Annotated in this window: 54 protein-coding genes and 2 tRNA genes (2 of these 56 running past the window's edge); 35 read left to right on the forward strand and 21 right to left on the reverse strand. The window is 70.0% G+C overall.

The window, feature by feature from the left end:
- Positions 1–573, reverse strand: partial view of a helix-turn-helix domain-containing protein gene (locus ACQPYE_RS06820; RefSeq protein WP_498720019.1) — the 5' portion only. The gene continues 270 nt to the left of window position 1, outside the view; 573 of the gene's 843 nt are visible here — the first part of the coding sequence; it begins with the start codon at positions 571–573; its stop codon lies off the left edge, out of view.
- Positions 574–787: 214 nt separating this feature from the next.
- On the opposite strand from ACQPYE_RS06820, the gene ACQPYE_RS06825 reads away from it, so the two are divergent.
- On the forward strand, positions 788–1,666 hold the full coding sequence (locus tag ACQPYE_RS06825) for a helix-turn-helix domain-containing protein (protein WP_498720020.1): 879 nt from the start codon (positions 788–790) through the stop codon (positions 1,664–1,666).
- Positions 1,667–1,796: 130 nt separating this feature from the next.
- On the opposite strand, the gene ACQPYE_RS06830 is transcribed toward ACQPYE_RS06825, so the two are convergent.
- From ACQPYE_RS06830 to pepN, 3 genes are all read right to left on the reverse strand, one after another.
- Entirely contained in the window at positions 1,797–2,108 is a 312-nt protein-coding gene (locus ACQPYE_RS06830; RefSeq protein WP_498720021.1) for a type II toxin-antitoxin system PemK/MazF family toxin, read from the reverse strand.
- Entirely contained in the window at positions 2,098–2,328 is a 231-nt protein-coding gene (locus ACQPYE_RS06835; RefSeq protein ID WP_123743682.1) for a hypothetical protein, read from the reverse strand. Before ACQPYE_RS06835 ends, ACQPYE_RS06830 begins: the two co-directional genes overlap by 11 nt.
- 72 nt (positions 2,329–2,400) lie before the next feature.
- Positions 2,401–4,962, reverse strand: coding sequence for an aminopeptidase N (gene pepN, locus ACQPYE_RS06840; RefSeq protein WP_498720022.1), 2,562 nt, complete (start codon positions 4,960–4,962; stop codon positions 2,401–2,403).
- Between the two features lie 220 nt (positions 4,963–5,182).
- Between pepN and ACQPYE_RS06845 the strand changes: the two genes are divergently transcribed.
- Positions 5,183–5,806: a mycothiol-dependent nitroreductase Rv2466c family protein gene (locus ACQPYE_RS06845; protein WP_498720023.1), complete on the forward strand. Its 624-nt coding sequence runs from the start codon at positions 5,183–5,185 to the stop codon at positions 5,804–5,806.
- 68 nt (positions 5,807–5,874) lie between these two features.
- Entirely contained in the window at positions 5,875–7,230 is a 1,356-nt protein-coding gene (locus tag ACQPYE_RS06850; protein ID WP_498720025.1) for an aldehyde dehydrogenase family protein, read from the forward strand.
- Between the two features lie 18 nt (positions 7,231–7,248).
- Here ACQPYE_RS06850 and ACQPYE_RS06855 read toward each other — a convergent pair whose 3' ends face one another.
- Positions 7,249–7,959 (reverse strand): 2-phosphosulfolactate phosphatase, encoded by a 711-nt coding sequence (locus tag ACQPYE_RS06855; RefSeq protein ID WP_498720026.1) that lies wholly within the window; start codon positions 7,957–7,959, stop codon positions 7,249–7,251.
- Positions 7,960–7,986: 27 nt separating this feature from the next.
- On the opposite strand from ACQPYE_RS06855, the gene ACQPYE_RS06860 reads away from it, so the two are divergent.
- Positions 7,987–8,454 carry a ribose-5-phosphate isomerase gene (locus ACQPYE_RS06860; protein ID WP_498720027.1) on the forward strand — a complete coding sequence of 156 codons (468 nt, stop codon included), beginning with the start codon at positions 7,987–7,989 and terminating at the stop codon, positions 8,452–8,454.
- Positions 8,454–9,257, forward strand: a complete 804-nt coding sequence (locus ACQPYE_RS06865) for an Fpg/Nei family DNA glycosylase (RefSeq protein WP_498720028.1) — start codon at positions 8,454–8,456, stop codon at positions 9,255–9,257. The genes ACQPYE_RS06860 and ACQPYE_RS06865 overlap by 1 nt, the downstream gene beginning before the upstream one ends.
- Before the next feature lie 4 nt (positions 9,258–9,261).
- Here the strand turns inward: ACQPYE_RS06865 and ACQPYE_RS06870 are convergent, their stop codons facing one another.
- Both ACQPYE_RS06870 and ACQPYE_RS06875 read right to left on the reverse strand, forming a co-directional pair.
- On the reverse strand, positions 9,262–10,020 hold the full coding sequence (locus ACQPYE_RS06870; RefSeq protein WP_498720029.1) for a hypothetical protein: 759 nt from the start codon (positions 10,018–10,020) through the stop codon (positions 9,262–9,264).
- Between the two features lie 62 nt (positions 10,021–10,082).
- A complete protein-coding gene (locus tag ACQPYE_RS06875; RefSeq protein ID WP_498720030.1) occupies positions 10,083–11,291 on the reverse strand; it encodes a GNAT family N-acetyltransferase in 1,209 nt (402 codons plus the stop codon).
- 83 nt (positions 11,292–11,374) lie between these two features.
- Between ACQPYE_RS06875 and ACQPYE_RS06880 the strand changes: the two genes are divergently transcribed.
- On the forward strand, positions 11,375–12,094 hold the full coding sequence (locus ACQPYE_RS06880; RefSeq protein WP_498720031.1) for a maleylpyruvate isomerase family mycothiol-dependent enzyme: 720 nt from the start codon (positions 11,375–11,377) through the stop codon (positions 12,092–12,094).
- Positions 12,095–12,244: 150 nt separating this feature from the next.
- Here the strand turns inward: ACQPYE_RS06880 and ACQPYE_RS06885 are convergent, their stop codons facing one another.
- Together ACQPYE_RS06885 and ACQPYE_RS06890 are read right to left on the reverse strand one after the other, a co-directional pair.
- Positions 12,245–12,589, reverse strand: coding sequence for a VOC family protein (locus ACQPYE_RS06885; RefSeq protein WP_498720032.1), 345 nt, complete (start codon positions 12,587–12,589; stop codon positions 12,245–12,247).
- A 102-nt stretch (positions 12,590–12,691) separates the two neighbouring features.
- Positions 12,692–13,165, reverse strand: coding sequence for an NUDIX hydrolase (locus ACQPYE_RS06890; RefSeq protein WP_498720034.1), 474 nt, complete (start codon positions 13,163–13,165; stop codon positions 12,692–12,694).
- A gap of 878 nt (positions 13,166–14,043) precedes the next feature.
- Here ACQPYE_RS06890 and ACQPYE_RS06895 point away from each other — a divergent pair.
- Genes ACQPYE_RS06895 through ACQPYE_RS06905 form a run of 3 tightly spaced genes read left to right on the forward strand, consistent with a single transcriptional unit; the run spans position 14,044 to position 15,553 of the window.
- The gene (locus tag ACQPYE_RS06895) at positions 14,044–14,538 is read left to right on the forward strand and encodes a hypothetical protein (protein ID WP_498720035.1); all 495 of its coding nucleotides are present in this window, start codon (positions 14,044–14,046) and stop codon (positions 14,536–14,538) included.
- Positions 14,522–14,953: a hypothetical protein gene (locus ACQPYE_RS06900; RefSeq protein WP_498720036.1), complete on the forward strand. Its 432-nt coding sequence runs from the start codon at positions 14,522–14,524 to the stop codon at positions 14,951–14,953. Before ACQPYE_RS06895 ends, ACQPYE_RS06900 begins: the two co-directional genes overlap by 17 nt.
- Positions 14,954–15,004: 51 nt before the next feature.
- Positions 15,005–15,553, forward strand: coding sequence for an HD domain-containing protein (locus ACQPYE_RS06905; protein WP_498720038.1), 549 nt, complete (start codon positions 15,005–15,007; stop codon positions 15,551–15,553).
- On the opposite strand, the gene ACQPYE_RS06910 is transcribed toward ACQPYE_RS06905, so the two are convergent.
- Together ACQPYE_RS06910 and ACQPYE_RS06915 are read right to left on the reverse strand one after the other, a co-directional pair.
- Positions 15,538–16,011: an NUDIX hydrolase gene (locus ACQPYE_RS06910; RefSeq protein WP_498720039.1), complete on the reverse strand. Its 474-nt coding sequence runs from the start codon at positions 16,009–16,011 to the stop codon at positions 15,538–15,540. The two genes, ACQPYE_RS06905 and ACQPYE_RS06910, sit on opposite strands and share 16 nt — an antisense overlap.
- Positions 16,012–16,021: 10 nt before the next feature.
- Positions 16,022–16,765, reverse strand: coding sequence for a DUF5919 domain-containing protein (locus ACQPYE_RS06915; RefSeq protein ID WP_498720041.1), 744 nt, complete (start codon positions 16,763–16,765; stop codon positions 16,022–16,024).
- A gap of 159 nt (positions 16,766–16,924) precedes the next feature.
- On the opposite strand from ACQPYE_RS06915, the gene ACQPYE_RS06920 reads away from it, so the two are divergent.
- From ACQPYE_RS06920 to ACQPYE_RS06950, 7 genes are all read left to right on the forward strand, one after another.
- Complete coding sequence (locus tag ACQPYE_RS06920) at positions 16,925–17,377, forward strand: hypothetical protein (RefSeq protein ID WP_498720043.1); 453 nt, start codon at positions 16,925–16,927, stop codon at positions 17,375–17,377.
- Positions 17,378–17,407: 30 nt separating this feature from the next.
- Positions 17,408–17,587, forward strand: coding sequence for a hypothetical protein (locus ACQPYE_RS06925; protein WP_246037741.1), 180 nt, complete (start codon positions 17,408–17,410; stop codon positions 17,585–17,587).
- Positions 17,584–18,108: an AMED_5909 family protein gene (locus ACQPYE_RS06930; RefSeq protein WP_498720045.1), complete on the forward strand. Its 525-nt coding sequence runs from the start codon at positions 17,584–17,586 to the stop codon at positions 18,106–18,108. Before ACQPYE_RS06925 ends, ACQPYE_RS06930 begins: the two co-directional genes overlap by 4 nt.
- Positions 18,109–18,422: 314 nt before the next feature.
- Positions 18,423–19,928 (forward strand): FtsK/SpoIIIE domain-containing protein, encoded by a 1,506-nt coding sequence (locus ACQPYE_RS06935; RefSeq protein ID WP_498720047.1) that lies wholly within the window; start codon positions 18,423–18,425, stop codon positions 19,926–19,928.
- Positions 19,929–19,954: 26 nt separating this feature from the next.
- Entirely contained in the window at positions 19,955–21,529 is a 1,575-nt protein-coding gene (locus ACQPYE_RS06940) for a replication initiator (RefSeq protein WP_498722852.1), read from the forward strand.
- Positions 21,530–21,545: 16 nt separating this feature from the next.
- Positions 21,546–21,767 (forward strand): helix-turn-helix domain-containing protein, encoded by a 222-nt coding sequence (locus tag ACQPYE_RS06945; protein WP_053722870.1) that lies wholly within the window; start codon positions 21,546–21,548, stop codon positions 21,765–21,767.
- Positions 21,764–23,020 carry a tyrosine-type recombinase/integrase gene (locus ACQPYE_RS06950; protein WP_498720049.1) on the forward strand — a complete coding sequence of 419 codons (1,257 nt, stop codon included), beginning with the start codon at positions 21,764–21,766 and terminating at the stop codon, positions 23,018–23,020. Before ACQPYE_RS06945 ends, ACQPYE_RS06950 begins: the two co-directional genes overlap by 4 nt.
- On the opposite strand, the gene ACQPYE_RS06955 is transcribed toward ACQPYE_RS06950, so the two are convergent.
- Positions 22,989–23,062, reverse strand: a tRNA-Gly gene (locus ACQPYE_RS06955). The two genes, ACQPYE_RS06950 and ACQPYE_RS06955, sit on opposite strands and share 32 nt — an antisense overlap.
- A gap of 61 nt (positions 23,063–23,123) precedes the next feature.
- On the opposite strand from ACQPYE_RS06955, the gene ACQPYE_RS06960 reads away from it, so the two are divergent.
- Positions 23,124–23,197: transfer RNA gene (locus ACQPYE_RS06960), tRNA-Pro, on the forward strand.
- Between the two features lie 87 nt (positions 23,198–23,284).
- On the opposite strand, the gene ACQPYE_RS06965 is transcribed toward ACQPYE_RS06960, so the two are convergent.
- Entirely contained in the window at positions 23,285–23,536 is a 252-nt protein-coding gene (locus tag ACQPYE_RS06965; RefSeq protein ID WP_498720050.1) for a hypothetical protein, read from the reverse strand.
- A gap of 89 nt (positions 23,537–23,625) precedes the next feature.
- The gene (locus tag ACQPYE_RS06970; protein WP_123748058.1) at positions 23,626–24,531 is read right to left on the reverse strand and encodes a LysR family transcriptional regulator; all 906 of its coding nucleotides are present in this window, start codon (positions 24,529–24,531) and stop codon (positions 23,626–23,628) included.
- Positions 24,532–25,686: 1,155 nt separating this feature from the next.
- Between ACQPYE_RS06970 and tig the strand changes: the two genes are divergently transcribed.
- From tig to ACQPYE_RS06995, 5 genes are all read left to right on the forward strand, one after another.
- Entirely contained in the window at positions 25,687–27,045 is a 1,359-nt protein-coding gene (tig, locus tag ACQPYE_RS06975) for a trigger factor (protein WP_498720052.1), read from the forward strand.
- A 143-nt stretch (positions 27,046–27,188) separates the two neighbouring features.
- Entirely contained in the window at positions 27,189–27,767 is a 579-nt protein-coding gene (locus tag ACQPYE_RS06980) for an ATP-dependent Clp protease proteolytic subunit (RefSeq protein ID WP_123743663.1), read from the forward strand.
- A 35-nt stretch (positions 27,768–27,802) separates the two neighbouring features.
- The gene (locus ACQPYE_RS06985; protein ID WP_498720054.1) at positions 27,803–28,429 is read left to right on the forward strand and encodes an ATP-dependent Clp protease proteolytic subunit; all 627 of its coding nucleotides are present in this window, start codon (positions 27,803–27,805) and stop codon (positions 28,427–28,429) included.
- Positions 28,430–28,635: 206 nt separating this feature from the next.
- Positions 28,636–29,916 (forward strand): ATP-dependent Clp protease ATP-binding subunit ClpX, encoded by a 1,281-nt coding sequence (clpX, locus tag ACQPYE_RS06990; RefSeq protein ID WP_106615123.1) that lies wholly within the window; start codon positions 28,636–28,638, stop codon positions 29,914–29,916.
- 1 nt (position 29,917) lies between these two features.
- On the forward strand, positions 29,918–30,511 hold the full coding sequence (locus tag ACQPYE_RS06995) for an RBBP9/YdeN family alpha/beta hydrolase (RefSeq protein ID WP_498720056.1): 594 nt from the start codon (positions 29,918–29,920) through the stop codon (positions 30,509–30,511).
- Positions 30,512–30,698: 187 nt separating this feature from the next.
- On the opposite strand, the gene ACQPYE_RS07000 is transcribed toward ACQPYE_RS06995, so the two are convergent.
- Genes ACQPYE_RS07000 through fdhD form a run of 3 tightly spaced genes read right to left on the reverse strand, consistent with a single transcriptional unit; the run spans position 30,699 to position 33,607 of the window.
- The gene (locus ACQPYE_RS07000; RefSeq protein WP_498720057.1) at positions 30,699–31,559 is read right to left on the reverse strand and encodes an alpha/beta hydrolase; all 861 of its coding nucleotides are present in this window, start codon (positions 31,557–31,559) and stop codon (positions 30,699–30,701) included.
- 60 nt (positions 31,560–31,619) lie between these two features.
- Entirely contained in the window at positions 31,620–32,786 is a 1,167-nt protein-coding gene (locus tag ACQPYE_RS07005; protein WP_498720058.1) for a CaiB/BaiF CoA transferase family protein, read from the reverse strand.
- A complete protein-coding gene (fdhD, locus tag ACQPYE_RS07010) occupies positions 32,783–33,607 on the reverse strand; it encodes a formate dehydrogenase accessory sulfurtransferase FdhD (RefSeq protein ID WP_498722853.1) in 825 nt (274 codons plus the stop codon). Before fdhD ends, ACQPYE_RS07005 begins: the two co-directional genes overlap by 4 nt.
- A gap of 66 nt (positions 33,608–33,673) precedes the next feature.
- Here fdhD and ACQPYE_RS07015 point away from each other — a divergent pair, with 66 nt between their 5' ends.
- Genes ACQPYE_RS07015 through ACQPYE_RS07025 form a run of 3 tightly spaced genes read left to right on the forward strand, consistent with a single transcriptional unit; the run spans position 33,674 to position 36,628 of the window.
- Complete coding sequence (locus ACQPYE_RS07015; protein ID WP_498720059.1) at positions 33,674–34,993, forward strand: OFA family MFS transporter; 1,320 nt, start codon at positions 33,674–33,676, stop codon at positions 34,991–34,993.
- The gene (locus tag ACQPYE_RS07020) at positions 34,990–35,097 is read left to right on the forward strand and encodes an MFS transporter small subunit (protein WP_498720063.1); all 108 of its coding nucleotides are present in this window, start codon (positions 34,990–34,992) and stop codon (positions 35,095–35,097) included. Before ACQPYE_RS07015 ends, ACQPYE_RS07020 begins: the two co-directional genes overlap by 4 nt.
- A 10-nt stretch (positions 35,098–35,107) precedes the next feature.
- Positions 35,108–36,628, forward strand: coding sequence for a phytoene desaturase family protein (locus ACQPYE_RS07025; protein WP_498720064.1), 1,521 nt, complete (start codon positions 35,108–35,110; stop codon positions 36,626–36,628).
- Between the two features lie 75 nt (positions 36,629–36,703).
- Here ACQPYE_RS07025 and ACQPYE_RS07030 read toward each other — a convergent pair whose 3' ends face one another.
- Complete coding sequence (locus ACQPYE_RS07030; RefSeq protein ID WP_498720065.1) at positions 36,704–37,165, reverse strand: hypothetical protein; 462 nt, start codon at positions 37,163–37,165, stop codon at positions 36,704–36,706.
- Positions 37,166–37,274: 109 nt separating this feature from the next.
- Here ACQPYE_RS07030 and ACQPYE_RS07035 point away from each other — a divergent pair, with 109 nt between their 5' ends.
- Complete coding sequence (locus tag ACQPYE_RS07035; RefSeq protein ID WP_498720066.1) at positions 37,275–37,847, forward strand: ArsR/SmtB family transcription factor; 573 nt, start codon at positions 37,275–37,277, stop codon at positions 37,845–37,847.
- A gap of 9 nt (positions 37,848–37,856) precedes the next feature.
- Positions 37,857–38,057, forward strand: coding sequence for a hypothetical protein (locus tag ACQPYE_RS07040; protein ID WP_498720067.1), 201 nt, complete (start codon positions 37,857–37,859; stop codon positions 38,055–38,057).
- Between the two features lie 3 nt (positions 38,058–38,060).
- On the opposite strand, the gene ACQPYE_RS07045 is transcribed toward ACQPYE_RS07040, so the two are convergent.
- From ACQPYE_RS07045 to ACQPYE_RS07055, 3 genes are all read right to left on the reverse strand, one after another.
- A complete protein-coding gene (locus ACQPYE_RS07045) occupies positions 38,061–40,349 on the reverse strand; it encodes an FdhF/YdeP family oxidoreductase (RefSeq protein WP_498720068.1) in 2,289 nt (762 codons plus the stop codon).
- A 248-nt stretch (positions 40,350–40,597) separates the two neighbouring features.
- Positions 40,598–41,497 (reverse strand): hypothetical protein, encoded by a 900-nt coding sequence (locus ACQPYE_RS07050; RefSeq protein ID WP_498720069.1) that lies wholly within the window; start codon positions 41,495–41,497, stop codon positions 40,598–40,600.
- Between the two features lie 71 nt (positions 41,498–41,568).
- Positions 41,569–42,450 carry a hypothetical protein gene (locus ACQPYE_RS07055; protein WP_498720071.1) on the reverse strand — a complete coding sequence of 294 codons (882 nt, stop codon included), beginning with the start codon at positions 42,448–42,450 and terminating at the stop codon, positions 41,569–41,571.
- Between the two features lie 114 nt (positions 42,451–42,564).
- Between ACQPYE_RS07055 and ACQPYE_RS07060 the strand changes: the two genes are divergently transcribed.
- The 8 genes from ACQPYE_RS07060 to ACQPYE_RS07095 all read left to right on the forward strand — a co-directional run.
- The gene (locus ACQPYE_RS07060) at positions 42,565–45,201 is read left to right on the forward strand and encodes a valine--tRNA ligase (protein ID WP_498720072.1); all 2,637 of its coding nucleotides are present in this window, start codon (positions 42,565–42,567) and stop codon (positions 45,199–45,201) included.
- Entirely contained in the window at positions 45,198–46,562 is a 1,365-nt protein-coding gene (gene folC, locus ACQPYE_RS07065; protein WP_498720074.1) for a bifunctional tetrahydrofolate synthase/dihydrofolate synthase, read from the forward strand. The genes ACQPYE_RS07060 and folC overlap by 4 nt, the downstream gene beginning before the upstream one ends.
- A gap of 50 nt (positions 46,563–46,612) precedes the next feature.
- Complete coding sequence (locus tag ACQPYE_RS07070) at positions 46,613–46,966, forward strand: DUF4233 domain-containing protein (protein ID WP_123748057.1); 354 nt, start codon at positions 46,613–46,615, stop codon at positions 46,964–46,966.
- A 94-nt stretch (positions 46,967–47,060) separates the two neighbouring features.
- Complete coding sequence (locus ACQPYE_RS07075) at positions 47,061–48,593, forward strand: alkaline phosphatase D family protein (protein ID WP_498720075.1); 1,533 nt, start codon at positions 47,061–47,063, stop codon at positions 48,591–48,593.
- A gap of 131 nt (positions 48,594–48,724) precedes the next feature.
- Positions 48,725–54,244, forward strand: coding sequence for a pullulanase-type alpha-1,6-glucosidase (pulA, locus tag ACQPYE_RS07080; RefSeq protein ID WP_498720077.1), 5,520 nt, complete (start codon positions 48,725–48,727; stop codon positions 54,242–54,244).
- Between the two features lie 234 nt (positions 54,245–54,478).
- Entirely contained in the window at positions 54,479–55,873 is a 1,395-nt protein-coding gene (locus ACQPYE_RS07085; RefSeq protein ID WP_498722854.1) for a 3'-5' exonuclease, read from the forward strand.
- A 179-nt stretch (positions 55,874–56,052) separates the two neighbouring features.
- Positions 56,053–56,463, forward strand: coding sequence for a nucleoside-diphosphate kinase (gene ndk, locus ACQPYE_RS07090; RefSeq protein ID WP_498720079.1), 411 nt, complete (start codon positions 56,053–56,055; stop codon positions 56,461–56,463).
- 55 nt (positions 56,464–56,518) lie between these two features.
- Positions 56,519–56,524: the 5' portion of a hypothetical protein gene (locus ACQPYE_RS07095; RefSeq protein WP_498720081.1), read on the forward strand. The gene runs 471 nt beyond the window's last position; only the first 6 of its 477 coding nucleotides appear in the window; the start codon lies at positions 56,519–56,521; the stop codon falls past the right edge of the window.

The following is a 56,524-nucleotide window of genomic DNA, read 5'->3' on the forward strand; positions in this document are numbered from 1 at the left end:
CATCAACAGGTGGTCGAACTGCTCGGTCATGACCTCCCGGCTGCCGAACACCTGGCTCAGCACGGCCTCGCCGATCAGGACGGTGTAGCGGACCGGGTTGCGGCGGGTGAGGATGTCCCGCCGCCCCATCCGGACCGCGACGCGGGTGGCGATCTCCCCGTCGGGGATGCGGGCGGCTTCCATGATCGAGCGGGTGTAGGCGCTGACCTGGAGCAGGCCGGGGATGATCAGCGGCGACCAGCTCACGATCTCCTTGGCCATCTGCTCGACCTCGACGAGCGCGGCGATCTGGGCGCGCAGCTCGGGCATGTCGATCATCGCGAGGGGTGATCCGCTGGGATCTTCGGTCATCTCCAGGATTTCTTCGCGTTCCCGATCGGGGATGACGAGCGGGTCGAGGATGCGGATGACCTCCGCCCGGGTCGGGACGCGTTGGCCGCTCTCGTTGCGCGAGAGCAACGAATGTACGACGCCAATTTTCTTCGCGAGTGCGCGCTGGCTGAGTTTGTTGGTCGTCCGCGCGTTGCGCAAACGCGCGCCCAGTGCGATGGATTTCGAGGTGTTGCGGTTCATGGAAATGCATACTAAAGCGGGACCAGTGGTCAAGTCTCTCGCTCGAAAAGGGGATTGACCAGCTGTTGCGGGCCGGACAAGGTGTTGTGCACCAGAGCTTCCGGCCAGCCCGCACACTGGTCGGACATGCGCGGCGGGTGGTGGTGTGCGCGACGGGACTTCGCTGCACCCACCACTCGCCGTGTCTTTGCACATGTGCGTCATAGGGGGTGTCATGGAGTCCGAAGAAAGGCCGTCCGTGAGGTTGAGCACGGCGCGCAGTCGGGAATTGGGCGAGGAATTGCGGCGCGTCCGGCACCGGGCCCGGATGTCGACGGCCTTCGTCGCCGACGCGCTCGGTTGGTCGTTGGGCAAGCTGTCGAAACTCGAAACCGGCAGTCGCGGCACGAGCCCGTGGGAAATCGGGACGCTGCTCGGTCGGTGCGGCGCGGACAAGCCGACCCGCGACCGGGTCCTGGCGATCGCCAGCGAGGTCGACGCGGGCAACTTCCTGCGCCGGCACGACCCGTGGCCGGACACGCTCACGGCGGTGTCCGTGCACGAGCACGCGGCCCGCACGGTGACCACCTACGAGCCGCTGGTGGTGCCGAGCCTGGCGCAGACCGAGGACTACGCGTACGCGTTGACCAGGGACCGGGACCTGACGGAGGCGCGCATGACCCGGCAGGACGCGTTGCGCAGGCCGGGCGGCCCGGAGGTGGTGATCTACATCCACGAGGCGGCGTTGCGGATCGTCGTCGGCGACGCGAAGGTCATGCGCGACCAGCTGCTGCGCCTGACGCTGATGTGCGGGTGGTCGCGGATCAGCCCGCGGATCATCCCGATGAGCGCGCCGTCGCACACGGTCCTGCGCCACTCCGCGACCCTGCTGACGTTCCCGTCGCCGACCAAGCCGCTGGCCTACGCGGAGACCGAGACGGCGACGGTCTTCCACGACGACCCGAGCGCGATCAACGCCTACGAGGCCAAGATGCGGCAGCTGGAACACGTGGTCCTGAGCCCGACCCACTCACGTGACGTGTTCGCCCGCTGGGCCGACGCCTACGACCGCGACCACCGCTCCGCGCCGGAAGCGAAACGGGACAGCGCCTGAGCGCTGCCCCGTTCACCTTCAGCCATCACACGCCCGCAGCGGCTCCGACTCTGCGGGCACTGCGTGCTTCCACCACGTCGTCCTCGACCTCAGGACCGGTCGAACTCCTGGGCCGGCAGCGCCTCTCGGTTCACACGTCAAGCACAGTGCGAAGAGCGGTGTCCACCTCGTTCATCTCGTGCAGTGACAACCTTCCGACCAGATCGCCCAGGCGTTGCGGGTCGACGGCCGTTGTCTGCTCTACGAGCACTCGGGTCGGCTGTCCGTTCAGCTCGATCTCAGGACGGAACGACGCCGGTCGGGCCGAGGTGGACGTCGGTGCCACCAGCCACGTGCTCAACGGGAGCGCGTTCGATTGGACGACGACTGCGTAGCGACTGCCTTGCTGCTCGTGCCCGGTGGCGTTGCGCGGCGCCCGAAGGCGGTAGACCTCACCACGCACGCAGTGGCTCCAGGTCCGCGAGCACGGCCCGTGCTTCCGCCACGTCGTCAGGGTCGGCCGCCAATGCCAGCGCCTCCTCGCGCAATGCCTCGGCTTGCTGCACCTTCGCGGCCAAGAGCAGGGCCTCGCGAATCGCGGCTGAAGCGCTGCGGCCGTCAGCCGTCAAGCGCTCCAGTGCCCGTTCCGTCTCGGTGTCCGGGCGAAAAGTGATGGTGCCCACGTGGTAAGCGTACTACAAGATGTATGACGTGCGGTGACACGATCGGGTTCACCGCACGTCACACGTCGAGCCTCAGGACCGGTCGAACTCCTGGGCGGCCAGGGCGCGCACGATGCCCGCGCGGCCTTCCGAGACCAGTCGTCGCAGGGCGGGCGGGCGTTCTTCGGCCAGCCACTCGTCGGCCGCCGTGACCGTCTCCTTCGAGATGGACCACGACGGGAACAGGCCAACGACCATCGACTGGGCCCGCTCGCTCGACCGGCGTTCCCACACGTCGGCCACGTCGGCGAAGTACCGCACCACGAACGGCTGGAGCAGCGCCTTCTGACCGGGGTGCTGGATGCCCGCGATGATCGCCTCGGACACCGCGTTGGGCAGCTCGTCGTCGTTCACCGCGCGGTCCCACGCCTCGGTCTTCGCCTCGACCGTCGGCCGCAGCGCACGCGCCGACTCGGCCTTGCGCCGACCGGTGGCGGTGGGGTCGCGCTCTTCCTCGGCCTGGATCTCGGCCGGCCCGGCGGCGCCGTGCGCGACCAGCGCGTTCAGCAACCGCCACCGCAGGTCGGTGTCCACGTCGAGGCCGGCGAGCACGTCCGTGCCGTCCAGCCAGCCGCGCACCACCGCGACCGTCGCCTCGTCCAGCACGGAACCGGCCAGCGCGTTCACGAACGCCAACTGGTGGTCCGAACCGGCCTCGGCGGCACGCGCCAGCTCCAACGTCCGGGAGGTGAACCTGCGCCAGCCCTCGTCGCGCCACGACACGTCCGCGTACGACGACAGCGCCGTCTGCGCCTGCAGCAGCAGCCGCTGCACGACGCCGACCTCGGTCTCCGCGTGCAGCCCGCCGAGCACCAGGTTCACGAAGTCGCGCGCCTTCAGCTCGGCCTCACGCGTCATCTCCCAGGCCGCCGACCAGCACAGCGTGCGCGGCAGCGGCTCGGCGATGTCGGCGATGTGGTCGATCAGCGACGCCAGCGAGTCGGCGTCCAGGCGCATCGTGCAGTAGGTGAGGTCGTCGTCGTTGACCAGCACCAGCTTGCCGCGCGGCACGCCGACCAGCTCGGGCACCTCGGTGCGCTCGCCGGACACGTCCAGCTCGACGCGGTGGGTGCGCACGAGCTTGCCGTCGGCGTCGGCGTCGTACACGCCGACCGCCAACCGGTGCGTGCGCAGCTCGCCCTTGCCCGGCCGGGCGCCGCCCTGGAGCACGGCGAACTCGGTGAACCGGCCCTCGGCGTCGACCGAGTACTTGGGTCGAAGCAGGTTCAGGCCGGTGGTCTCCAGCCACTGCGCGCTCCACCACGACAGGTCGCGGCCGGACGCCTCTTCCAGCGCGTTGAGCAGGTCGGCCAACGTGGCGTTGCCCCAGGCGTGCTTGCCGAAGTACACCCGCAGGCCGGACAGGAAGTTGTCCAGCCCCACGTACGACACCAGCTGCTTGAGCACCGAGGCGCCCTTGGCGTAGGTGATGCCGTCGAAGTTGACCTCGACCGCCTGGAGGTCCGGGATGTCGGCGGCCACGGGGTGCGTGGAGGGCAGCTGGTCCTGCCGGTACGCCCACGACTTCTCGATCTTGGCGAACGTCGTCCACGCCTGCCGGTACTCGGTCGCCTCGGCCTGCGCCAGCACCGACGCCCAGGTGGCGAACGACTCGTTCAGCCACAGGTCGTCCCACCAGCGCATGGTCACCAGGTCGCCGAACCACATGTGCGCCATCTCGTGCAGCACGGTCTCGGCACGGCGTTCGTACAGGTAGCGGGTGACGCGGCTGCGAAAGACGTAGTCCTCCAGGAACGTGACGCAGCCGGCGTTCTCCATCGCGCCCGCGTTGAACTCGGGCACGAAGCACTGGTCGTACTTGCCGAACGGGTAGGTGACCCCGAACGCCTTGTGGTAGAAGCCGAAACCCTGCTTGGTCTCGGTGAACAGCCGCTCGGCGTCCATGTGCGGCGCGAGCGACGCGCGGCAGTAGATGCCCAGCGGGATGGTGGTGCCGTCGTCGTCGAACTCGTCGCGCCACTCGGCGTACGGGCCCGCGACCAGCGCGACCAGGTACGTCGACATGGGCTTGGTGGTGGCGAAGACGTGCCGGTCCGCGCCGCCCGTGCCGTCCACAGTGGACTCGATCGCCGAGTTGGAGACGACCTTCCAGTGGTGCGGCGCGGTGACCGCCAGGTCGTAGACCGACTTGAGGTCGGGCTGGTCGAAGCAGGCGAACATGCGCTTGGCGTCCGCCGTCTCGAACTGCGAGTACAGGTACACCTCGCCGTCGACCGGGTCGACGAACCGGTGCAGGCCCTCGCCGGTGTTCATGTACCGGCAGTCGGCCTCGACGGTCAGCTCGTTGACCTCGGCCAGGTCGGGCAGGTGGACGCCGTCTTCCTCGCGGTACTCGGAGACGTCCAGCTCGTGTCCGTTGAGCACGGCTCGGTGGACATTGGCGGCCACGATGTCGATCCACGAGGACGCGCCGGGCGTCCGGCTGCGGAAGGCAACCGTCGTGGTCGAGCGGAACGTGTCCGAGCCGGGCTTGCCGCCACCGTCGGTCAGGTCCAGCTCGATCCGGTAGGAATCGACCTCCAGCAGCGCAGCCCGCTGCTGCGCCTGGTCGCGGGTGAGGTTGGGTGCCGCCACTGGTCACCTCGTCTGCCGCCGCCACGGGACCTCGGCGTCGGCGTCGTCGGAACGGGAAAGGGGTGTCGAGTCGGTGAACACGACAGTCGCATCCAATCACGTGGGACGCCCGGAAGTGGACTGGCGTCCGAGGGAAGACTGCGCGCGGTCGCCTGGTTGAGCACGATGGAAGCGCCGGACCTGGCGCACCGCTCACGAACAGCCACGGAGGGAACACCGCATGTCGACAGAGGGACGCACGAAGGTCGACTTCTACTTCGACCCGATCTGCCCGTTCGCGTGGATCTCGTCCCGGTGGATCCTCGAGGTGGAGGAGCAGCGCGAACTCGACCTGGACTTCCGCGTGATGAGCCTCTCCGTGCTCAACGAGGGCCGGGACCTGCCCGCCGACTACCGCGCCATGATGGACCGCGGCTGGGGTCCGGTGCGCGTCGCCATCGCGGCGGCCAAGCTCAAGGGCGACGGCGTGCTGCGCGACCTGTACACCGCGCTCGGCACCCGGATCCACAACGAGGGCCTGGGTCAGACGCGTGACTACGACCAGGCCATCAAGCTGGCGCTGGAGGACGTGGGCCTGCCCGCGGAGCTGGCCGAGGCCGCGCACACCGACGCGCACGACGAGGAGCTGCGGGCCAGTCACCACCGCGGCATGGACCCGGTGGGGATGGACGTCGGCACGCCCACGATCCACATCGACGGCGTGGCGTTCTTCGGGCCCGTGCTCAGCAAGATCCCGCGTGGCGAGGACGCGGTGAAGGTGTTCGACGGCGCGCGGGCGTTGGCGAGCTTCCCTCACTTCTTCGAGCTCAAGCGCACCCGGACCGGGGGTCTGGACTTCTCCTGACGCGATCGGTGTGACACTCTTGGGCAGGTTTCGTCCTGGAGTGTCACATCGTTCTCGGGGAGTCCGCAGTGATCGAGGTCGTCAACCCGACCACCGAAGAGGTCGTCGGCACGGTCCGGGCCGGCACCGTCGGAGACGTGGACACCGCCGTGATCAGGGCGGTCGCCGCGTTCCCGGCCTGGTCGGCGACGTCCCCGGACTCCCGGCTGGCGCTCGTGCGGGCGCTCGCGGACGCCATCGAGGCGCGGGCCGCCGAGTTCGCCTCGACCATGACGGCCGAGATGGGCACCCCCGCCACGTTCGCGTCGCGGGTGCAGGTGCCGAACCCGGTGGGCATCGCGCGCGGCGTGGCGGACGCTTTGGCCGCCGGGTACTTCGACGGCGCGGAGATCGGGAACTCGCTCGTGCTGCGGGAGCCGGTCGGCGTCGTCGCGGCCATCACGCCGTGGAACTTCCCGTTGCAGCAGATGGTGGCCAAGGTCGTGCCCGCGTTGGCCGCGGGGAACGTGGTCGTGCTCAAGCCGAGCGAGCTGGCTCCTCTCACCGCGGACCTGCTGGCTTCGGTGCTGCACGGCGTCGGCGTGCCCGAAGGTGTGTTCTCCCTGGTCCACGGCACGGGTCCGGTGGTCGGCGAAGCGTTGGCGAGTCACCCGATGGTGGACATGGTGTCGTTCACCGGTTCGACGCGGGCCGGTCGGCGGGTGTCCGCGCTGGCCGCCGAGACCGTGAAGCGGGTGGCGCTGGAGCTGGGCGGCAAGTCGGCGAACGTTGTGCTGGACGACGCCGACCTGACGCGCGCGGTGAAGATCGGCGTGGGCAACGCGTACATGAACAACGGGCAGGCGTGCAGCGCGTGGACCCGCTTGCTGGTGCCCGCTTCCCGGCACGACGAGGCGCTGGAGATCGCGGTCGCCGCCGCGGCCAAGTACGAGCCCGCCGACCCGGCCCTGCCGACCACCCGCATGGGCCCGGCGGTGTCGGCCGCGCAACGCGACCGCGTCGTCGGCTACATCGAGCGCGGCGTCTCGGAAGGGGCGAAGCTCGCCCTCGGCGGCACCTCCCGTCCCCTCGACCGGGGCTTCTTCGTCACGCCGACCGTGTTCGGCGACGTCCGGTCGGACATGGTGGTCGCGCAGGAGGAGATCTTCGGCCCGGTCCTGTCCGTCATGCCCTACGCGGACGAGGACGACGCCGTGCGGATCGCGAACTCCACCATCTACGGCTTGGGCGGCGCGGTGTTCTCCGCCGACCCCTCGCGGGCCCTCTCCGTGGCCAAGCGCCTGCGCACGGGCCAGGTGGACATCAACGGCGCGGCGTTCAACACCAGCGCCCCGTTCGGCGGCTACCGCCAGTCGGGCAACGGCCGCGAGTTCGGCGCCCACGGCCTGGACGAGTTCACCGAGCTGAAGTCCGTCCAACGCTGACCCTCGCGTCGGAGGGGGTCAGGTGGCGCGCAGGAGGCCGTCGGTCAGGCGTGGGACGGCGGTGCTGACGTTCACCTGGGAGGCCAGGGCGACGTCAGCGGCGTGGCCGGCGGCGATCAGCTCGCGGCCGGACACGCAGCCTGCCAGCACGTCCTCCACCGACGCCCACGCGTACATCTCCGCTGCCAGAGCCGCTTCCACCGAGGCCGAGCCGTAGCCCAACAGGGACGACATGACCGCGCCCGCGCCCAGCAGGTCCTCCACCGCCGGCCGCAGCGGTCCGACGTCCCCGTGCTCCGCCAGGTTCACGCCCCACCGCTCACCGCCCGGCACGACGCCGATCGGCCCGCCCGCCGCCAACTCCCGGGCCGCCGACGCGACCGCCCGCGCGTTGCGCAGGCACCCGGCCAGCACGATCGCCCCCGTGCCCTCGGCCAACGAGCACAACGTGGCGCCGTTCGCCGAAGCCAGCTCCAGCTCCGTCCCGGCGGGCACCGACACCAGGGACGACGGCCGCAACGTCCACGACGGGTCCGCCGGACGTGCCGCGGACGCGCGCTCCGACCAGTGCACCGGCCGCACGGCCCCACCACGCGCCACGACGACGTCCACCGCCGTGGAGAACGACAGCACGTCCACGACCACGAGCACCGCGCACTGCTCACCGAGCGCGGCGACCCCCTCCGGACCCCACTCCAACCGCAGCCGACAACCCTCTTGTCCGAACACGCGGCCAAGGATGGCAGACTTGTTGACGTGCGCGTTTACCTGGGATCGGACCACGCGGGCTTCGAGCTGAAGACCCACCTCGTCAAGCACCTGACCGACGCGGGCCACGAGGTGGTCGACGTCGGACCGGCCACCTACGACGCGGAGGACGACTACCCGCCGTTCTGCATCGAGGCGGCCCGCCGCGTGGTCGCGGACGAGGGCAGCCTGGGCATCGTCATCGGCGGCTCCGGCAACGGCGAGCAGATCGCCGCGAACAAGGTGCCCGGCGCCCGTGCCGCGCTCGCCTACAGCGTGGAGACGGCCAAGCTCGCCCGCGAGCACAACGACGCCCAGCTCATCGGCGTCGGCGGTCGGATGCACACCACCGAGGAGGCGTTCGCGATCGTCGAGGCGTTCCTCGCCACCCCGTTCTCCGGGCAGGAGCGGCACGCGCGCCGCATCGACATCCTCCGCGAGTACGAGCGCACCGGCGAGGCGCCGGCCCTGCCCTGATGCCCGAAGGCCACACGCTGCACCGCCTGGCGAAGCTGCACCAGCGCCGGTACGCGGGCTCGACCGTCCGGGTGTCGAGCCCGCAGGGCAGGTTCGCCACGTCCGCCGTGGACGGCCGGCTGTTCGAGCGCGCCGAGGCGCACGGCAAGCACCTGTTCCACGTCTACGGGCCGGACGCGACCGTGCACGTGCACCTGGGTCTCTACGGCACGTTCACCGAGTCGCCGCACCCGGTCACCCAGCCGGTGGGCCAGGTGCGGATGCGGCTGGTCGGCCCCACCCACTGGACGGACCTGCGCGGCCCGAACCGGTGCGAGGTCCTGACCGACGTCGAGGTGGCCGCGCTGCGCGCCCGCCTCGGGCCGGACCCGCTGCGCCGTGACGCGAAACCCGACCTGGCCCACGCGCGCATCGCCCGGTCCCGCCAGTCCATCGCCGTGCTGCTGATGGACCAGACCGTGGTCGCGGGCGTCGGCAACATCTACCGGGCCGAGGTGCTGTTCCGGCACGGCGTGCACCCGCTCGTGCCCGGCAACCAGGTGGACCGGGCGTTGTGGGACGACCTGTGGCTCGACCTGGCCGTGCTCATGCGGGCCGGGGTGAAGGTCGGGCGCATCGACACCGTGCGGCCCGAGCACCTGCCCGAGGTCACCGGCCGGCCGCCGCGCCAGGACCGGCACGGCGGCGAGGTCTACGTCTACCGCCGCACCGGCCAACCGTGCCTGGTCTGCGGCACGCCCGTCGCCGCAGCCTCACTGGCAGGCCGGAACCTCTACTGGTGCCCGACCTGCCAGCCCGCCTGAGCGGTCAGAACCCGCCGAAGTCACCGCCGCCGCCGAAGTCGCTGCCGTAGTCACCGCCGCCGTAGTCGCCACCGGTGTCACCACCCGCGTCGCCGCCGTCACCACCGTCGCCGCTGTCGTCACCGCCGCTGGGGTCCTCGGACGCCACGGCCGCCGGCACGCCGACCATGCCCGTGAACATCGCGCTGAACAGCATCATCGAGGCGAAGCCCCACGCGCCCGCCACCAGCGCGGGCTTCCACCACGGCTCGGAGTACCAGCCCTGCGGCACCGGACGTCCCGCCACCACGCCACCGGGGTAGTAGTGCGGCGTGTGCGCGCCCGGCCGCGGCGAGGCGACGTACCGGTGACCCTCCACCGTGACGTCACGCTCCTCCGACACCTTGCCCGCCCGGCTCTGCCCGGTGAGGTCCGGCAGCTCGGGGCCGGGGTCGAGGTCCATCGCGACGCGCGCGGCCCGCACGTAGTACAGGCCCTCCATCGCGGTCTGCGTGACCAGGCGGCACTGCTCCACCGTGCGCGCCTGCTCCATCTGCGAACCGGCCGCCGTGAACCGCTCGGACGCGTCGGCCATCGCCTGCTGCGAGGCCACGTCCGTGCCGGCCAGGTTCATCACCTGGCCGCCCAACCGCTCCACCCACCGGCGTGCCTCGGCCTGGGCGTCCTCCAGCTCACGGCGGCGCTTCTCGGCGGCGGAGCGGACGCCGTACCAGATCGCGCCAGCCAGGACCAGCAGCACGAGCAACACGATCGTGGTGGTCATCGACCCTCCCGGTGCTTGTTGTCCGGAAAACGCCCCACGCCGGGTGGAGGTTCCCGAAACGGTCAGAACACCTCAGGGCAGTGCGGCTCCCGATCACCCAGAAGGGCATGTGACAAGGCGTTCAGCGCACCACCGGTGACCTCACTCACCCGTTGGGCCCGCGCCAGGGTCGCCAGCCTCGTCCCACCGAGGTACGCCGCGCCCAACGCCTGCACGTCGAGCACCACGTCCGGCTCTTCGTCCACCCGCCGCACGGTCGCCGCGCCGTCCTGCGCGGTGAACCGCCACCGGCCCGCGTTCCACGGGCAGAACTCGTCCGACAGCTCCAGCACCACGTCCACGTCGGAGAGGTAGCGGCGCAGGGTGAGGGCGCGGTCGACGTCCACGATCCGCACCCACAGCGAGTCGGCCCGGCCGCGCAGCGCGAGCCGTGCGTCCTCCAGCAGGTGGACGGCCGGGTCGTCGGAGGCGGTGAAGAACTTCAGCTCACCGACCATGTCGAGGTCCAGCAGGTACCGGTAGAGCGCCGCGTACGCCTCGTCGGTGCGTGCCGCGATCTCGCGCACGTGCAGCTCGTTGCGCGGGCCGCGTTCCCGCCAGTCCGCCTTGACCCGGTAGACCGCGTAGCCCTGCGGGTGCAGGACGTAGCGGTACGCGGTCAGCCCGTCGCGGTCGTGCTCGGTGTCGGCGAGGTGGTGGTCCCAGGCGGCGTCCGTGCGGCTCAGCCACCCCGTGCGACCCGGCCGCAGGTCGTCGTACACGGCCTTCAGGACCGGCATGGCCTCGTCGCGCGACACCTCGCGCACCCGTTCGCCACCGGTCGACACGCCGGGGCGGAACCTCGCGCCGCTCGGCACTTCGAGCCGGCTGAACTCGGCCGCGAGGCCGTAGCCGAACCGGGGGTAGATCGCGGCCTCCGACGCCCACAGCGCGGCGATCGCCTCCGCGCCGTCCTCGTGCAAGCCGTGCAGCTGGGCGCGCATCACGCGGGTGAGCACGCCGCGACGGCGGTGGCCCGGCTTCACGCCGACCGACGTGACCGCCGCGACCGGTGTCGGGCCGGCGCCGGGCACCGTGATCTCCCGGCTCTGGATACCGCCGCCGCCGATCAGCTCGTCCCCGTCGAACACGGCGTGGTGCCGTTCCGGCTCGAACAGGCCACGCCACCGCTCCAGCCGGTCCTCGGCGCTGTCGAACAGGAACGCCGAGTTGACGACCCGCTGGAACTCGGCGAGGTCGCCCGCGGTGAGGGTGCGGAGGGTGAGCGCCATGGCACGTTCATACGCCGGCAGGTCGTCGTGCGCGATCCAATTCGGGGTCGCACCCAGGGGGTGCGTTCCGCGATGCTGCGGGGATGGACGCCCACTCGTTGGCCAGCGCGCTCCGCGTCGAAGCGGAGGCGTTCGCGGTCGCGGCAGATCTGGCACCACTCGAACGAGACGTGCCGGCGTGCCCCGGCATGACGGTCGGTGACCTGCTCGTGCACCTCGGCTCGATCCACCGGATGGTGGCGCACTGGATCGCCCGCGGCGCGCGTCCGGTCGGGTGGGAGTGCTCGCCGGGCGACGTCGACCCGGTCGACTGGTACCGGGTCGGCGCGGCGTCGCTGATCGCCGTGCTGGACCCGAACCGTGCGGCGTCACCGGCGGCGACGTGGTGCCCGTGGGACGGGACCCTGGGGTTCTGGGTGCGGCGGATGGCGCACGAGACGGCCGTGCACCGGTTCGACGCGCAGGCCGCGATCGGCTCGGCGGCGCCGTTGGAGCCGGGCTTGGCGGCGGACGGCGTCGACGAGGTGCTGCGCCTGTGGCTGGGGTGCCACCAGCCACCCGGTGTTCACACGTCAGGGCAAGCCGTGACGCTGCGTGTGCCGGGCCGGGAGTGGACCGTGGCGCTGCACGAGGGGATCGTCGACTACTGCCCCCGAGCCGACCCCGCGGCCGTCGTGAGCGGCTCGCCGTCCGCCGTGGACCTGTGGTTGTGGGGTCGGGTGGGGGAGGAGCACGTGTCGGTGGAGGGGGACGTCGCGGTCGTGCGCGCCCTGCGTGCCGCCGTCGCCGCCGCTACCGGCTGAACCTTCGGTCGTTCGGCCGTCCGGGAGGCAGACTGTGCGCGTGACGAAGCTGCGCCTGATCCTGAGATGCCTGGTGATCTCCGCCATCGGCGTCCTCATGGTGGTGCTGGCGATCCGCTTCGGCGAGGTGCTGGGGCGCGCGGTCACGTCTTAGGCGTGGGCCTTGACGAAGCAGAACTCGTTGCCCGCCGGGTCGAGCAGCACCTGGAAACTGCCCTGCTCGTCGGTCTGCACATCGCCCTGCGCCGTCGCCCCCAACTCGACGGCCCTCCCCGTAGCGGCCGCGATGTCGTCCACGTCGACGTCCAGGTGGAGCCGGTTCTTCACCGCCTTCGGCTCCGGCACGGGCTGGAACGAGATGCGGGGCCATCCCGGCGGAACGACGTGCGCCCACCCGTGCTCCCGGTCCACCACCTCCCCACCGAGCAACCCCGCCCAGAACCGCACGAGGCCGGCGGGGTCGAGACAATCCACCACGATCTGCTCCAAGCGCATGGCTCCCATGATGAGCCCCACCACCCCACAAGCCCACACGCGCCAAGCCGGTTACGCCTCGCCCTCGGCCGCTGAGGAGCGCCTGCGGCAGTTCGGGCACGGTCACGTGGCGAAGTAGGGCTTCGGCCGATTCTCGAAGCCGTGGTCGATCCTCAGTCGGATCGACGGGTGGATGTTGAGCGAGTTCAGATCATCGCGCTGCACCCAGTGGACCTCGCTGGACTCGCTGCTGGTGCGCAGCCCGCCGCCGACCAGTCGAGCGCGGAAGCAGATCGAGAATTCCTGGCGAACCTCGCCATCGGTGTACGAGATGACGTGTGCCGGGTTCGAGTAGATGCCGATGACGTCGGTCGGTTCGACATCGAACCCGGTCTCTTCCTCGACCTCGCGCACGACCGTGCGGCCGATGGTCTGGCCTACGTCCTGGGCTCCACCGGGGATGGAGTACAGGTCGTTGTCGGTGCGGCGGATCATGAGCAGGCGGCCTTGGCCGTCCTGGACGAACGCGGTCACGGCTACGACGACGCGGGTCGCCTCTGGGGCGTTCGGGTCGTTGTAGTGATCGATGCGCGCCATGGTTCTCTGCCTACCACTCGGTGGCTTGGCGTCATCCCAGACGCCTCGGCAGCTCTCGACGCAGGTGCAGGACCGGTGTCGGCCAGTGGGCTTGGGGAACGCGAGGGGCACGGAAGGTCCGTGAATGCAGAAAGGCCGTCCTAAGAGGACGGTCCGCAAGAGTGCTACCAGCGAGAAAGGGCTGGAGCGGGTGACGGGAATCGAACCCGCATGACCAGCTTGGAAGGTCTGGCAGCGATCAAGCTCCTGACCAGCTAACCCTCTGACCAGCACCTTTGCTCGCCATCTGACCGCCCGTGCCCCTGATTGACCGCTGTTGACCCCGAGATGGGGCACGCGAGGGGCACGGGCGGCGATGGATGTCGCAGCCTCTACCGGGCACCACCCTTGACACTCGGCCACTGTCTCGGCTGCCACGGGCGGTGCCCGTTCGTGTGCCCGTATGCCTGGCCCTCGTCGCCGAGTCGCCTACACCGATGGCAAGACGGCGAAGCCGTCGCGGCAGCCGATCGCCGTGCCCAGCCCGATCAAGCCGCATGACCGCGCGATCGTCCCGACTGTCGAGCTGGCGAATCCGCAGTGACCTGAGTGCCCAGCAGTAGCGCGCCGCTACCCGGCCACGTGCACCGACTCCGCGCACGGCCGACGGGCGGAGCGAAGCGGGAGCCCGGCGTGCCGGGATGCGGGGAGTCGGTGCCAACGTGAGCCGGTCTCAGCCGCGCGCTGCCGCAGGCGGCGCGCCTTGATCCTGTAGAGCCCAATTCGGCAACACGTCGGGCAGGTGCCGCGTGATGAGGTGTGACACGAGGCTCTGACAGGTAGACTCCGGCCGCCGGGTGAAACATCTTTGGAGGCCGTACTTGCCCTCGGATGGATCTTTGGACGAAAGCCTGGCGCCACCCGTCGATTCCTCGCTTGCGCGCCTGAAGCCTGCGGACCCGAAGGATAACCGGAAACTTCGGATAGCCAGTTGGGTTCTGCTCGCTGTTGGTCTTCTGCTTACGCTTGTGATCGCCATTGTTGGCAGCCAGGGTGCAACACTTGCGCTGCTTCCGGCACTGGCGTTAACGGCAGCGAGCGGATTGTTTCAAGTTATGAGCGTAGTGACGGGAAATCGCGCAGGCAAGCTTGACCCGAAGCATGTCCGAACGCTCGTTCGTGATTCTATCAGTATGCAAGAGCGCATGATGCAGGCTCGTGTAATCGCGGAGCGCGGATATGAGAACGCCAAGAACCAGGGCGATAAGTCGATGTTCGGGCAACTCAGTGTAAATATGAGTATCATGGAAGACCACCTGGTGTCTTCGATCGAAATGTGGCGAGACTTGAATCCGGAGATATTTGAGAAAGGTGACGATGGCGGACAAGATTGAAGGCAAGGTCGCTAAGATTCTGACTCCGCGTGAACTCGTGATCAATCGGGGGTCCAATCACGGGGTGGACGTGGGGATGCAATTTGCGGTTTTGAACCCCTTGGGCGTGGACGTTAAAGATCCTGACACGGGCGAGATTCTCGGTTCGATCGAAGTGCCGAAGGTGATTGTTAAGGTGGTGCGCGTGTCGCCCACGCTGTCGGTTGCTGGAACATTTAGGAAGTTCCGTACTGGGGGTTCCTTGGGCTTGACTGCACTGGCAGGCATGGTGGGACACGAGTACGTTGAAGACCTTAAAACCGATAGCCGAATGTACAAAGAGGAACTGAATCCAAAGGATTCGTATGTGCATATCGGAGATCCTGTGATAGAGACTACCGGTGATGAATTCTCCGGTTGGGGTGAGTTTAGTTGATGTGCGCGCGCGACTCGCAATGTGTGGTACCCCTTGTTTGATATCCTAGTAGTGTCCGAGCGAATCGCCCGCGAAACATTGTCGGGCTATCTGCCGCAGCGACTTCAGCATGTCTGTGGTGTTGCGCGCTCCGTGCGATCGGCGGCAGCCCTGTTCGGGGAGGACTCTGATTTGTTGGAAGCTGCCGCACTTCTGCATGACATCGGTTACTCGCCGGTGGTGCGCAGAACCGGATTTCACCCACTGGACGGAGCACTGTACCTGCGAGATCTCGATATGCCGGACCGCCTGTGTGCTTTAGTTGCGCGACATTCGTGCGCCTATCTCGAGGCTAAATTGCGCGGGCTTTCGGTAGAGCTTTCTGTGTGGGATGACGAAGCCAGTTCCTTGCGGGATGCCTTGTGGTGGGCCGATATGACCACTACTCCAGATGGTCGTCCCACGACTGTGGATGCTCGGCTTGAGGAGATCGAGCAGCGATACGGAACAAACGATGTCGTTTCGGTATTTATTCGACTTGCAAAGCCGGATTTGATGGCCGCAGTGGAACGTACTGAGGAGCGGTTGCGGGCAGCTGGGTTGGGTCACTTGGCGAAGTAGGGAGTGGTCCGCGGTTCGAATCCGTGTTCGATTCGGAGGCGGATCGAGGGGTGGATATTGAGAGCTTCCAGGTCTTCGCGGGCTACCCAGTGGACTTCGCTGGACTCGTTGCTGGTGCGCAGCTCGCCTCCGATGGGCTGAGCGCGGAAGCAGATGGAGAACTCCTGGCGAACTTCGCCGTCCGTGTAGGAGATGACGTGGGCCGGGTCGGAGTAGACGCCGATGATGTCGGTGGGGTCTACGTCGATGCCGGTTTCTTCCTTGACCTCGCGCACGACCGTGTGGCCGATGGTCTCGCCTACGTCTTGGGCTCCGCCGGGGATGGAGTAGAGGTCGTTGTCGGTGCGGCGGATCATGAGCAGGCGGCCTTGGTCGTCCTGGACGAATGCGGTCACGGCTACGACGATGTTGGTCGCCTTGGGGGCGTTGGGGTCGTTGTAGTGGTCGGTGCGTGCCATGGTTCCCTGCCTACCACTTGGGTGGCTTGGCGTCGTCCCAGACGCCCTGGAAGCTCTCGGCGTAGGTCTCGAAGAGGTCGCCTCCGGAGAGGCGGCGAAGGTGCAGGACCGGGGCGTGGGCTGCCATGAAGCCGTGGACGTGGGTGTTGACCAGCATCTCGTCATCGAAGCGGTAGATCGAGTTGTAGAGCGTGGTGCGGTGGCACCTGACCTCGGCGTGGCCGGTGTCGGCCAGTGGCTTGAAGAACGCCAGGGCGTTGCGGACCTTGGCGGCGAGGGTGCCCTTGCCGATTCCCTCTTCCTCGCTGCGGCGGGCTACCTCGCGGCTGGCCGGGTCGCCCAGGAGTAGGCGGACCTTGACGCCTGCTTCGGCCTTCCTGCGGAGAGTCTTGATCAGGCTCGGGTTGTCGGTGAGGAACATGCCCGAGTAGATCAGGATCGAGATGTTCAAGCGGGCCTGGTCGACCAGGTGCGTCCACTGCTCCTGGGGGACGGAGTGGCGGTGCGGGTAGACCTGCACGACCTCCGATTGGGTGATCTCCTTCTTGGCGTCCGGGGCGAGTGCGTTGGGCCAGAGGTAGGTCTCGGCCTCCCGGACCATGGCCGCGATGGTGCGCCGGTGCCGGGGGTAGGGGGTGCGGTCGAGGTTGATCCAGCGTTCGACGGTCTTGGGGTCGACGCCGGTGGCTTTGGCGACCTGGTTGAGGTCGAAACCGTTGCGTAGCAACGAGTCTCGTAGGCGTTGGTTCGGCATGCTTCCCCCTGTGGAACGAGTTGGGACGTCTTCAAGGTAGCAAGGACGTCTGTAGTTGTCCCGCTGTGCGGTGCTGCCGTCCCGCTTTTCTGCCGAGAGTGGTTGGTGTCAAGGTGCTGGACCAAGGGTCCAGCCGACGCTGATGACAGGAGATCGGCTGTGGCGATCAGTGGTGGGAGCAGGCTCCCGGCGACGCACGACTTCGTCTTTCCCCGTGGCGCGCTGGTGATGGGTGTTGAGCCGGTGCTCAGGTTCCAGTCGGCGGAGGAGCGGGCGAAGGGGTTGCCGGTCCAGCAGGAGACGGACAAGGAGTCCGGGTTGTTGGTGTGGTCGGTCCTGGTGATCGATCAGGCGGCGGAGCGGAAGACGGACGCCGTGGTGACGGTGAAGATCGCGGCTCCTCATCAGCCGGTTCCGCCGGAGGCGATTCCGGGGACGGACGTGCGGCCGGTGGTGTTCGAGGGGTTGACGGTGACGCCGTGGATTGACGACAAGGCGTGCCGGGGGAGTCACGGGGGTGAGCGGCACAGGTGTCGAGCGAAGCTCGGGTACAGCTTGCGGGCGTCGGGCATGAAGCCGGTGGTCGTCAAGACCGCTGCCAAGGCGGCGTGACCGGTGGCCGGGGACATGGTTCGGCTGCACGTGACCGATGACCTGCCCATTCGGGCTATGCCGATGGCGTACGCGGACCGGGTGGAGATCCGCTTCGGCAACGCGTTCCCGGCAGTTCTGGTGGTCGACCGGGAGTCGATCAACAGGCTGCGTTCGGCGTTGCAGGACGGTGGGGTTGCGCTGGGTGTCGTGGGGGATGAGTGGGAGTGAGCCCGGCTGAGGAGTTGTGGTCGACGGTGCAATCGGCGACGACGTTGCGAAACGCCCACGATGCGTTGGGGAAGGTGCGGCCCTCGCTTGAAGCCACTCAGGTGCAGTGGCTCGATTTTCATCAGCGGTCTGCCGAGACGTATCGGCGTGTCGCGGAGTCGGATCGGGGGCGGCGGAAGGAGTCGCTGTTCCTCGCCGAGTTGCACAAGGAGAAGGCGGAGAAGGTCGCGCACGGTCTTGCGTCGGGGGCCACTGTTCGTGCCGGGAGTCGGCGGGTGGCTGTGCTGCCCGGTCGGCCGCATGAGATCAGGCTCCGCGATGACATGTTCGCCAAGGCCATGCGATTGGCGGGGTTCCAGTCGGACTACGCGGTGGCCAAGGCGATGGGGCTGCACCGGTCGACGGTCAAGCGTGCGCGTGCCGGTGAGCTGCGGCCCGGTGCCCGGTTCATCAGCGGGGCGTTGACCGCCCTCGCGCCGTTCGACTTCGAGGATCTGTTCGAGGTCGAGACGCAGGAGTGACGGTGCGACCGGTTGAGCCGGTTTCGCACGGCTGAGTGATCAGAATTGCTGGTTGGTGGGGTCGCCGGAAAACAGGTTCGAGTCTTGGCGGGCTGAAGCTGTTTCCCGGCGACACACCGACCGGAACTTTCGCTTGTATTCGTTACCTCACAAGGGATTCCGGTCATGTCGAGGCTATCGGTACGTGGGGTGCGCGCGTCAAGTCGGCGCGGTGCTCCGACAGTGTGGAAGTTGTCCAACGGCCGCCCCTGTGGGGCGTGCAAGCGGTTCGGTGTCTATGCCCCGAACCAGCTCGTCTGCTGTGGCTGCCTGGGATGGCTGCCGCTGATTTTCGCCCCGGTGGGGCGTGCGTGATGGGCGTCGGAAAGTGGGTCGACCCGGCTCCGTTCGAGGGTGTGCGGCCTCGGGTGCCGTGGTGGATGCTCGTTCCCGGCAAGGCCAAGTGGGCTGCGGCACTGGTGGCGTTGGTGTGGCTGGTGGTCGTCGGGGCCGTGCGCCTGGTGCTCGTTGTCGTTCGGTATCCGGTGGTCACGTTGGTGCCGGTGTCGGCGGCCTGGTGCTGGTGGCGGTTCGGGCTCTCGCCGTTGGTGCTGGCGTTGTTGTCGTTGGTCGCGGCTCTGAGCATCTGGGCGGGTCTGGATCGTCGGTCGTTCCTGCGCCATGGCTGGTACCGGCTGGTGACCGAGTGGCGGCGGGCGACGGTGTACGTCCCGAAGTGGCGATCGGTGATGCGGCTGGCTGACCTGGCCAAGCGGGACCGGGGGCGTGAGTTCCGGCCGAAACTGCGGCGGGTCCGGTCGGACGGCTGGCGGGATCGGGTCCGGGTGCGGATGGTGCCTGCCCAGTCGCCGGAGGCATGGGAGCTGCGGCGCGATGGGCTGGCGCACTCGTTCGGCGCTCGCTCGTGTCGGGTGCGGGTGCTGCGGCCGAGGGTGATTGAGCTGGACTTCGTTCACCGTGACCCGCTGCTGCGTCCCCTGACCGTCCCGGCGCTGACGGATGCCGAGGTGGATCTCAAGCGGGTTGTCGTCGGGCGGACGGAGACCGGCAAGCCGTGGCGGCTGCGGCTGCTCGGGTCTCAGGTGCTCGTGGTCGGCGTGCCCGGTGCGGGCAAGGGCTCGGTGTTGTGGTCGTTGGTGTGGCAGCTCGCGCCAGCGATTAGGGCGGGGTTGGTGCGGCTTGTGGGGATCGACCCGAAGGGCGGGATGGAACTCGGGCAGTGCCCGGATGCCTTCGATCGCGTCGTGTACGACAACGGGCCGGAAGCTGTTGCCCTGCTTGAGGAAATCGCGGCAGAGGTCAAGGAGCGGGCGACGCGGTACAGGGGTGTGCGGCGGTTGTGGGCGCGGTCGACGGGTGAGCCGTTCACGGTCTTGGTGGTCGATGAGCTGGCCGACCTGATCGCCTACCAGCCGGACAAGCAGCTCCGGGAACGAGCGGTGCGGGCTATCCAGACGATCACCTCGCAGGGGCGTGCGCCTGGGTATGCGGTCGTCGGTCTGGTGCAGGACCCGCGCAAGGAGGTCGTCGGGTTCAGGCACCTGTTCAGCACCCGTGTGGCGCTGCGCCTGGACGAGCCGCAACAGGTGGACATGGTCCTCGGTGACAGCGTGCGGCAGCGGGGCGCGGCAGCTCACGAGATCAGTGAGAACACGCCCGGTATCGCCTGGGTGAAGCAGGACGGGCAACGGGAGCCGGAGCGGGCTCGGGCCTTCCACGTCACCGACGCGGACCTTGTCGAGCTGAGCGTCTTCCTGGCCGATGCAGAGGTGCACGACTTCCCGACTCGGCCGGACGCCAGTGGGGAGGTCGCGGCGTGAGCGAGTACCTGACCCGCGCCGATCGGATGAAGCAGCCGGCGGCGCTGGACGTGGCTCGGGCGGTCGCTGAGGAGCACGGGGTGTGCGTCCGGCCGCTGGCCAAGGAGCGGGTCAACCTGGACACCGGGCGGGTGGACATCGTGCCCGTGCCGTGCGGTTCGACCGTGGCGAGCGTGTGCCCGACGTGCGCGGAGAAGAACCGGCGGTTGCGGATGGCGCAGTGCCGCGAGGGATGGCATCTGACTGAGGAACCCGACTTCGCCCCGAACCCGCCCACCGACGACCAGCGGGCGTTGGCTGCCTTCCGGGCCGATCTGGTCAAGGCGTACCGGGCGGCGGTCGAGGAGGGCGACGAGATCGGAGCGGAGGAGGTGCGCGAGGAGGTCGCCGGGGTTGATGAGGAGCTGCGGCAGCTCGGAGTCCGCGGGAAGCTCCCGGCTCTGGAAGTCCGGCCGCGGGCGGTGCGGAAGCGGTCGACGCGGCGGCGGCAGGATGCACCGAACCTGCCTCGGCGGCCGGTCGTCAAGCGCACGGTCGGACGGGTGTTCGGCGGCAAGTACCAGCCCTCGACGTTCCTCACGTTGACGTTGGACAGCTACGGCAAGGTGCGCAGCGACGGCACGCCGGTTGACCCGGCCTCGTACGACTACCGGCGGGCGGCTCGGGACGCGGTGCACTTCGCGGCACTGCTCGATCGGTTCGTGCAGAACTTGCGGCGGTGCGTCGGCTGGGATGTGCAGTACTTCTCGACGGTCGAGCCTCAGCGGCGGCTGGCGCCGCACTGGCACGCGGCTGTCCGGGGTTCGATCTCGCGTGCGGAGCTGCGGGCGGTCGCTGAGGCCACCTACCACCAGGTCTGGTGGCCCAACCACGACGAGATCAAGTACGGCGGTGACAACCGACCGGTGTGGGACTCGCGGGCGAAGGGGTTCGTTGACCCGGCTACCCGTGAACCCCTGCCCACCTGGGAGGAAGCCCTCGACCAGGTGGAGCATCCGGCGCACGTGGCGCGGTTCGGGGTGCAGGTGCACTCCAAGGGCATCCTCGGCGGCACGGAGGAGGCCGGGCGGCACATCGGCTACCTGACGAAGTACCTGACCAAGAGCATCGGTGAGTGCTTCGACGCCCGGACCACCCGCCAGGAGGACCACGCCGAACGGCTCTGCGCGGAGCTGGCCGTCACGCCCTGCTCGCCGCAGTGCCCGGTGTGGCTGCTCTACGGCGTTCAACCTCGTGGGGCTCGGCTGTCGATGGAGCCGGGCAAGTGCAAGGGCAAGGCGCACAAGCGCTCAACCCTCGGCGTCGCCGGTCGGCGGGTGCTGGTGTCCCGGAAGTGGTCGGGCAAGTCCCTCGCCGACCACAAGCACGACCGGGTGAAGTTCGTTCGGCAGCTCCTGGCCGACGTCGGGATCAAGCAGGACGACCAGCCGACTCGGGTCGTGTGGAACAACGTCCAGCCCGGTGACCCGAACGTGCCCCCGAGACCTCACCTGCTGCTGCGGGCGGTCGCGGAGCGGCGCAGGTGGAAGGCGGAGTACACGGCGGCGCTGCTCGCGTCGGCCGGTGCGCAAGAGAGTTCGGCAACTGACCAAGCGGCTTGATCTGGGGGGATCACCGATGCACGAGAAAGAGCACTTCAGCGTGCCCGAAGCGGCCGAGTACATGAGCACGACGGAGCGGTTCGTTCGCCGGTTGATCGCAGAGCGGCGCATCCCGTTCCACCGGCTCGGGCGGCTCATCCGGTTCAAGCGGGCTGACCTTGATGCCTTCATCGAGGCCGGTCGGGTGGAGGCGTTCGACCCGGCTGCTGTTCGGCAACACCTGCGGAGGGCGTCGTGAGCGACAAGCGGCGGAGGTTCGGGCGGGTTCGCCAACTGCCTTCGGGACGGTGGCAGGCGCGGTACCAAGGGCCGGACGACAGGCAGCACACCGCGCCGATGACGTTCGAGCGGGAGAAGGACGCGGATCGGTGGCTTGCCGCCGTGGAAACGGACATTTCGCGCGACGACTGGACGAACCCGGACGCGGGCAAGATCAAGCTGCGGGTCTACGCAGAGGCGTGGGTCAAGGAGCGGGACTTGGCGGTGCGGACGGTCGAGCTGTACGACGGCCTGCTCCGCAACCACGTCGGTCCGAGGATCGGTGACGTCATGCTCGCCGACCTGACGCCTTCGCGAGTGCGGTGGTGGCGGAAGGAGATGCAGGACGACGGCGTGGGTGAGGTGACCGTCGCCAAGGCGTACCGGTTCCTGCGGGCGGTGCTCAACACGGCGGCGGCACCGGAGGAACGGCTCCTCAAGCACAACCCGTGCACGATCAAGGGCGGTGGGCAGGAGCGGAGTCCGGAGCGGCCTACGGCGACGTTGAAGCAGGTGTTCAAGGCCGCCGACGCCATCGAGAACCGGTATCGCCTGATGGTGTTGCTGGCGACGTTCGGCAGTCTGCGGTTCGCCGAGATGGTGGGTCTCAAGCGGCGTGACTTCTCAGTGGTCCACGACGGTGAGCGGACGTTCTGCGTGGTCCAGGTCGAGCGGCAGACAGTGCAGCCGGATTCCGGGCCGCTGTTCGAGGACGACCCGAAGGCCAAGAGCAAGCGGCCGGTCACGCTGCCGCCGTTCCTCGGCGAGGAGATCGAGGCACACCTCAGTCAGTTCGTGGACGGCGACGAAGACGCCTGGGTGTTCGTCGGGCCGAAGGGCGGGCGACCGAAGCGGAACAACTTCTGGCACATCTGGGACAAGGCCAGGCAAGCCGCGGGTATGCCGGACGTCCACCTGCACGACCTCCGGCATACGGGCAACACGCTGGCGGCGGAGACCGGGGCGACGCTTCGAGAACTCATGGATCGGATGGGTCACAGCTCTACCCGTGCTGCGTTGATCTACCTCCACGCGAGGGAGGAGAGGGGTCGGAGCATCGCGGCGGGGATCGACGCGATGGTGAGCGCGACCAAGGGCACGGCAGGTGAGAAGGGGCACGCGAGGGGCACGGAAGATCCGCAGAAAGCAAAAGACCGTCCACGTGGGACGGTCCGTGAGAGCTCTACCAGCGAGAATAAGCTGGAGCGGGTGACGGGAATCGAACCCGCATGACCAGCTTGGAAGGCTGGGGCTCTACCATTGAGCTACACCCGCATCGCGCCTACCGGGGTGGGCGCGTGGTCAGCTTAGCCGGTCGCGATAGGCTTGGGTGGACCGGGGCGTGGCGCAGCTTGGTAGCGCACCCGCTTTGGGAGCGGGGGGTCGCAGGTTCAAATCCTGTCGCCCCGACGGTTGCCCTGGCCGGCCTCTGGTTGGTCAGGGCCCTTCCGCGGAGCCGAAGAGGCCGCCGGTGTGGAAGACGGCGAGCGAGGGCTACTAGCCGCCCAGTTCACTCACAGCGGTGGAGATCGCGGCGGCTTGGCGTTCCAGTTCGCCGTCCGGCGAGTCCTCGTCCACGCCCCGTCCCAAGAGCTCGGCCTTGGAGACCAGCAGCATGGCGCCGCGGTAGCGGTCCGCGTCCAGGTCGTCCACCTTGATCACTTCGAGCCTGCCCTCGATCAGGACCAGGTTGGGGTCCGGCAGGTCGGAGGTCAGCAGCTCGCGCAGGTCACTCGCCTTGACGGTCATGTGTCCGTGCTACCCGGCGTTCGTCCCGCGAAACGCGGGCCGTTCTTGAGCACACCCGCGCCCGGGCGCTCAAGAACGGCTCCCCAGTGTCATGCCGGAGTTGCCACCTGCTCGCTGACCACCTGCGCCGCCGCCGACACCAGCGCCGTCACCGACGGGTTGGTGGAGTTGTCCTGGCGCCACGCGAACTGGGTGTACACCCGGAACGGCGGGACCCAGGGCAGGCGGCGGAGCCTGCCGTCGCCCAGCTCGGCGGCGACCGTCACCTCAGGGACAAGCGAGATCCCCAGACCCGAGGCGACCGCACGCTTGGCGGCGTCGATCGAGTCGAGCGCCAGCACCGGCGACTTCGACTCGGCTTCCTGCAGGCCCAGCGCCTGCTCGAACTGCTCGTAGTAGCTCGCGCCGTTCTCGGCCCGGATGAGCGTGCTGCCGCGCAGCTCGTCCTCGGTGATCACCGAACGCCTGGTCAGGGCGTGGGTGGGACCGGCGACCATGACCAGCGGCTCCGGGCACAGCACCGTCGTCTCCAACCCCTCGCGGGGCTCCACGGAGCCGATGAAGAAGGTGCAGTCCAGTCGTCCCTCACGCACCGAGGTCAGGTTGGCCTGGGTGTTGCGCGAGTGGAGGGAGATCTGGACGCTCGGGTAGCGCCAGCACATGTACTCGATCAGTGGTAGCAGACGGTAGTCGGTCAGACTCTGTGCGCTGCCGATGACGAGCTTGCCGTGCGGCTCGCCGTTCATCGTGATCGCTTTCCTGGCCTTGTCGGTCAGGGTGATGATGTTCCGCGCGAACGGCAAAAGCTCGACACCGGCAGAGGTCATCTGGATGCCGCGCGGAAGTCGTCGGAACAGTGGCACGCCGAGGGTCTCTTCGAGTGCTTTGATCCGGGTGGTTATAGTGGGTTGCGAGCAATTCAGCGTGGCGGCTGCCTTGGTGAAACTGCCCGTTTGAACCACAGTTGTGAACGCCAAAAGCTGACGCGTCTCCATGGAGCTCCCCAACGGTGCGTGTAAGTGGTCCACGATGAGGCCGGTGCGGGACGGCATCGTGATCTCTTGTGCGTGGCGGCAGTTGACCTGGCTGCGCTTCTTCGTGCGCGTGGCCTGAGGTCGATCAACATCGCCGCGCTACCGCGAGGGGTGGTACGCGGTGGCCGGGAGGTGTGCCCGGGACCCGTCGGACCCCGAAGTCACAGCCGGCGCCCAGCAGTGGTCCTGGGATAGTGTTCGGCAGCGGCGGAATGGATCTCATCGGGTCATCGGCACCTTGTCTGGTAGGTGGTTAAAGAGCTCGATGACATTGTCTCGCTCGTTCCTGTCGGTCCCGGTTGCCGGTTGCGTCCGCTGCTGACCCCCCAGAACGTCCGGCAACGCTAATTATTGCTGGTCCAACATGCGGATCCGGGCGTCACGCTACCTGAAACCCACACTAATGGACTACGGCGGTTGGAGTCATCTCGACAAGTGAAACTTTTCTGTCGAGCGCTACTCCAAACGGCCCCAATTCACTCTTTCTGACGAACCTCCCCCCGCTGGCGGTTGCTGACTGTTAGTCGGCTCTACGACATACGTGTTACACGACTTCGTGGTGGCCCCGCTCGGTGATGACGCACTCCGCCGTGGTCGCGGCTCCCAGTGCCACTCGAATGGCCTAGCGGGCAGCCCTGTCGATCGGCCGTTGGGCCGCATAGGTACGCCCGATCCGCCCCTGGCGAGACCGCGAAAATGCGGATTCGCCACCTGGTCACACCGGGGCGGCGCGTCGGGCCCGGGACGCGCGGCGCGGCGGCGGTCCGACACGCCGGTCCCCGAGTTAAGAGCCACTGTTGTGATTTTCGCCGCGCCGGCGGGGCGGCCCGGCCGGGCGTCGGACGGCGCCCGCGAGACGGCGCGAACGGGTAGCCCGAACGGGCGGAATTCGGCCGACACCACGAATTCCGGCAGCGCGCCGCAAAGGGATTCCCGGCGGGCGGGTATTGCCGCCACAATGGCCCGACGGCCCCACCGCGGCCGGTTGCGGCGCCTCGACCCGGGGTGCTAGCGCCACCACGCCGGCCGACCGCCTAGACTCAGGCGGAATCCCGGCGCGCCCAGACGCGTTCACCGGGGTGTTCCGCACGTCATGCCCGTTACGAGGAGACCACGTTGAAGAGCACCGTCGAGCACCTGAGCCCGACGCGGGTCCGGATCAACGTCGAGGTGCCGTTCGACGAGCTCAAGTCGGACTTCGACCGCGCGTACCGCAAGCTGGCCAAGCAGGTCCGCATCCCCGGCTTCCGCCCCGGCAAGGCCCCCGCCCGCGTCCTGGAGAGCCGCATCGGCCGCGCGCCCGTCCTGGACGAGGTCGTCCAGGAGGCCATCCCGGCGAAGTACCTGGAGGCCGTGACCTCCGGTGAGCTGCGCACCCTCGGCCGCCCCGACTTCGAGGTGACCAAGATCGAGGACGGCGAGTCCCTGGCGTTCACCGCCGAGGTCGACGTCCGCCCCGAGATCACCGTCCCCGCCTTCGGTGAGCTGACCGTCAGCGTCGACGACCAGGAGGTCACCGACGAGGACGTGGACACCCAGCTCGACGAGCTGCGCGCCCGCTTCGCGACCCTCACCGGCGTCCAGCGCCCGGCCGAGACCGGCGACTTCGTCGTGGTCGACCTGTCGGCGACCGTGGACGGCGAGGAGGTCGAGGAGGCCAAGACCGCCGGCCTGTCCTACGAGATCGGCTCCGGCCAGCTCGTCGAGGGCATCGACGAGGCCCTGGTCGGCGCCTCCGAGGGCGAGTCCAAGAACTTCACCACGACGCTGGTCGCCGGTGACCACGCCGGCCGCGACGCCGAGGTCACCGTGGTGCTGAACTCGGTCAAGGAGCGCCAGCTCCCCGAGCTGGACGACGAGTTCGCCCAGCTGGCCAGCGAGTTCGACACGCTCGACGAGCTCAAGGCCGACCTGCGCACCCGACTGGGCCGCGTGAAGAAGATGCAGCAGGGCGTCCAGGCCCGGGACAAGGTGCTGGAGGCGCTGCTGGCCAGCGTCGAGGTGCCGCTGCCCGAGGCCGTCGTCGCGGGCGAGGTCGAGGCGCGGGCGCACGACGCCATCCACGCCCTCGACCACGACGAGGCGCGCTTCGCCGAGTGGCTGACCGAGCAGGGCCAGACCAAGGAGGAGTTCGACACCGAGGTGCGCGAGGCCTCCGAGCAGGCGGTCAAGACCCAGCTCGTGCTGGACGCGATCGCCGACGCCGAGCAGCTCAACGTCACCGACGCCGAGCTGACCGAGCGGATCATCTACCAGGCGCAGCGCTTCGGCATCAGCCCGGACGAGTACGTCAAGCGGGCCCAGCAGTCCGGCCAGCTCGGCGCGATCTTCGCCGACGTGCGCCGCGGCAAGGCGCTGGCCTCGGTCGTGCGCCAGGCCACCGTGACGGACTCCGAGGGCAACGCCCTCGACCTGGACGAGCTGTTCGGCGAGACCAGGCCCGCCGAGGAGCCGGAACCCGCGAACGCGGAGTGAAGCCCTGAGCGAACGCGGGCGGTGTCGGGACGTCGACGCCGCCCGCCTTCGTTAAGGTCGTTGCTACGAGACTCTTTTCGGCACAGCTAGTAGGCACAGTTAGGCAGGCAGACGTGACGCAGCATTCCTTCCCGACGCCCGAGATGCGAGCGGCTACGGGGATGAACCTCAACGACTCGGTCTACGAGCGTCTGCTCCGCGAGCGGATCATCGTCCTGGGGACGCAGGTCGAAGAGAACATCGCCAACCAGATCGTGGCCCAGCTCCTCCTCCTCGCCGCGGAGGACCCGGAGAAGGACATCACCTTCTACATCAACTCGCCCGGCGGGTCGGTGACCGCGGGCATGGCGATCTTCGACACGATGCAGCTGATCGAGCCCGACGTGGCGACCTACGCGATGGGCCTGGCCGCGTCGATGGGGCAGTTCCTGCTCTCCGCGGGCACGCCCGGCAAGCGCCACGCCCTCCCGCACGCCCGAATCCTCATGCACCAGCCCTCGGCCGGCGTCGGCGGCACGGCGGCCGACATCGCGATCCAGGCGGACATGCTCACCCGGACCAAGCACGAGATGGCGGAGCTCATCGCCGAGCACACCGGTCAGCCGGTCGAGCGCATCATCGCCGACTCGGACCGCGACCGCTGGTTCACCGCCAAGGAAGCCGTCGAGTACGGCTTCGTGGACAAGGTGATCACCCGCGCCAGCCAGGCTTCGACCAACTGACCGCGACCAGAGCACCAGCCACCAGGAGACCTGAAGTGAGCCAGTTCCACGCGCCGCAGTCCCGGTACGTGCTCCCGTCGTTCGTCGAGCGCACGAGCTACGGAATCAAGGAGTCCAACCCGTACAACAAGCTGTTCGAGGAGCGCATCATCTTCCTCGGCGTGCAGGTGGACGACGCGTCGGCCAACGACGTGATGGCCCAGCTGCTCGTGCTCGAGTCGGAGGACCCCGACCGCGACATCCTGATGTACATCAACTCGCCCGGTGGCTCGTTCACCTCGCTGATGGCCATCTACGACACCATGCAGTTCGTCCGCCCGGACATCCAGACCTACTGCCTGGGCCAGGCGGCCTCGGCGGCGGCCGTGCTGCTCGCGGCGGGCACCCCCGGCAAGCGGCACGCGCTGCCGAACGCCCGGATCCTGATCCACCAGCCGGCCACCGAGGGCGTCTACGGGCAGGTCTCCGACCTGGAGATCCAGTCCAACGAGATCCAGCGGGTCCGCAGGCTGCTGGAGACCACGCTCGCCCGGCACACCACCCGCACGCCGGAGCAGGTGCGCACGGACATCGAGCGCGACAAGATCCTCACCGCCGCGGAGGCCAAGGACTACGGCCTCATCGACAGCGTCCTGCCCTACCGGAAGCTCTCGGCGAAGTAGTCCGGCGTGGCGCCCGACACGCCGAGCTGACCAGGGGTCCTGCTCAGCGAGGCGTGTCGGGGGCACGCTGGTCCTCCCGCACAGGCGGGTAGGACAGGTACCGTCGAGGGGAACGGGCGGACCCCGCATCCAGCGGGCACTCGCCACATCAGCAGTCAGGCGCACCTCACCAGGTCGTGCGCCGGAGGGGACAGAGGTCAGCGGTCATGGCACGTATCGGTGACGGCGGCGACCTGCTGAAGTGCTCTTTCTGCGGCAAGAGCCAGAAGCAGGTGAAAAAACTCATCGCCGGACCGGGTGTCTACATCTGCGATGAGTGCATCGACCTCTGCAACGAGATCATCGAGGAAGAACTCGCGGAGGCCGGCGACGTCAAGCTCGACGAGCTGCCCAAGCCCGCCGAGATCCACGAGTTCCTCGACCAGTACGTGATCGGCCAGAACGAGGCCAAGCGCACGCTCTCGGTGGCGGTCTACAACCACTACAAGCGCATCCAGGCCGGTGACCGCGGGCGTGAGGGCCGCGACGACGGCGTGGAACTCGCCAAGTCGAACATCCTCATGCTCGGGCCCACGGGGTGCGGCAAGACCTACCTGGCCCAGACCCTCGCGAAGATGCTGAACGTGCCGTTCGCCATCGCGGACGCCACGGCGTTGACCGAGGCCGGCTACGTGGGCGAGGACGTGGAGAACATCCTCCTCAAGCTCATCCAGGCGGCGGACTACGACGTCAAGCGCGCCGAGACCGGCATCATCTACATCGACGAGGTCGACAAGATCGCTCGAAAGAGTGAAAACCCGTCGATCACGCGTGACGTGTCGGGCGAAGGTGTGCAGCAGGCGCTGCTGAAAATACTGGAGGGGACGACGGCCTCGGTGCCGCCGCAGGGTGGTCGCAAGCACCCCCACCAGGAGTTCATCCAGATCGACACGACGAACGTGCTGTTCATCGTGGCGGGCGCGTTCGCGGGCCTCGACAAGATCATCCAGGACCGGGTGGGCAAGCGCGGTCTGGGCTTCGGCGCCGAGGTGCGGACCAAGGCCGAGGTCGACGCGGCGGACTACTACGCCGACTCGATGCCCGAGGACCTGATCAAGTTCGGCCTGATCCCCGAGTTCATCGGCCGGTTGCCGATGGTCGCGAGCGTCACGAACCTGGACAAGGAATCGCTCGTCCGCATCCTCACCGAGCCGAAGAACGCGCTGGTCAAGCAGTACCAGAAGCTGTTCGAGATGGACGGGGTCGAACTGGAGTTCACCCGGACGGCGATGGAGGCGGTCGCGGACCAGGCGATCCTGCGCGGCACGGGCGCGCGCGGGTTGCGGGCGATCATGGAGGAAGTCCTGCTGCCGGTGATGTACGACATCCCGAGCCGCACGGACGTCGCCAAGGTCGTCATCACCGAGCAGACCGTGAAGGAGAACGTCAACCCGACCATCGTGGCCCGGCAGCCGTCCCGCCGGGAGCGTCGCGAGAAGTCGGCGTGAGTTGTCCCTCCCGCACACGCTGATCCTGCACGGCCTGGGTGGTTCCGGGCCCGCGCACTGGCAGAACTGGCTGGCAGGCGAGCTGGCCCACCACGGTGGGTCGGTGGACCTGCCCCGGTTCAGCTCACCCGACGAGCCGGAGCTGTCGGCTTGGCTGGACGAGCTGCGGTCGCACCTCGCCGCCATGCCGGCGGCCGGTTCCGTCGAACGGGTGGTCGTCGCGCACTCGCTGGCGGTGCTGCTGTGGCTGCACCACGCGGCCGGCGAGTTCGACGCGGCGCTGCGGGTCGACCGGGTGCTGCTGGTCGCGCCGCCCGCCCCGGACTTCGCCGGCGAGCCGTTGATCTCCGGGTTCCTGCACCCCGTGCTGGATCCGACGGTGGTGCGGCGGGCGGCGGTGTCGACCAGGTTGGTCGCGGGCGAGGGCGACTCCTACTGCACGGTGGCGCAGGCCAAGGAGATGGCCGAGGCGCTGCGGGTCGACGTCGACGTCATCGTGGGTGGCCGGCACCTCAACATCGACGCCGGCTACGGCGAGTGGGGCGCGGTGCTGAAGTGGGTGCGCAGCGGGCGCACCCCCCTCACGCCGCGCTGACCGTCACCGTCACCGTCACCCGGAAGAGCGTGAACGCGGCCAGGAACGGGCCGGTGGCGATCGCGGCCGGCCCGGTTTTGGCGGCGAGGGTCTCCCAGTCGGGTTGGGCCAGAGCGGCAGCCGATGTCGAGCGGGGCGTGGGACCAGGCGACCGCGGTCGTGTGGAGGTCCTGTGCAGGACCGGTGGTCACACGCGCTTGCCCAGGAAGCGGATCACGTCGGGGACGACCTTGCGGTAGAGGGCGTCGTTGTGGCCGCCGGGGGTGATGGAGGCGACGGCGGGCTTGGCGTTGGCGATGAACTGCCGGGTGCCGGTGATGAAGGTGTCCCGGTCGCCCGCCCAGACGCCGACGGGCGCGGCGCCGAGCTTGTCCAGGTTCTTCAGCGGGTCCAGCGAGGCCCACTGGTCGGGGCCGGTGAAGGCGTTGCGCTTGGCCATCTCCGCCCAGTCGGTGAGCAGGGCCGGCGCGATGACGGCGATGGCCTTGGCGGGTTCACGGCGTTCGTGCCGCCTGCGGCCGTAGAGGAGCGCGCCGAAGCCGCCCATCGACACGCCCGTGCACGCGAACGGCGCGCCGTAGCCCCGTTCGGCCAGCCAGCGGGGCACCTCTTCGAGCAGCATGGCCATCGGGTCGTCGCCGGGGACGTTCTCGTGCCAGTAGTGGTCGCCGCCGTCCACGGCCACGAAGCCGAACGGCGGGACCTGGCCCCGGCTGACGGCCGCCACCAGGACTTCCGCCATGCCGCCCGGTGACGCGGTGCGGGCGGCGCCGTGGCGGCCGTGCAGGAGGATCGACATGGGCAGGCCCTGCGCGGGCACACCCGTGGGTGTCATCGTGAGCAGGTCGACGTCACGGCTCCGGTAGTGGGAGTGGACGCGTTCGACCGCGACGACGGCGCGCGTGACGGCCGGCACGGGGCCCGCGACGCCCACCGCGTGGCGGAGCGCTTCGCCGAGCGGCGCGTTGCCGTGCCACGCGGCCGTGAGGCCCGCGGTCGCCAGGGCGGTGCCGCCCAGCGCCGCGAGCGCCGTCCGCCTGCTGACCATGTGCCACCCCCGACGCGAGATCCCTTCACGACATCGTCACGAACGCGGCTCGCGTTTCGGTCAGATCGCCGACCGGGTGCGGAGGTCCGCGATCCGTTCCGCGGAGTAGCCGAGCCCGCGCAGCACGTGGTCGGTGTGCTCGCCGAGGGCGGGCACGGGCGCGGGGGTCCAGTGCCAGGCGGTGGAGTCGACCGGCGGGCGCAGGGCGGTGACCTCGCCGCCGGGGACCGGGACCGAGGTCTGCCTCTCCCGCGCCGTGAGCTGGGGGTGCCGCGGCAGGTCGGCGACGCTGCGGGTCAGGGCGGCGGGGACGTCGGCGTCGTCGAGCGCGTCGAGCAGGTCCGCCTTGGTCCAGGTGGTGAAGTCGAGCTCGGCGTGCAGGGCAGGCCGGTGGGCGACGCGGGACGTGACGGTGGTGAAGCGGGGGTCGTCGGCCAGGTCCGGGCGGTCGAGTAGGCCGCAGAGGCGGCGCCACTGGGGGTCGTTCTGCACGGCCAGGTGGACGGTGCCGTCCGCGCAGGGGAACGGGCCGTAGGGCGCGATGCTGGGGTGGTGGGCGCCGGTGCGCGGGGCGGCTCGACCGGTGCCGGCGGCGTAGAGCATGGGCTGGTGCATCCACTCGGCCAGGGCTTCGAAGAGCGACAGGCTCAGGGTCGCGCCTTCACCCGTTCGGGAGCGGTGGAGCAGGGCGGCCAGGACGGCGGACTGGAGCTGCACGCCCGCCGCGATGTCGGCCACCGAGATGCCCGCGCGTGCGGTGACGTCGTCCTGACCGGTGAGGTCGATGAGACCCGTCTCGGACTGGACCAGGGCGTCGAAGGCCTTGCGGGACGCGTACGGGCCGGACTCGCCGTAGCCGGAGAGTTCGCCGATCACAAGGTCGGGTTTCACCCGGCGGAGTGAGGATGCGTCCACGTCCAGTCGACGCGCGGCGGCCGGGGAGAGGTTGCACAGGACCACGTCGGCCCCGGCGACGAGGTCGTGCAGGACCTGGCGGGCGGCCGGGTGCTTGAGGTCGAGGGTGACGGACTCCTTGCCGACGTTCGTCCAGGCGAAGTACGACGACACCGAGCCGCACGTGGCGTCGTAGTGGCGGGCGAAGTCGCCTCCGCCCGGGCGCTCGACCTTGATCACCCGCGCACCCAGGTCGGCGAGCAGGCGGGTGGCGTAGGGCACGGCGACGGCTTGTTCGAGGCTGACGACGGTGACGCCGTCCAGCGGTCTCATGCGGTGATCCGGTCGTGGCCCGTGTAGACGTTCATCGAGTCGCCGCGCAGGAAGCCGACCAGGGTCAGGCCCTGCTCCTCGGCCAGGTCGGCGGCCAGGGACGACGGCGCGGAGACGGCCGAGAGGATCGGGATGCCGGCCATGGCGGCCTTCTGGACGAGCTCGAAGGAGGCCCGGCCGGAGACCATGAGCACGGTTCCCGCCAGCGGGACCCTGTCGTTGAGCACGGCCCAGCCGAGGACCTTGTCGACCGCGTTGTGCCTGCCCACGTCCTCGCGGACGACCAGCGCTTCGCCGGTGGTGGTGAACAGGCCGGCCGCGTGCAGGCCGCCGGTGGAGGCGAAGACCTTCTGGCGCTTGCGCAGTTCGTCCGGCAGGGCGCAGAGCACGTCCACGTCGACCGTGCAGTCGTCGGCGGCGGGGGAGTGCGCGGTCTTCAGCTTGACCGCGTCCAGGGCCGCCTTGCCGCAGACGCCGCAGGACGACGTGGTGTAGAAGTTGCGCTCCACGCTCGGGTCCGGCGGCGCCACGCCGTCGGCGAGGGTCAGGTCGAGCACGTTGTAGGTGTTGAGGCCGTCGGGTCCGGTGCCCTCGCAGAAGCGGGCGACCGAGATGTCCTCCAGCCCGCCGATGACGCCTTCGCTGAGCAGGAAACCGTGCGCCAGCTCCACGTCGTGCCCCGGCGTGCGCATCGTCACGGTCAGCGCCTTGCCGCCTACCCGCAGTTCCAACGGCTCCTCGGCGGCCAGCGCGTCGACCCGTTTGCGGGACGTTCGTCGCGCATACGTGACCACTGGGCGACGCACGGTGACCCGCCCCATCGCGAACTCCTTCACTTGGCTAAGTTTTTTCGCGAACCACTCACCAGGCTACGGAGGTGTCGGGCAGTGGGTTTCCTGGACCGCTCTCGCACGATCGCCCCACCGGGCTGGAACCGCTGGTTGATCCCGCCCGCCGCGTTGTCGGTGCACCTGGCCATCGGTCAGGCCTACGCGTGGAGCGTGTTCAAGCCGCCGTTGGAGAGCGCGCTGGACCTGACGGGGACGCAGAGCGCGCTGCCGTTCCAGTTGGGGATCGTGATGCTGGGGCTGTCGGCGGCGTTCGGCGGCACGCTGGTCGAGCGCAACGGGCCGAGGTGGGCCATGTTCGTGTCCGCGACCTGCTTCTCGTCGGGGTTCCTGATCTCGGCGTTGGGCGCCTGGACGCAGCAGTACTGGCTGGTGGTCGTGGGGTACGGGTTCGTCGGCGGCATCGGGTTGGGCATCGGGTACATCTCGCCGGTGTCGACGCTGATCAAGTGGTTCCCGGACCGGCCGGGGATGGCGACGGGCATCGCGATCATGGGGTTCGGCGGCGGCGCGCTGATCGCGTCGCCGTGGTCGGCGCAGATGTTGGAGTCGTTCGGGCGCGACGGGGACGGGATCGCGCTGACGTTCCTGGTGCACGGGCTCGTGTACGCGGTCTTCATGTCGGTGGGCGTGCTGCTGGTGCGGGTGCCCGCGGCGGTCGAGGAGCGGGAGGTGGTGCGCTCGGCGGTCAACGTGTCGGCGCGCAACGCCCTGCGCACGCCGCAGTTCTGGCTCCTGTGGCTGGTGCTGTGCCTCAACGTCACGGCGGGCATCGGGATCCTGGAGAAGGCCTCGCCGATGATCCGGGACTTCTTCGCCGGGACGGCCACGCCGGTGGCGGCGGGCGCGGCGGCGGGCGCGGCGGCGGGGTTCGTGGCGCTGCTGTCGTTGGCGAACATGGTCGGTCGGATCGCGTGGTCGTCGACGTCGGACCTGGTGGGGCGCAAGAACGTCTACCGGCTGTACCTGGGCGTCGGCGCGGTGGCGTACCTGGTCCTGGCGTTGGCGGGCAACGCGTCGAAGCCGTTGTTCGTGGTGTGCGCGATGGTGGTCCTGTCGTTCTACGGCGGCGGGTTCGCCACGATCCCGGCCTACCTGAAGGACTTGTTCGGCACCTACCAGGTGGGCGCGATCCACGGGCGGTTGCTGACGGCGTGGTCGTTGGCGGGTGTGCTGGGGCCGCTGATCGTGAACGCCGTCGCGGACGGGCAGAAGGCGGCCGGGAAGTCCGGGCCCGACCTGTACACGACGTCGCTGTTCATCATGATCGCGTTGCTGGTGGTCGGGTTCGTGGCGAACGAGCTGGTGCGGCCGGTGGCGGCGAAGCACCACGAGCCGGAAGCGGGGGCGGTCCGATGAGCGGGCGCGGGGTGGTCGTGTTCGCGTGGCTGTGGGTGGGACTGCCGCTGGCCTACGGATTGGTCGAGCTGATCCGCAAGGTGACGGCGCTGTTCACTGGTTAGAGTCGGCCGGGTGGATACCTACGACGTGGTGGTGGTCGGCGGCGGGCACAACGCGCTGGTGGCGGCTGCCTACCTGGCACGGGCGGGCCGCACGGTGCTGGTGCTGGAGAAGCTCGACCACGTCGGCGGCGCGGCGGTGAGCGAGCAGGTGTTCCCGGGCGTCCCGGCGCGGCTGTCCCGGTACTCGTACCTGGTCAGCCTGCTGCCGGACAAGGTCGTGGCGGACCTGGGGCTGCGGGTGGCGTTGCGCTCGCGTTCGGCGTCGTCCTACACCCCGGCGGGCGACCTGCTGGTGGAGCGCGACCCGGGCGCGGCGACGGCGGCGTCGTTCCGGGCGCTGACCGGGTCGGACGCCGAGTGGGAGCGGTGGCGCCGGTGGTACGACGACCTGGAGGTGCTGGCCGAGGCGTTGTCGCCGACGATGCTGGAGCCGTTGCTGTCCAGCGAGCACGCGCGGCTGCGGGTCGACTCGGTGGCGCGGGCGCGGTTGTGGGACCAGGTCGTGGAGCGGCCGATCGGGGAGACGTTGGAGGAGCTGTTCGCGGACGACGTGGTGCGCGGCGTCGTGGCCACGGACGGGCTGATCGGCACGCACACGTCGTTGCGGGACCTGAAGGCGAACCGGTGCTTCCTCTACCACGTGATCGGCAACGGCACGGGTGAGTGGCAGGTGCCGGTCGGCGGGATGGGCGCGGTGACCGGCGAGCTCCTGCGGGTGGCGCTGGAGGCGGGCGTCGAGGTCGTGACCCGGGCCGAGGTGACGCGCGTGGACGCGGACGGCGTCCGGGCCGAGGTGGAGTACGACGGTCGCACGGTGGGCGCGAAGTTCGTGCTGTCCGGGGCCGCTCCGTCCACTCTGGACCGCTTGCGCGGCAGGCCGGTCGCGCCGGTCGCCGAGGGCTGCCAGGTGAAGGTGAACATGCTGCTGGAACGGCTGCCCCGGTTCCGCGGCGGGGTGGACCCGGTGGTGGCGTTCGCCGGGACGCTGCACGTGGACGAGTCGTACGGGCAGCTGGAGACGGCGTACCGGGAGAGCGCGGCCGGGCGGGTGCCGTCGGTGCTGCCGGCGGAGATGTACTGCCACACGTTGACCGACCCGTCGATCCTCGCGCCCGAGCTGGTCGAGCGCGGGTGGCACACGTTGACGCTGTTCGGGCTGCACACGCCGGCGTCGTTGTTCGAGACCGACAACGACCGGGTGCGGGACGAGCTGGTCGGCCGGTACCTGGCCGGGTTGAACGCCCACCTCGAAGAGCCGATCGAGTCGTGCCTGGCGCGGGACGCGAACGGCGAGCCGTGCCTGGAGGCCCGCACGCCGCTGGACCTGGAGGCGGAACTGGGGTTGCCGCGCGGCAACATCTTCCACGACGAGCTGTCGTGGCCGTTCGCCGAGCACGAGGACGAAGTGGGCCGGTGGGGCGTCGAGACCGACGTGGCGAACCTGTTCGTGTGCGGCGCGGGCGCCCGACGTGGCGGCGGGGTGAGCGGGATCGGCGGCCACAACGCGGCGATGGCGGTGCTGGAGCGGTGACGTCGTGAGGGACGTGCGCGACGAGGTCGGCGGCCCCGGTGCCGCAAGTCGGTCGGCCGCACTGGACCGAAGCCCTCAGAGGGTGGCGAACAGGGCGTCGACGAGCCGCTGGGCCCGATCGGCGGTGGCGTCGGAGGTCACCGTGATCTCGACCGTGCCGGCGCGGGCGACGACGACGGTCCGGACGACCTCTCCCGTGACGGCGGTGGCGCGGTAGGCCTCGTCGTGGAAGCCGGGCAGGTCGGTGATCCGGCCGTGGTCCCCGCGACCCTCGGCGAACGACGCGGCGTCCGCGCCGGTCTCGAAGCGGACCTCGGCCGTGCCGCCGCCGTACGCGCAGCGCACGACGTTGCCGGTGATCGTTTGACGCGGCTGGTCGAGTCGCATCTCCAGGGCCGCGCCGACGACGTCCGAGGGGGCGTCCTCGCAGTTCACGCCGGCCGAGTCGGTCGGCGGGGGTGACGGCGGCGGCTCGGCGGCGGGCGTGCTCGTGCACGCGCAGAGCGCGAGCAGCGCCAAGGGGAGCACGGTCCTCATCACGTGCGTAGGTTCGCCCGAACGGCCCCCGGTGTTACCCGCACGCATATCAAGGAACCTTTCTAAAGAAGTCTTGCTAAAGCAACCTTGATATAGGTACGGTGATCGCATGGCCGATGGCGGAGCAGAGCTGATCCGGGACCCGAAGACGCTCCGGGCGCTCGCGCACCCGTTGCGGTGGAAGCTCATCGACGTGCTGGCGACCTACGGCGCGACGACCGCCACCCGGTGCGCCGAGCTGCTGGGCGAGAGCGTGGCCGGCTGCTCCTACCACCTGAACGTGCTGGCCCAGTACGGCTTCGTGGCCGAGGTGCCGGGCAAGGGCAGGCAGAAACCGTGGCGGCTGGTGCGGCGCGAGCAGAGCTGGTCGTCCATCGGGATGGACGACGAGACCGCGCTCGCCGCCGAAGCGGCCGGTGACGCGTTCCTGGAGAAGGAGTTCGCCTCCATCCGCGACCGCTTCCGCGGCAAGGACCGGGAGCCGCTGCCGTGGCGCGAGGTGACGGGGACCTTCGCCACGACGGAGTTCCTGACCGCGGCGGAGGCCGCCGAGGTCCACACCCGGATCGCCGAGATCTTCAAGCCGTACGCGGACCGCGTCGAGAACGAGGAGAACCGGCCGGAGGACGCGCGCCCGGTGCGCTACTTCCTGGCCACCACCGTGGCGCCACGCCGCGACTAGGGGGAGACCATGCCGCACGACGACCTGCTGCTCGCCGCGGCGATGCAGCGCATGCACGACGACCACCGCGCCGCCGCCCGCCACCGACTCGTCGGGAGCAAGCGCTTGCGCTCCCTGTCCGGCCGGTTCCGGCTCGACTGGCGGGTGGTGCGCGAGCACCGCGTGCTGGTGGCCAGCGTCGGGTTCACCTGGCGGCGGGCCGCGAGCTGACGGTCAGACCTTCTCCAGCCGCACCACGATCGACTTGGACGTCGGCGTGCCCGACACGGTGGCCGTGGAGTCCAGCGGCACCAACGAGTTCGCCTCCGGGAAGTACGCCGCCGCGCAGCCCTTCGCCGTCGGGTAGGCCACCACCCGGAACCGCTCGGCACGCCGTTCGGTCACGCCCGTCGGGTCCTCCGGCCACTCGCTGACCAGGTCCACGTGCTGCCCGTCGAGCAGGTCGAGCGCGTCCAGGTCCTCCGGGCTGACGAACACCACCCGCCGCCCGTCCTTCACGCCCCGGTAGCGGTCGTCCAGGCCGTAGATCGTGGTGTTGTACTGGTCGTGGCTGCGCATGGTCTGCAACAGCAGCCGCCCCTGCGGCACCCGCAGCACGGTCAGGTCGTTGGCCGTGAAGTGCGCCTTGCCCGACCGGGTGCCGGTGAACTCGCGGGCGTCGCGCGGCGCGTGCGGCAGCACGAAACCGTCCGGCAGGCGCACCCGCGCGTTGTAGTCGTCGCACCCCGGCACGACCCGCGCGATCCGGTCCCGGACCAGGTCGTAGTCCTTCTCGAACTCCTCCCACGGCACCGGGTGCGCCGGACCCAGCACGGCCCGCGCCAGCCGGCACACGATCGACACCTCCGACAGCAGCCGGTCGCTCGCGGGCGCCAGCCGGCCGCGGGAGCGGTGCACCACCGACATCGAGTCCTCGACCGTGACGAACTGCTCGCCGCTGTGCTGGAGGTCGCTCTCCGTGCGCCCCAGCGTGGGCAGGATCAACGCCGTGCGGCCGTGCACCACGTGCGACCGGTTCAGCTTGGTCGACACGTGCACGGTCAGGTCCAGCTTCCGCATGGCCGCCTCGGTCACCGCCGTGTCCGGGGTGGCCGCGACGAAGTTCCCGCCCACGGCGAAGAACACCCGCGCCGCGCCGTCGCGCATGGCCCGGATCGACGCCACGGTGTCGAAGCCGTGCTCGCGCGGCACGTCGATGCCGAACTCGGTCTCCAGCGCGGACAGGAACTTCTCCGGCATCTTCTCCCAGATGCCCATGGTCCGGTCGCCCTGCACGTTGGAGTGGCCGCGCACCGGGCACAGCCCCGCGCCGGGCTTGCCGATCATGCCGCGCAGCAGCGCCACGTTCGCGATCTCGCGGATCGTCGGCACCGAGTGCTTGTGCTGCGTCAGCCCCATGGCCCAGCAGAAGATCGTGCGCCGGGAGTCGGCCAGCATCCGGGCGAACAGCTCCACCTGGGCGCGCGGCAGGCCGGTGGCCTCGTCGACCGAGTCCCAGTCCAGCCGCCGCACGTGGTCGGCGTACTCGGCGAACCCCTCGGTGAAGCCCTCGACGAACCCGGTGTCCACCGCGCCCCACGACAGCAGCAGGTTGCCCGCCGCCTGGAACAGCGCCTGGTCGCCGCCCAACCGGATCTGCAGGAACTCGTCGGCCAGCTTCGTGCCCGAGCCCACCAGCCCGCGCGCGTTCTGCGGGTTCTTGAACCGCAGCAGCCCCGCCTCCGGCAACGGGTTCACCGCCACGATCTTCGCGCCGCCGCGCTTGGCCTCCTCCAACGCCGACAGCATCCGCGGGTGGTTCGTGCCCGGGTTCTGCCCCACCACCACGATCAGGTCGGCGCGGGCGAAGTCGTCGATGCTCACCGAGCCCTTGCCGATGCCGGTCGTCTCCGACAACGCCGCGCCGGACGACTCGTGGCACATGTTCGAGCAGTCCGGCAGGTTGTTCGTGCCGAACGAGCGCACCAGCAGCTGGTACAGGAACGCGGCCTCGTTGCTGGTGCGGCCCGACGTGTAGAACACGGCCTCGTCCGGGCTCGCCAAGCCGTTGAGGCGGGAGGCGATCAGCGCGAACGCGTCGTGCCACTCGATCGGCTCGTAGTGCGTCGCGCCCTCGCGCAACACCACCGGCTCGGTGATCCGACCCTGCTGACCCAGCCAGTAGTCGGTCTTGCCGGCGAGTTCCGCGATCGGGTGCGCGGCGAAGAAGTCGGGCCCGACGCGCCGCCTGGTCGCCTCCTCGGCCACCGCCTTCGCGCCGTTCTCGCAGAACTCGGCCAGCTTGCGGTGCCCCTGCGGCTCCGGCCACGCGCAGCCGGGGCAGTCGAAGCCCTCGCGCTGGTTGAGCAGCCGCAGCGTGGTCGCCGTGCGGGCCACGCCCATCTGCTCGACGCCACGCCGCAGCGACACCGCGACGCCGGGGATGCCCGCCGCCCACCGCTTGGGCTCGCTGACGTCGAGCTGCGACTCGTCGATGTCCTGCCGGGGCGGGTTGCGGTCCATGCCCCTATTGTGCGGCCGCCGTGCCACCGCGCGAGCGGACTCGTGGTGCACCGCCGGCGCGCCCCGCGCGAGCACGCCGGCGGCCCGTCCGACCGCCGGTCGCGCCAAGACGACGCGGGACCGCTGTCACGGGCCCCAAGGGGTTGTGTACGGCCCGTGAATCCGGCGTCCTCACCTGCGCGTATCCCGGTGATCACCACCAATTGTGATCGGCGCCACTGTGCCGCGAATCGTCCGAACGGGTGACGTCATTCCGGGCAGCCGTCGGCCGGCGAGGACGGCGCGGTGAGGTCGAAGTCCAGGCCGAACGGCAACGACGGCTCCGTGAACGCGGGCGCCAGGAAGCCGCGCTTCGCGCTCGAACACCCGATCGAGTGAAACGAGCCCAGTGCCGCGTCCGCCCAGAGCCCCTCCACGCCGGGGCTGCCCGCGCGCACCGAGTACCGCACCTGGAACCGCGTCGACGCCACCGCGTCCAACGGCCCCCGCAGCGCCTCCGGCCGGTCCGTCGCGAACGCGTAGGCGAACGTGTAGTCCGTCGACACCACCAACTCGCCCTCCGGCCCCACCTCGGCGGACATCCTGCCGCGCACCTTCGGCTCCACCTCGGCCAACGGCGCGCCCTTGTCCACCCGCGTCGCCACCAACGCCGCCTCACCGTCGTTGCGGCCGTCGAACAGCACCCGCACCGACTCGCGCAGGTCCGGCGCGAACAGCCCGAGCAGCGGCTCCAGGTCGTGGTCGCGCACCACCCGCCGATCCAGCCGCGCCGCGATCACCGCCTCGCGCACCCGCTGGTAGGCCGCCTCCACCTGCTCCGCCGGGTACGCGCCCACCTGGACCGCCTCCGGCACCGCCACCCCGGCCTCGCCATCGGCCCACGACGCCGCCGACGTGCCCGCGAACGGGCGGCTCGGGTCCACCGGCCCACCCGCCGCGGGCGTGCCGGACTCCGACGCGATCACCGCCCACGCCAGCAGCACCGCCGCCACCGCGATCGCCGACCCGATCCAGAACCGCCGCCTCGGCCGGCGCGGCAACGACCTCAGCCGCCGCGCCCTCTCCTCGCGCTCGGCCCGCTTCACGGCCTCCCGCACCCACCCGGAGTCCTGAAGGTCGGGGTGGTCCTCGATCCGGTACTCGTCCACGGTTCCCCCACTCGGTGACAGCCCTACCGAAGGCGTTACCAGCTATCGGCCGCGAAGTCGATACGGGCGGTTCACCGGAAGCACGGCAGACCGAGCGCCGCGCTCACCGGAGGCGAGATCCGGGCGGGGTCCGCGCCGTCGCACGAACCGTCCGCGTAGTCGCTCGACGCCTCGGTCAGGTGCACCCCATCACCCCGCACGACGTACGTGACCTGGTGCGTCGCCCTCGCCACGGCGCTGTCGGAGCCGCGCAGCCCCCGATCGGTGTCGAACGCGTACGCGAACGAGAACGAGGTGCGCACCACCACCTCCCCCTCGTCGGTCGCCGACGCCAGCATCTGCCCCGACACCTTCGGCGGCACGTCCAGCAGCCGCTCCCCGGCCGCGACCCGCGTCGCCACCGAACCGCCGTCCGCCGACGCCAACCGGGCCCGCAGCTCCTCCCGCTGCCCGACCGCGAACAGCCCCAGCAACGGCTCCACGTCACCGTCCCGCAGCACCCGCGGGTCCAGCCGCGACGCCACGACGACCTGCCGCACCCGCTCCACCGCCGCCGTCAACCGCTCCGCCGGCACGAACGCCGCCTGCCACTCCAGCACCTCGGGCGCCACCACGCCCGCCTCGCCGTCCGCCCAGCCCGCCGCGGTCGTCCCCGCGAACGGGTGCTCCCGGTCCAGCGGCAGGTCGCCCGCCAAGGCCGGCGGCAACCCGAACACCGACGCCGGCGCCGTCACCACCGGCTCGTTCAAGCCGAGCACGTCGTCCAGCCGATCCGTGCGCAACAGCACGAGAACCGGCCCCAGGACCACCACCGCCACCGCCGCGGCCACCAGCGCGCCGTTGCGGTCGAACCACCGCTCCACCCGGGCCCGGAGCCAGTTCTCGTCGTTCGGCCCCAGCCGGTCCTCCCACGTGTCCCGACCAGGCCCCAAGTGGTCGTCAGACCCGCCCATCCCCCCGCCACCCCCCTGCCTCCGCGCGCGTTGTCGGCGCAGAGCATCACACGTCAGGGCCGCTACCAGGTATCTGATTAGAAGTCGAGACCCGCGCCTCCGTAGACTTCGACCGTGACCGAGACCCCCACCGCACCGCAGCGCTCCGAACTCCCAGCGGCCTGGAACCCGGCCGAGGTAGAGGCCGGGCTGTACGAGCGGTGGGTCGAGCGTGGTTACTTCACGGCCGACGCGACCAGCGACAAGCCGCCGTTCTCCATCGTGCTGCCGCCGCCCAACGTCAACGGCAGCCTGCACATGGGCCACGCGCTGAACCACAGCGTCATGGACGCGCTCACCCGCCGCCGCCGCATGCAGGGCTACGAGGTGCTCTGGCTGCCCGGCACCGACCACGCGGGCATCGCCACCCAGACCGCGGTCGAACGCGACCTCGCCGGCGAGGGCAAGTCCCGCCACGACATCGGCCGCGAGAAGTTCGTCGAACGCGTCTGGGCGTGGCGCGAGGAGGTCGGCGGCCGGATCCTCGGCCAGATGCGCCGCCTCGGCGACGGCGTCGACTGGTCCCGCGTCCGCTTCACCATGGACGAAGGGCTGTCCCGCTCCGTCCAGACCATCTTCAAGAAGCTCTTCGACGACGGCCTGATCTACCGCGCCGAGCGCATCATCAACTGGTGCCCGCGCTGCCAGACCGCGCTCTCCGACATCGAGGTCGACCACTCCGAGGACGACGGCGAACTCGTCTCCATCCGGTACGGCTCCGGCGAGAACTCGATCGTGGTCGCCACCACGCGCGCCGAGACGATGCTCGGCGACACCGCCGTGGCCGTCCACCCCGACGACGAGCGGTACCGGCACCTGATCGGCACCGACGTCGAAGTGCCGCTGACCGGCCGGCACGTCCCCGTCGTCGCCGACGAGCACGTCGACCCCGCGTTCGGCACCGGCGCGGTCAAGGTCACCCCCGCGCACGACCCCAACGACTTCGAGATCGGCCAGCGCCACGACCTGCCCGCGCTCACCGTCATGGACGGCCGCGGCGTGATCACCGCGCACGGGCCGTTCGAGGGTCTCGACCGCTTCGAGGCACGCCCCGCCGTCGTCGCCGCCCTGCGCGAACAGGGCCGCATCGTCGCCGAGAAGCGCCCCTACAAGCACTCCGTCGGCCACTGCTCGCGCTGCGACACCGTGATCGAGCCGCGCCTGTCCATGCAGTGGTGGGTCAAGGTCGCCCCGCTCGCCGAGGCCGCGTCCGCCGCCGTGCGCGACGGCCGCACCACCATCCACCCGCCGGAGCTGGCCAAGCGCTACTTCGACTGGGTCGACAACCTCAACGACTGGTGCATCTCGCGGCAGCTGTGGTGGGGCCACCGCATCCCCGTCTGGTACGGCCCCAACGACAAGGTCATGTGCGTCGGCCCGGACGACGAGGCGCCCGGCGAGGGCTGGGTGCAGGACGAGGACGTGCTCGACACGTGGTTCTCGTCCGGCCTGTGGCCGTTCTCCACGCTCGGCTGGCCCACGGCCACCAGCGACCTGGCCAAGTTCTACCCGACCAGCGTGCTGTCCACCGGCTACGACATCCTGTTCTTCTGGGTCGTCCGGATGATGATGTTCGGCCTGTACGCGATGGACGGCAAGCAGCCGTTCGACCACGTGTTCCTGCACGGCCTCATCCGCGACCAGCACGGCAAGAAGATGTCGAAGTCGCGCGGCAACGGCATCGACCCCATCGACTGGATGGACGCCTACGGCGCCGACGCCACCCGGTTCACGCTCCTGCGCAGCGCCAACCCCGGCTCGGACATGGCCCTGGCCGACGAGTGGGCCGCGGGCTCGCGCAACTTCACCACCAAGCTGTGGAACGCCACCCGGTTCGCGCTCGGCAACGGCGCCACCGTCGAACGCCCGCTGCCGCCGCGCGAGGAGCTCACCGACGCCGACCGCTGGATCCTCGACCTGCTCGACGCCCTCGTGACCGAGGTCGACGGCCAGTTCGAGGGCTTCCAGTTCGCCAAGCTCAGCGAAGCGCTCTACCACTTCACCTGGGACGAGTTCTGCGACTGGTACCTCGAACTGGCCAAGGTCCAGCTCGCCGAGGGCGGCGCGCGGGCCGAGGCCACCCAGAGCGTGCTCGGGCACGTGCTCGACGTGGTGCTGCGGCTGCTGCACCCGCTCACGCCGTTCATCACCGAGACGCTGTGGACCACGTTGACCGGCGGCGAGTCCGTCGTGATCGCGGACTGGCCCAAGCCGACCGGTGTCGCGCGTGACGAGACTGCGGCGTCCCGCATCGAAGGCCTGAAGAAACTGGTCACCGAGATCCGCCGGTTCCGCTCCGACCAGGGCCTCAAGCCCGCCCAGAAGGTCGCGGGCAAGGTGCGCGGCGCGTGCTGCGTCGACCTGCTCGACCAGGTGCCCGCGGTGCGGTCGCTGACCCGGATGACCGAGCCCGGCGACGACTTCAACGTCAGCGTCTCGCTCGACGTCGGCCTGGCAGGCGGCACCGTCAAGGTGGAGCTGGACCTGTCCGGCGCGGTCGACGTCGTGGCCGAGCGCAAGCGGCTGGCCAAGGACCTCGGCGTGGCCGAGAAGGAACGCGCCCAGTGCGAGGGCAAGCTCGGCAACGCCGCGTTCCTGGACAAGGCGCCCGCCGAGGTCGTGGCCAAGATCCAGGCCAGGCTCGCCGCGGCCAACGCCGAGATCGACCGCATCCACGCCCGGCTCGAGACCCTGCCGCAGGACAACTCGTGACCGGCTTCGAGACGGGCGCGCTGGAGGAGCTGCGACAGGTCGAGTCGGAGCTGGACACCCGCTGGCCCGAGACCAAGATCGAGCCGAGCCTGGACCGGATCCGGGCGCTGGCCGACGTCCTCGGCGACCCCCAGGGCACCTACCCCGTGGTGCACGTCGGCGGGACGAACGGCAAGACGTCCACGTCGCGGATGATCGACGCCCTGTTCACCCGGATCGGCCTGCGCACCGGCCGCTACACCAGCCCGCACCTGCAGCTGGCGACCGAGCGGATCAGCGTCGACGGCGCGCCCATCAGCCCCGAGCGCTACGTCGAGGTCTACCGCGACATCGAGCCGTACGTGTCGCTCGTGGACTCGCGCGGCGACGTGCCGATGAGCAAGTTCGAGGTGCTCACCGGCATGGCGTTCGCGGCGTTCGCCGACGCGCCCGTCGACGTCGCCGTGGTCGAGGTCGGCCTGGGCGGGTCGTGGGACGCGACGAACGTCGCCGACGGCCGGATCGCCGTGATCACGTCGATCGGGCTCGACCACGTCGAGTACCTGGGCGACGACCTGGGCGGGATCGCGCGGGAGAAGGCCGGGATCATCAAGCCGGGCGCGGTCGCGGTGATGGCCAAGCAGGACCCCGTCGTCGATCGGGTGCTGCTCGAGCGGTGCGCCGAGGTGGACGCCACGATCGCGCGGCTCGGGTCCGAGTTCGGCGTGATCCAGCGCGACGTCGCCGTCGGCGGCCAGATGCTGCGGATCCAAGGCCTCGCCGGCGAGTACGACGAGGTGTTCCTGCCGCTGCACGGCGCGCACCAGGCGGCGAACGCGGCGCTCGCCCTGGCCGCCGTGGAGGCGTTCTTCGGTGCCGGCCCCGAACGCCGGCTCGACATCGAGGCCGTGCGCGAGGCGTTCGCCACCGCCACCTCACCGGGCCGCCTGGAACGCGTCCGCACCGCGCCCACCGTGCTGGTGGACGCGGCGCACAACCCGCAGGGCGCGGAGGCGCTGGCGAAGGCGTTGAATGAGGAGTTCGGCTTCCGCAAGCTGGTCGCCGTGGTCGGCGTGATGCAGGAGAAGGACGCGGTCGGCATCCTCAGCGCGCTCGAACCGGTCGTCCAGGAGCTCGTCGTGACCTCGAACTCCTCGCCGAGGGCGATGGACCCCGACCTCCTCGCGGGCATCGCGATCCCGATCTTCGGCGACGACCGGATGGTCGTCCGGCCGCACCTGGACGACGCGATCGAGGAGGCCGTGCGGCTCGCCGAGGAGAGCGACGACGGCGACATCATGTCCGGCGGCGGTGTCGTGGTGACCGGCTCGGTCGTCACGGCGGGTGACGCCCGCGCGCTGTTCGGCAAGGAGCCCTCGTGACCTCCCCCGAGCCCGGGCGCACCCCCGTGCCCGCGCCGAAGAAGGACCCGATGAAGTCCTTCCGCGGCATCATGGCGGGCACGCTGATCCTCGAGGTGATCGTCGTCGCCCTGGCCCTGCCGGTGGTGGCGAAGCTGAGCGGCGGGGTCGGCACGGGCACCGGGTACCTGGTGCTCGGGCTGATCGTCGCGCTGATCGCGACGTGCGCGCTGCTGAAGCGCCCGTGGGCCGTGTACGTGATCCTGGCGATCCACGTGGTGATGGTCGCGTCGTGGTTCGCCCTGACCGCGCTCGGTGGCATCGGCGTGGTGTTCAGCCTGGTCTGGGTGTACCTCCTGTGGCTCCGCCGTGACGTGGCCAAGCGCATGGCCGAGGGCCGGCTGCCCAGCCAGCAGCAGGGCTAGCGCCGGTCGGGCGGTTGTCCATGACCGGTTGCGTGCACCGGGTGCTCTCGGTCCGTTCACCTCGAATTCGGTTCCACCGATTACAAACCGGCGCATGAGCGATGGTGTGGTGAACCGGCGGACGCTGCTGCGCGCCGGTGCGATCGGCACGGCCGCGGTGCTCGTGCCCGGTGGTGTGGCCTTGGCGCGCGGCGGGGAGCGGCCGGTTCTCACGCACGGCGTGCAGTCCGGCGACGTGACGTTCGACGGCGGTTTGGTGTGGACGCGGGCCGACCGGCCGTCGCGGATGCTGGTGCAGGTGTCGTCGGACCCGTCGTTCCGGCACTCGCGGACCGTGCGCGGGCCGTTGCTGACGCCGGAGACCGGTGGCACGGGCCGGGTGCGGCTGCGCGGCCTGCCGGGCGGGCGCGAGGTGCACTACCGCGTCGTCGCCGAGGACCTGGACGGCCGCACGCGCAGCGAGGCCGTGACGGGCAGCTTCCGCACCGCGCCGCTCGGGCGCGGTGACGACGTCCGGTTCGTCTGGTCGGGCGACGTGGCGGGCCAGGGCTGGGGCAGCAACCCCGACCTGGGCGGCATGCCGATCTTCGGCGCGATGGCGGCCCGCCGTCCTGACTTCTTCATCAACAGCGGTGACACGGTGTACGCGGACGGTCCGCTCCAGGAGTCGGTGGCGCTGCCCGACGGGCGGGTGTGGCGCAACGTCGTCACGCCGGAGAAGCTGAAGGTCGCCGAGACGCTGGACGAGTACCGCGGTCAGTTCGCCTACAACCTGCTCGACCCGCAGTACCGGGCGTTCGCCGCACGGGTGCCGATCATCGCGCAGTGGGACGACCACGAGGTGACCAACAACTGGTACCCGGGCGAGGTGCTGACCCTGCCGCAGTACACCGAGAAGCGGGTGGACGTGCTGGCCGCGCGGGCGTTCCAGGCGTTCCACGAGTGGCAGCCGATCGACCCGCGGCAGGCGGTGGACGGTCGGGTGTACCGGAAGTTCCGCCACGGCGCGCACGTCGAGGTGTTCGTGCTGGACATGCGGTCGTACAAGGACGCGAACACGTCACCGCGCGACGGTCGGGGCGTCGTGCTGGGCGCGCGGCAGGCCCGCTGGCTGGTGGACTCGCTCGACCGCAGCCGCGCCACGTGGAAGATCATCGCGGCCGACCTGCCCATCGGGCTGACCGTGCCCGACGGCGCGGACATCGAGGGCGTCGCCAACGGCCTGCCGGGCGCGCCGGGTGGTCGTGAGCACGAGTTGGCGTGGGTGCTGGGCGAGCTGAAGCGGCGGCGCGTGCGCAACACCGTGTGGCTGACGGCGGACGTGCACTACACGGCCGCGCACCACTACTCGCCGGAGCGCGCGTCGTTCCAGGACTTCGACCCGTTCTGGGAGTTCGTGTCGGGTCCGCTGAACGCCGGCGCGTTCGGCCCGAACACCCTGGACCCGACGTTCGGGCCGGAGGCGGTGTTCGTGAACGCCCCGCCGGCGGCGAACACCTCCCCGTTGGACGGGTTCCAGCACTTCGGCGAGGTCGAGGTGTCGCGGGACGGCGAGCTGACCGTGTGGCTGCGCGACATCAAGGGCGCGTCGCTGTGGAGCAAGACCCTCCAGCCCGAGCGTCGCTGACGCGGTAACGGTCTGCAAGGACTTGCAGCCGTCTGGCCCTTGTCCGGCCACGTCCGTCGTGGTTTTGTGCACCTCGCCCCGGCTTTGCCGTCGGGGCGGGGATTGCAAATTCTTGCGACAAGGAGGTCGCGATGCGTCGGGCCGTCGCCGCGCTCATCGCCCTGGCCGTTGTGCCGTTCGTGCCACCACCCACCGGCGCCGCGCCCGAAGTCCAGAGGCTCGCCGTGGGCGCCGTCACCGACGTCGCGCCCGGCGTCCGGGACGGTGACCGGGCGCTGGCCAAGGACGCGCTGCGGGCCGACCTGACCGGTGAGCGGTTCTACTTCGTGATGCCCGACCGGTTCGCCAACGGCGACCCGCGCAACGACCGCGGCGGCACGGCGGAGACCGACCGCCTCAAGAGCGGCTACGACCCCGCCGACGAGGGCTTCTACCACGGCGGCGACCTCAAGGGCCTGCACGACAAGATCGGCTACCTGGACGACATGGGCGTCACCGCGATCTGGATGACGCCGATGTTCCAGAACCGGTGGGTCCAGGGCTCCGGCAACGACATCTCGGCCGGCTACCACGGCTACTGGACCACCGACTTCACCAAGCTCGACCCGCACTTCGGCACGACCAACGACATGCGGCGGCTCATCCGGGACGCGCACCGCCGCGGCATCAAGGTCTTCTTCGACATCGTCGCCAACCACACCGCCGACCTGATCGACTACGCCGAGGGCGAGCACGACTACGTCAGCACCGGCGCGCAGCCCTACCTGGACGAGCAGGGCAACCCGGTCGACATCGCCGAGATCGCGGGCCGGGAGGACTTCCCCAGGCTCACCGGGCCGTACACGCCGGTGGTGAAGGGCGAGAAGACCCCGGACTGGCTCAACGACCCGCAGCTCTACCACAACCGCGGCGACTCGACGTTCAGCGGCGAGTCGAACGAGTACGGCGACTTCTTCGGCCTGGACGACCTGATGACCGAGCACCCGACGGTCGTCAAGGGGATGAAGCGGATCTTCACCAGCTGGATCGACACGCTGGGCATCGACGGCTACCGCGTCGACACGGTCAAGCACGTCAACATGGAGTTCTGGCAGGCCCTCGCGCCGCACGTGAAGCAGTACGCGGCGATGCGCGGCAAGAAGGACTTCTTCGTCTTCGGCGAGGTGTTCGACGGCGACCCGGCGTTCACCTCCCGCTATACGACCACCGGCAAGATGCAGGCGACGCTGGACTTCCCGTTCCAGAGCGGCGCGGCGAAGTTCCTGTCCGGCCAGGGCGCGGCCCGGCTCGGCGAGGTGCTCGTGGAGGACGACCGGTACACCGACGCCGACTCCAACGCCTCCTCGCTGCCGACGTTCCTCGGCAACCACGACATGGGCCGCATCGCCTGGATGGTCCGGGAAGGCCGTCCGGGCATCTCCGAGGCCGAGCTGCTGGACCGCCTCGAACTCGGCAACGCCCTGATGTACCTGTGGCGCGGCAACCCGGTCGTCTACTACGGCGACGAGCAGGGTTTCGCGGGCGCCGGCGGCGACAAGCTGGCCCGCCAGGACATGTTCGCCTCGCGGACGCCCGAGTACGCCGCCGAGGACCTGGTCGGCAGCGACCGGACCGGCGCGGTGGACAACTTCCGCACCGACCACCCGCTGTACCGGCAGCTCAAGGACCTGGCGAAGTTCGTGGACGCCGATCCCGTGTGGCGTGACGGCAACCAGGCGCTCCGGCTCGCCCAGGACGACGTGATCGCGTTCAGCCGCACGGGCCGCACCCAGCAGGTCGAGCACCTGGTGGTGGCCAACGCCGGCACCGCGCCCGCGACCGTCGAGGTCCCCGCGTCCGGCCGGGGCTACCGCCCGATCTGGCCCGCCGCGGGGTCGCAGGTCAACGCCGCCGACGGCAAGGTCACCGTGACCGTGCCCGCGTTGTCCGCCCTGGTGCTCAAGTCGACCGGCAGGATCCCGTCCGCCGCGCCGACGCCCGCGTTGGCCGTGCCGACGACCGGCACCGTCCTGGACGGCCGGGTGGAGCTGCGCGCGGACGGCGTCACCTCGCCGTACGCGCAGGCCACGTTCGCCGCCCGGGTCGAGGGCGAGCGCGACTGGCAGGTGCTCGGCACCGACGACGCCGCGCCGTACCGGGTGTTCGCCGACCTGGCGTCGCTGCCGGGCGCGGCCGTGGGCAAGGACGTCGAGCTCCGCGTGGTCGCCAAGGACGCCAAGGGCACGGTGGGCGCGGACGGCGCGAAGCTCGGCCTGGTGGCCGCGCCCGCGGTCGAGCCGCCGACCGCCGTGACGTCCGACTGGCTGGTCGTGCACTACAACCGCCCGGCCGGCGACTACGACGGGTGGGGCCTGCACGCGTGGGGCGACGTCGAGAACGCGCCGACGTGGGACGCGCCGCTGCCGTTCGCGGGTGAGACGCCCTACGGCCGGTTCGCCTGGGTGAAGCTCAAGCCCGGGGCGCGCTCGGTCGGCGTCATCGTCCACCGAGGCGACGAGAAGGACACCGACGGGGACCGGTTCATCGACCCGAGCGCGACGCCGCAGGTGTGGCTGGAGCAGGGGCAGCCCGCCGTGCACGCCAGCGAGGTCGCCGCTTCGGGCGAGGCCGTGGTCACGCACACCGGTGACGCCACGGGGCTCGTCGTCCGGGTGGGAGGCGTCGACCACCCGTTCACCGGGGGAGTGGCGAGGATCCCGGCGACCGCGCCCGTCGACTTCTCCGTGCTCCGCGGCGGCACGGTCGAGGCGTCCGGCCGCACGGCGGGGCGTGCGTGGGTGAGCGGTGGCGAGGTCCACGCGAGCCTGGCCGCCGCCCAGAACCGCGCGGTGATCCACTACAACCGGCCCGGCGGCGACTACGCCGACTGGACGCTCTACCACTGGACGGGGTCGCTGGAACCGAGCCCCGGGTGGAACCAGTCGCGCGTGCCGGACGGGACCGACGGGTTCGGCGTGTACTGGTCCGTCGCGCTGGAGCCGGGTGCGGCGGGGCTGAACAACATCATCCACCGCGGTGACGCGAAGGACCCGGGTCCGGACCAGTTCCTCGACGTCACGGGCACCGGCTACGAGGTCTGGTACGTCTCCGGCTCCACCAAGGCGGACGGGTCGATCTCCTACGTGCTGCCGCCGTCGGGCGGTGAGGGCGTGGACGACGACCTGACCAAGGCCAAGGCGATCTGGGTGTCGAAGGACCTGGTGGTGTGGGACGTGCCGGTGGTGCCCTCCGACGGCTACCGGTTGGAGTACGACGGGAAGGTGCTGAGGCTGGAGCCGTCCCAGGACGCCGTGCCCGCGAAGTTCCCCCACCTGCGGGGCAAACCGGTGTTCCGGGTGCGTGACGGCGCACGGCTGGACGAGGCGTTGCGCGGCAGGCTGTCCGCCGTGCACGTCGACGCCAACGGCGGCCTGCGCCACCGCACGGGCGTGCAGATCGCCGGCGTGCTGGACGACCGGTTCGCCGCCGCCGCGTCCTCGTTGACCTACGGTCCGACGTTCGACGGCGACCGCGTGACCGCGCGGCTGTGGGCGCCCACGGCGTCCTCGGTGAAGCTCCAGGTGTCCGACCGACCCGGCGGCCCGACGACCTCGGTCCCCCTGGTCCGGGACGACGCGTCCGGCTCGTGGTCGGCCTCCGGGGCGTGGCGGGACGAGTTCTACCTGTTCGAGGTGACCGTGGCCGGCCGCACGGTGACCGTGACCGACCCGTACTCGGTGGCGTTGGCGGTGAACTCGACGCACTCGCAGTTCGCCGACCTCGGCCAGGCGCGCACCATGCCCGCCGACTGGGCCGGGCACGTCGCCCGCGGCCTGGACGACGACCCGACCGAGCACGGCATCACCGAGCTGCACGTCCGGGACTTCTCGATCGGCGACCCGTCCGTGCCGGCAGGGGACCGGGGCACGTACCGCGCCTTCACGCACTCGTCGTCGGTCGGCATGACGCACCTGCGCGAGCTGGCCGCCGCCGGTCTCGACACCGTGCACCTGCTGCCGACGTTCGACATCGCCACGATCCCGGAGAAGCGTTCGGACCAGCGGCAACCGGCGTGCGACCTGGCTGCCCTGCCTGCGGGCTCCCCGGCACAGCAGGAGTGCGTCTCGGCCACCGCCGCCGAGGACGGCTTCAACTGGGGCTACGACCCGTACCACTACGACGTGCCCGAGGGCTCCTACGCCACGGACGACGCGCAGACCGGGTGGGCGCGCTCGAAGCAGTACCGCGAGATGGTGAAGTCGCTGCACGACAACGGCAACCGCGTGGTGGTGGACGTGGTCTACAACCACACGGCCGCCTCCGGTGACGCGCCGACGTCCGTGCTGGACAAGGTCGTGCCGGGGTACTACCAGCGGCTCAACCCCGACGGCACGGTTGCCGACTCCACGTGCTGCGCCAACACCGCCACCGAGAACGCCATGATGGGCAAGCTCGTCGTGGACTCGGTCGTGAGGTGGGCCCGCCTCTACAAGGTGGACGGCTTCCGGTTCGACCTGATGGGGCACCACCCGAAGGCGAACATCCTGGCCGTGCGGGCGGCGCTGGACGCGTTGACCGTCGCCGCGGACGGCGTGGACGGGCGCAAGATCCGGATCTACGGCGAGGGCTGGGACTTCGGCGAGGTCGCCGGCAACGCCCGGTTCGAGCAGGCCACGCAGCCGAACATGGCGGGGACGGGCATCGGCACGTTCAGCGACCGGCTGCGGGACGCGGTGCGCGGCGGCGGGCCGTTCGACGCCGACCCGCGCGTGCAGGGGCTGGCGTCCGGGCTCGCGGGCGACCCGAACGGCTCCCCGGCCAACGGTGACGTCACCGCGCGGCTGGCCGACTACAGCGACCTGGTGAAGCTGGGCATGGCGGGCAACATGGCGTCCTACCGGTTCCAGTCCACCGGTGGCGGGGAGGTCGTGGGCCGTGACGTGTCGTACAACGGCTCGCCCGCCGGGTACACGGGAGCGCCGGACGACGTGATCACGTACGTCGACGCGCACGACAACGAGACGCTGTTCGACTCGCAGGCGTTCAAGCTGCCCGTCGGCACGTCCATGGCCGATCGCGTGCGGATGCAGAAGGTCGCCGTCGCACCGGTCCTGCTGGGCCAGGGCCAACCGTTCCTGCACGCCGGCGCGGAGTTCCTGCGCTCGAAGTCGTTGGACCGCAACAGCTACGACTCGGGCGACTGGTTCAACCGCTACGACCCGTCCTTGACGGACAACGGTTTCGCTCGCGGCCTGCCGCCGGCGGCGGACAACGAGGACAAGTGGCCCTACGCCGCCCCCTTGTTGTCCGACAGCTCCTTGAAGCCGTCGTCGGACGACATGCGCGCCGCTCTCGGCAACACGCTGGAACTGCTGCGCATCCGCAAGTCGTCGCCGCTGTTCACCTTGAACGACGCCGCACTCGTGCAGCAGAAGCTGTCGTTCCCGACCACCGAGCCAGGCATCGTCGCAGCCCTCTTGGACGACACCGTCGGACCCGACACCGACCCGTCCCTGAACGGCCTCCTGGTGATCATCAACCCCTACCCGACCACCAAGTCCGCCGCTGTCCCGGGCGACTGGCGGAACCACACCCTGACCAGCGACAAAGCCACCATCGACCACGGCTCGCTCACCGTGCCGCCGCGTTCGGTCGTGGTCCTGACCCGCTAACCCGCGAGGTGTGGAAACCGTCGGATTCTCGCTTTCGGTCACATCTACCTCCGCGCCACTTTCGGATCCCAGCCGTGCCGGCACGCCAATGGGAGGCACGTCTGGCCGACGCCTGTGCCGGCCTTCGGTGATTTCCCGGGAAATGCTTGAATTGCGCGCCGCCGCACTCTTCGAACGAGTAATTCCCGGCGGCTGGGGAACACGAGTGGTCGAGGAGGGCAACGGTTGATCGAGGTGTACCGGAACGAGGTGCCCGAGCACTTGATGACGACGGCGCAGTTGCGGTCCTCGGGGCTGCAACCGGGGGATGCCGCGGTCGCCGCGGGCTGGCTGGAGCGGGTGTTCGAGGGCGACGTGTGGCTCACCGTGCTCCACGACGTGCGGTCGGCCACGTCGCTGCTGGTGCCACCCCTGCGCCCGGTGCCGGCGGTCGAGGCCCCGCAGGCGGCGACGGCCCCGGCGGCGCGATCCGCCGCCGCGGCTTGGGCCCGTGACATGCTCCGCAACCAGGACGCGGTGATGCTCGACACCGAGTTGACCGACTTCGCCGGGCGCGTCATCGAGATCGCCGTGCTGGCCGTGGACGGCACCGTGCTGCTGAGCACGCTGGTCGATCCCGAGGGCGCCCCGATCAACCCCCACGCCCAGCGCACGCACGGCATCTCGGCGGCCATGCTGACCCGCGCGCCCACGATGGCGCAGGTGTGGCCGCAGTTGGACGAAGTGCTGCGGGGCAAGGTGGTGCTCGCGTGGAACGCGCCCTTCGACCAGTCCCGGCTGCACGCCGAGCACCAACTGGTCACCGGTGGCGCGCCGCCGCCGGAGTGGTTGGCGCGGAAGTGGGAGTGCGCGATGCGTCGACACGCCGCCTGGGTCGGTGAGCCGAACAAGCAGGGCAGCGGGTACCGCAACCACAAGCTGGAAGGCGGGCACCGCGCCACCGGGGACTGCGAGGCCGCCCTGGAACGGCTGGCGCAGATGGCCGCCACCGCACCGGGCAGCACGCACCCGACCTCCTCCTCGACCTCCTCCTCCTCCTCCTCCTCCTCCGAAGCCGGTCACGCACCGGACCTGCGGGCCGTCGACGAGGTGTGGCCGAAGGTCATGGGCGAGGTGCGCAGCCGCAGTCGATCCACCGAGGCGATGTTGGCGAACGCCGAACGGCTCGCCGTCGCCGATCGCACCCTGGTGATCCGCCACCCCTCCCTGCCGCTCAACCGCAGGCTCGCGCAGGACCGCACCACGGCCGCGGTGAACGAGGCACTGGTCGCGGTCCTGGGACGGGGTTGGCGCATCCGCGTCGAAGGGCACGACGCCCATTCGCGGACCACCGCGCCACCCGCGTCCGCCGACGAGCCGGACGGCGAGCACTACCACCACTGGCAGGACACCCGGGAGGGACTGGCCCTGGAGGGCTGGATCAAGATCGCTCCCGAGCGGATCTGCGCCGAGGTCGTCGCGCCTGCCGCCGACGAGTCCGGCGGCGAAGCGGTGGATGCCTTCTACGCCGTCGACCACAGCGTGCGCTGCCCACCCGACGCCACCTGCCGGACCATCCTGGACCTGGCCGACGACGACAGGTTCGACGAGGCGATGCGGCTGGCCGAAGCGCACGTCACGGCGGCCTGAAGTCCGAGCGGGGTGCGACACGTCCAACCGGTGCGCGGCACCACGGCGTCGCGCCCCGGTCGTGACCGGCGGTCGCGGACCGGGAGAGCGCTTGAGCCGGTGGTCACCGTGGACGGTGCGGCAGCTCCGGCTACCCTTCACCCAGTTGCACAATCCCGTACGAAGGAGTACTGACCGCCGTGAGCGAGCGCACCCTGGTCCTGGTCAAGCCCGACGGCGTCAGCCGCGGCCTGGTCGGCGAGGTCATCTCCCGCATCGAGCGCAAGGGCCTGACGCTGGCCGCCCTGGAGCTGCGCGTCGTGGACCGCGCGACCGCCGAGCAGCACTACGCCGAGCACGACGGCAAGAGCTTCTACAACGACCTGGTCGACTTCATCACCGGCGGCCCGCTGGTGGCGCTGGTCGTGGAGGGCCCGCGGGCGATCGCGGCGTTCCGCCAGCTGGCCGGCGGCACCGACCCGGTCGAGAAGGCCACCCCCGGCACGATCCGCGGCGACTTCGGCCTGGAGGTCCAGTTCAACCTGGTCCACGGGTCCGACTCGCCGGAGTCGGCCGAGCGCGAGATCAAGCTCTGGTTCCCGAACGTCTGACGCGCGACGTGAAACGGCCCGGGCCTCACGAGGTCCGGGCCGTAGTCTTCGCACGGTGACC

This window comes from Actinosynnema sp. CA-299493 (genome assembly GCF_050946825.1).
GTDB lineage: Bacteria > Actinomycetota > Actinomycetes > Mycobacteriales > Pseudonocardiaceae > Actinosynnema.

Bases quoted from the DNA above. Each gene is read 5' to 3' on its own strand.
- ACQPYE_RS06865 (WP_498720028.1), top strand. From the start codon at position 8,454: ATGCCCGAAGGCCACACGCTGCACCGCCTGGCGAAGCTGCACCAGCGC.
- ACQPYE_RS07045 (WP_498720068.1), bottom strand. From the start codon at position 40,349: ATGGACCGCAACCCGCCCCGGCAGGACATCGACGAGTCGCAGCTCGAC.
- ACQPYE_RS06880 (WP_498720031.1), top strand. From the start codon at position 11,375: ATGGACGCCCACTCGTTGGCCAGCGCGCTCCGCGTCGAAGCGGAGGCG.
- ACQPYE_RS07070 (WP_123748057.1), top strand. From the start codon at position 46,613: ATGAAGTCCTTCCGCGGCATCATGGCGGGCACGCTGATCCTCGAGGTG.
- clpX (WP_106615123.1), top strand. From the start codon at position 28,636: ATGGCACGTATCGGTGACGGCGGCGACCTGCTGAAGTGCTCTTTCTGC.
- pulA (WP_498720077.1), top strand. From the start codon at position 48,725: ATGCGTCGGGCCGTCGCCGCGCTCATCGCCCTGGCCGTTGTGCCGTTC.
- ACQPYE_RS07000 (WP_498720057.1), bottom strand. From the start codon at position 31,559: ATGGTCAGCAGGCGGACGGCGCTCGCGGCGCTGGGCGGCACCGCCCTG.
- fdhD (WP_498722853.1), bottom strand. From the start codon at position 33,607: ATGGGGCGGGTCACCGTGCGTCGCCCAGTGGTCACGTATGCGCGACGA.
- ACQPYE_RS06870 (WP_498720029.1), bottom strand. From the start codon at position 10,020: ATGACCACCACGATCGTGTTGCTCGTGCTGCTGGTCCTGGCTGGCGCG.
- ACQPYE_RS06970 (WP_123748058.1), bottom strand. From the start codon at position 24,531: ATGGAGACGCGTCAGCTTTTGGCGTTCACAACTGTGGTTCAAACGGGC.
- ACQPYE_RS06900 (WP_498720036.1), top strand. From the start codon at position 14,522: ATGGCGGACAAGATTGAAGGCAAGGTCGCTAAGATTCTGACTCCGCGT.
- ACQPYE_RS06845 (WP_498720023.1), top strand. From the start codon at position 5,183: ATGTCGACAGAGGGACGCACGAAGGTCGACTTCTACTTCGACCCGATC.
- ACQPYE_RS06825 (WP_498720020.1), top strand. From the start codon at position 788: ATGGAGTCCGAAGAAAGGCCGTCCGTGAGGTTGAGCACGGCGCGCAGT.
- ACQPYE_RS07030 (WP_498720065.1), bottom strand. From the start codon at position 37,165: ATGAGGACCGTGCTCCCCTTGGCGCTGCTCGCGCTCTGCGCGTGCACG.
- ACQPYE_RS06940 (WP_498722852.1), top strand. From the start codon at position 19,955: ATGAAGCAGCCGGCGGCGCTGGACGTGGCTCGGGCGGTCGCTGAGGAG.
- ACQPYE_RS06945 (WP_053722870.1), top strand. From the start codon at position 21,546: ATGCACGAGAAAGAGCACTTCAGCGTGCCCGAAGCGGCCGAGTACATG.
- ACQPYE_RS06885 (WP_498720032.1), bottom strand. From the start codon at position 12,589: ATGCGCTTGGAGCAGATCGTGGTGGATTGTCTCGACCCCGCCGGCCTC.
- ACQPYE_RS06910 (WP_498720039.1), bottom strand. From the start codon at position 16,011: ATGGCACGCACCGACCACTACAACGACCCCAACGCCCCCAAGGCGACC.
- ACQPYE_RS07055 (WP_498720071.1), bottom strand. From the start codon at position 42,450: ATGGGCGGGTCTGACGACCACTTGGGGCCTGGTCGGGACACGTGGGAG.
- ACQPYE_RS07075 (WP_498720075.1), top strand. From the start codon at position 47,061: ATGAGCGATGGTGTGGTGAACCGGCGGACGCTGCTGCGCGCCGGTGCG.
- ACQPYE_RS06935 (WP_498720047.1), top strand. From the start codon at position 18,423: ATGGCTGCCGCTGATTTTCGCCCCGGTGGGGCGTGCGTGATGGGCGTC.
- ACQPYE_RS06915 (WP_498720041.1), bottom strand. From the start codon at position 16,765: ATGCCGAACCAACGCCTACGAGACTCGTTGCTACGCAACGGTTTCGAC.
- ACQPYE_RS06875 (WP_498720030.1), bottom strand. From the start codon at position 11,291: ATGGCGCTCACCCTCCGCACCCTCACCGCGGGCGACCTCGCCGAGTTC.
- ACQPYE_RS07040 (WP_498720067.1), top strand. From the start codon at position 37,857: ATGCCGCACGACGACCTGCTGCTCGCCGCGGCGATGCAGCGCATGCAC.
- ACQPYE_RS07035 (WP_498720066.1), top strand. From the start codon at position 37,275: ATGGCCGATGGCGGAGCAGAGCTGATCCGGGACCCGAAGACGCTCCGG.
- ACQPYE_RS06965 (WP_498720050.1), bottom strand. From the start codon at position 23,536: ATGACCGTCAAGGCGAGTGACCTGCGCGAGCTGCTGACCTCCGACCTG.
- ACQPYE_RS06980 (WP_123743663.1), top strand. From the start codon at position 27,189: ATGCGAGCGGCTACGGGGATGAACCTCAACGACTCGGTCTACGAGCGT.
- ACQPYE_RS07020 (WP_498720063.1), top strand. From the start codon at position 34,990: ATGAGCGGGCGCGGGGTGGTCGTGTTCGCGTGGCTGTGGGTGGGACTG.
- ACQPYE_RS06890 (WP_498720034.1), bottom strand. From the start codon at position 13,165: ATGGCGCGCATCGATCACTACAACGACCCGAACGCCCCAGAGGCGACC.
- ACQPYE_RS07005 (WP_498720058.1), bottom strand. From the start codon at position 32,786: ATGAGACCGCTGGACGGCGTCACCGTCGTCAGCCTCGAACAAGCCGTC.